Raw genomic sequence first — 42,310 nt, 5'->3', positions numbered from 1 at the left:
CGGCCCCGACTAGGCGTCCCCAACCGATGATAGTGTGGCATTTGCCATGTGAAAGTAGGTCATCACCAGGCTTCAATTTAAAGAAACCCGCTCTATGAGCGGGTTTTTTGCGTTTGGGGTTTAGCGAATCCACATCAGACAGTTTATACCAAGCTATAACTCTCGAATCGCTGAGCCTTTTATATAAGCGGTGGCACGGTTCAGAGTGGTTTCAACAATACGTCCCTGTAGCTTGGTTACATCGGTCATCCCTGACCTCACCTCAGTAAGCTGCGAAGCGGTGCTTCGGTCTTACTTCGCCTTATTCAAAGAAACCCGTTGCAGCAATGCAGCGGGTTTTTTGCTTTGTGGCGTTTAACGAATCTACATAAAACAGTTTAAACCAAGCTATAACTCTCGAATCGCTGAGCCTTTTATATAAGCGGTGGCACGGTTCAGAGTGGTTTCAACAATACGTCCCTGTAGCTTGGTTACATCGGTCATCCCTGACCTCACCTCAGTAAGCTGCGAAGCGGTGCTTCGGTCTTACTTCATCTTTATTATTAAGCGTAATTTCACACTTCAAGAACTAGCTTTATAAGATACGCTTACGTGTTCTAACAAAACCTTACAAACAATCATTTGCTAATTTGTTATAAAAAAAGGTAAATATACTAGTTGGTTAGGAAATACTATGAGTCTAGTAGTGCAGCTAAACAGAACAATCTATATCTATGCGCCATACATGCTAGTGGTTCTGCTGGTATGTGTATGCACGCCTTGGGCTCAGGCTAATGCTCCTCAGTATGTCTCGCCAAGTGTTGCGCATGATTGTACGGGGGTCGAAATAGCAGAAATTGATCCGGAATCGTTAACCAAAGAAGAGCGGATTCTACTTATGGAGAATGCGCTCCTAGACTCAGTGAACCGCTACAGTACGTGTTTGCAAAAAGTGCAAACAGAGATGGCGCAATCACAATCCCAAAGCGCGGGGCAAGATGTGAGTGAGGCTCAAGATGCTTCGAATACGCCCGCAGAGAATAACAGTCTCACTGCGCAGCGCCCTGCCAACGAGACTCACTCCACCATGGATAATGCGTCCTCTAGTGAAAAAGAAAAGCGTGAAATTGGTGCCGGCCGTGAGCAGCAGGTTGTAGCCCCCAAAGACAATGATTCAATAATTTGCACTATGCTCTATGAAGAAATTCAAAGAGAAACAAATGACGCAACGCGCGATGCGCTCATTAAGCAGTATAAAGACTACAACTGTACAAAGTAGTGAAGGTATAACGTTATGAAGCTAAGTGAATTAAATAAACTTTTAGTCTTGGTGGGCGTATTGATATTTGGTCTGAGCGCATGTCAGTCAACATCTACGTCACGTTCAGATATGTTAAGTGTTGGCCCTACTCCCGTCGGTCCACAGGCACCTTCAAGTTATGAGCCGAGCAAAAAACAGTACTCTGGGACGTTTTTAGATGTTGCGGTGCCCGTGTTTAATCCTGGTTTTCCTGTTGATAAGCGCACTGGTGATGTTGATTACGATGAGTTAGATGAGATGGATATTTGGCCTCAACTACGTCGTGCAGAAGCCAAGCGTTTTGCGGTGGAAACTAAACGTGCGATTGCCAATACTCAGGCGTTTGGTTCAGTGTCTGCGGTGCCAGATGCTAATACCAGTGCCGATCTTTACGTGCTCGGCACTATCTTGCACTCTGATTCTGAGGTCGTGCAATTAGAGGTCACGATTGTTGATAGCTCCGGCGAGCCGATAGATTCGAGAGAATTTGAGCATCAGGTTTCTAAGAGTTTTTTTCGTGACGCGCTAAATCAGGACAAAGATCCCTATGAACCCGTGTTTAATCAAGTAGCTGATTACGTGTACGAGTTGATGCGCAAGATACCTGAGTCGCAAAAGCAGGTAATTAAAAACACGACCCTTATCCGTTATGCAAATTACTATTCCCCTGAAGCATTTGGTGACTACCTTAAAGTGTCAATCGACAAAAAGAACGGGACTCGCTTTTACAAATACGAATTAAACGCCTTGCCAGCTGAGAATGACACCATGATGCAGCGTGTAGAAGTATTGCGTAACCAAGAAATGTTATTCGTTGATAGGCTACAAGATCAGTTTGATGCATTCCAAAAGCAAACCGACAATCCGTACCGAGATTGGCAAGAGGAGACGCTCCCTGAAGTGATCCGTGCTCGTGAAGCACTCTCAGAGCGAAATGCGAAGGCTGTACTAGGTACCATAGGTTTTATCGCCGCCTTAGCTTTGGGCAATAACAGCTCATCCAATTCAACGTCGGTTGCAAAAACGGTGGGCGCATTGGGCAGTGCGTGGTTGCTAAAAGATGCATATAAAGCGAATCAAAATTTACGTGTTGCCTCTGCGGTGATTGACGAAATGGGACAAGGGCTTGACCTGACGCTAAGCCCACAAGTGATGGAGTTTAACGAGCAAGAAGTAGAGTTATCAGGTACTGCAGCTGAGCAATACTTACAGTGGAAAGCACACCTAAAGAAAATGTATCAGTTAGAAACTTCAGCAAATTAGTAGTACAGGTTTAATTGATAACTGGATTGGGTCATACGAGTGTCAGAAAAACAGCAACAATCAACGCTAGATCAACAGCTTGAGCAACAACAAATTGCGCAAGAGACGCGAGTAAACCATCTAGTGACTATCATAGCCGTACTGGCTTTGGTTTTTTTGGGAGCCGCTGCTTTTGTGGTCTTAAACTCTGAGGATGCAACTGCGCCTGTAAACGTTGAATCGATTGACACAGACAGCGCGCCTGAGGATATCTCGGGTATCCGCAATCAAGTACAACAAGCGATATTAGAGTTTGAGCAGCAATACCAATCTTTGTTGAGCAATGAACAGGTTGTGGCATTTGCCCCGGAGCTTACACAACAGACTCAATATACGTTTGAATCTGCTCTACACGCATTCGCTCGCAGTGACTTTATAAGCGCGCAACAGCAATTACAAACGAGTACGCATTTAGCGCAACAGCTAAGTCAACAATGGATGCTGGCAGTTGATAGTTGGTTTGAACAAGCCGAAAGTGCGCTGAGCCAACAAAGACCACAAGAAGCCCAGCTTTACCTCGATAGGATGCGCAGCCTCAATGATCAAGATGAGCGCATCAGTACGTTACAGCTGCAAATTAACCAGTTTGATAGTGAGCAAGCACTGCAAAGGGCGTATGACACTGCTGTAGTAGAGCGCAATTTGCAAAAACAGGTGGAGCTGTTAGAACAGCTTGTTGCTTTGCAGGGGCAAGACAGTACTGCTGCGCAAAAGTTGGAGGTTGCCCAACAGACTCTAAGGCTACAACGGATCAGTGCCGTTACTGAGCAGGCGCACGTGGCGCTTCAGCAATATGACTTTGGCGGCGCACAAAATGCGATAAACCAGCTTAAGCAGTTACAAGCAAACACACAGACGATTACCGTGCTAGAGCAGCAGTTGCGCAAACAGCAGCGTCAACTAACTACTGAGCGTACTCGCGAGTTGGTGCTTGATGCCAGCGAGAAGCAACAATGGCAAACCGTACTCACGTTAGCTCAGAAATTTCTTCAAGAGGCTCCCGGCGACAGTACTATCACTGATCTCAAGGTGCGTGCTGAACAAGTGCTCAGCGCACACCGCACCCTCAATACATTTGCGCTACGCCCTGAGCGCCTGAGCGATTCAGGAATACGTGCGCGCGCCGAGCAGGCAATAACGCAAGCACAACCACTCAAGCAATTTTCGAGTGCATTAAGTACAGTCATAGATTCTCTCAAAAGTGAAATCGACTATTACACACGGCCCGTTGCAGTCACATTGGTATCAGATGAAAGCACGCAAGTGCATATTATAGGGGTGGAACAGTATGGCGCATTTGCTACCAAGCAAGTGTCATTGTTGCCAGGTAGCTACACGATTGAAGGGCGTCGTGCTGGTTATGTTACGGTGAAAAAGAATGTACAAGTCACGGGTGATACACCGATTACGTTTAGCATCGCCTGTACAACAAGGATTTAAGACATATGTCAGAGTTGGATTCACAATTAAAACAGCGGCAAAAGAGCTCCAGACTCCCTCTTTTATTGGGCGCTATGGCAAGTTTGGTTGTGGTGGTTGTTATTGTTGTTTATCTATTTGTGGTTAAAGGTCATGCAATTACGGTAATACCTCAAGATGTGCAAGAGTCGGTATCTGTGCGTATTGAGTCTGGCGTGGGCTTTGTATCAGACAATGTAGTTTATCGCTTCGGTGCGGATGTCACCGTTATTGTCTCAGCTCCAACTTATTTCGATGCTAAACAAAGAATTACAGATACTAGTGCGAGCGTAATTGAAGTGACGCTAACGCCAAAGCCGGGCATCCTAGTCGGCACAGTGTCACAGGAGTTGGGCGAGCATACTGTGTGGGTAGTAAATGGGCGTTTAGTGGCAAAAGGCGCACAAATTAGTGAGCCGTTGGAGGCAGGTGAATACCGCTTAAGTATCGAGAACCCTTATTTTCAATACGACGAGCAAGAGATAACGCTTGAGCGCGCAAAGGAAACTGTCATCAGCGCACAATTGCTGCCCATAGAGGGGGAGTTTAATATTACGTCAATCCCCCAAGGCGCAGAGGTTTATATTGATGGCGTATCGAAAGGTCGAACGCCTGTAGTGCTCGCCAGTGCGGGGGGGCGTTATAGCATTGAACTCCACAAAGCTGGCTTTGAGCCAACCATCGAGCAGGTGGACGTGACCGTGTCTGCCAAAAAGGTCGTGCGTGAATATCGACTGCAGCCGCAGCAGGCATTTTTAGATGTATCGGTGAGTCCTGAAGGGGGTCGCTTATTCATTGATGGCAATCTCGTGCAGCCGGGCACCTTATCTGTTGATGCCAATGCCATGCACACAGTGCGTTACGTTAAGCCGGGCTACTACAGCTTTAACTCCAAAGTTATCTTGGAGCCTAAAGAGAAAAAGGCCTACCCCATCCAGCTAAAGCCTGAGCAAGGCAAGGTGACTGTTACAAGTAACATTGATGCGGATGTATATATCAATGGCAAGGTGGTAGGTAAAACGCCAATCACGCAAACATTAGCCGCTTTGGAGCACGAGATAAAATTGGTGAAAGATGGCTATCGTACAGTTACTAAAAAAATCATCCCAAGTGCCAAGCACGCTTCACGTATTGATGTGACCTTATTGCGTGAGTTTGACGCCCGTCGCCAAGAAGGTCGGCCTTTGTTTATCTCTTCGCTCGGTATCGACATGCAGTTATTTAACATGAGCGCGTATACCATGGGCTCCCCAGCAAATGAAATCGGACGCCAACGTAATGAGTTTGCGGTGCGCGTTGATTTTTCTCGCCCGGTATGGGTTGGTAGGCATGAAGTAACGGAGGCTCAATATCATGCCTTTGACAATAGCGTGTCAAAGTCACAGTTACCTGTTACTAATATCAGCTGGATACAGGCGGCAAAATATTGTAACTGGTTGAGTGAAAATGAATCCTTGATGCCTTATTACCGCATCAGTAATAACCAGCTTGTTGGTATTAATCCTCAGGCGCGTGGTTACCGTTTACTGACAGAAGCTGAATGGGAGTGGTTAGCGAAAAAAGCCAACCGAGCAAGTGCCACGAAATATGTCTGGGGTAATAGCGAACGTTTACCCAAACAAGTCGGTAATTTTGCGGATGAGACACTCAAATCGAAACAGCCATTCTATTTTGATGACTACACAGATGGCTATACCGGCAAGGCTCCTGTAGGAAGTTTTCGAGCCGATAAAGCAGGTCTGTTCGATTTGGCAGGAAACGTGAGCGAGTGGGTGTTTGATGCAAGCTCTTATGTGACCCCAGATCTTAATAAGGTGCACTTTGATTATCTTGGCCCAGCAGCAGGGGGTAACCGTCTCGCTAAAGGCAGTCATTATCAATCTGGCAGAATGCAAAGTCTTCGCAACGCACTGAAAATTGTTCCTGATGGACCCAGTGAGACCATCGGCTTTCGCATTGCACGATATGAGAGGTAACAATGAAACGTAAATATCTCGTGATTGCTATATTGTTAATTCTTGGATGTGGCCTTGGCACCGCGGCGATTGCTGCAAAAATTAGTCTCGACTCGCCCGCTACTTTCCCCGTTGATATATAAGGATGTCATAGATGGCTACTGATAATACTCGCATGAACCTGCCGCCGTTAGTTTCTATGGCTGTATTTATTGCTACCGTAGTAGTGGTTCACCTTATTTATCAAGGGCTCATTCGCCCCGCGGCAGAGGCGGCTATTGCTGCATATGGTGCTGGTGCAACGGCTAATGTATGGGTCATTTTAAAAGATGCAGAGCAGCAGGCATGTGTCACGCTGGGCTTGTTTTGTTTAATACTGATGAGCTACAAATATTACCGTATTGTATCTAAAGAAGAGCCAGTATTTACGTTTGATTACCTCAAAACTTTCCCAAAAGATGAACCGCTTGATGTCGATGGCGCACTGGCATATTTAGAAGAAGGTGAAAGTGCGAAAAATAGTTCGGTAGCGACTTGGATTAACTGTTTACGTCGTTACAAAAACACCAACAATGTGCAGCATGCCGCCGATGCAATTCGTGACAGTGTGGAATCGTTAGGAGCGCAACTTGAAGCCGGTAATGCCATGATCCGCTATTTTATCTGGGCCATCCCCAGCATCGGCTTTGTGGGGACGGTCCGCGGCATTGGCTCTGCACTGGCTAAGGCTGAAGAAGCTGTAGCCGGAGATATTGCAGGCATGGTTGATAAGCTCGGGGTTGCTTTTAACTCTACCTTGGTGTCATTACTGCTTTCTATCTTATTGATGTACGTGTTGTTTCATTTGAATAATCGCCAAGATGAAATGGTGCTCAAGACAAAAAACAACTGTGAGACCCATCTACTGACTCATTTGCATAAGTAACCGCGTATGCAAAAGCGTCGCACGGAAGAAGGGTTCAACTTATCATTTTTAGACGTCATGGCCTGTGGCTTAGGTGCGGTATTGATGATCCTTATTGTGGTCAAGTTTCAAGCCAGCACTGATGCACCAAGCACGGAAATTGAACGCTTAAAACACGAGCTGGCCGCCACACAACAGCAAGCACAGAGCTTGCAAAAAAAGGTCTCTATTGCACAACAGTCATTTGCGCAAACAGATGCCCAAAACAGTGATACACAACAGCAAATTGCAGCCCTTGAGCTTGTGCAACAAGCAACTAAGCAAGCGTTAAGTGAACAGCGAGCAGTGGTGGCTGATTTGGAATCAGCCGTTGCGGCAGCAGCACCATTGCAGGTCGATGATCCTATTCAGTTACAAGGCACGGGTGAAGAAAATTACTTACTAGGTTTGAAAGTTGAAGGGCGGCGTATTGGCATTATGATTGATGCCAGCGCATCGATGACCGATGAGCAGCTGATTCAGATTATCCGCCGTAAAATTGGCCCAACAGCCCAAAAACAGCAAGGGCCCAAATGGCAGCGCACCAAGCGTGTAGCTAAATGGATGCTTGCACGGGTGCCAAAAAATGCGCAAGTGAGCGTGATTAGCTTCAATTCCTCAGCACAGGTGTTGGGTAATCGTCCAGTAAGCTCTGCCAAGGTGCAAAGTAGCTTACAGGCAATTGTTAATGACATCGATGCCTTGGTACCACACAATGGCACCAACTTGTATGGCGCATTACAAACCATGCGCAGTACGTTTGCCGATCTTGATGCGTTGTACATCATCACCGATGGTTTACCTACCATGCTTAGTGCGGTGCAAGGCTTTAGAGAGACTAAAACCTGTAAACCGCTGACGGGAAATATGAAAACCATAGATGGTGATTGTCGTGCCCGCATTCACCAGTTCAGCATTGCTCAAGTTGCGCCAAAAGTACCTACGCATATTGTGCTATTGCCTCTGGAAGGTGACCCCTTAGCACCTGCCTTGTATTGGAACTGGGCGAATAACACCGGTGGTACCATGATCAGCCCTGCGCGGAGTTGGCCATGAAACGCAAAGAGCCTATCGAAATATTTAGCCTATCTTTTTTGGACATCATTTCGTGCGCATTTGGGGCGGTGGTGATGCTGATTCTCTTAGCAAAAAATGGTGAACAAGACGAGTATCGACAAGACTCCCCAGAGGTGAGCCAAGTAGCCACCCTGATCAAAGAGGTCAATACTTCACAGCAAAATGTGGTGCAATTAGAACAAGCATTAAGTGCAGCACAACAGCAGCTTGCAGCGGCGCAAGCTGTGTCTGCAAGTAATGCTGAGCAAAAACAAGCGCTCGAGACGCAAGTGGCGCGAGCTAAAGATAATGTGCAACAGCTTACTGATGCTGCAACAGGGTTAGAACAAACCTTGCTCGAGCGTGAGCGTGCGGCTATTAACGCGGGCAATGCGCAATCTCGTGATGATGAAGTAGGCGGTATTCCTGTTGATAGTGACTACGTGGTATTCATTATTGATACTTCAGGGTCAATGAAAACCATGTGGCCTCGGGTGCTAAATACGCTAGATGAAGTCCTTAACAATCACCCCAAAGTTGAGGGGTTTCAGGTGCTTTCTGATAATGGTGAAGTGTTGGGAGGCAGTGCTCTAGGTTCGTGGCGTAAGGACTCAAAAGCGCAGCGCTTAGGCGTATTAAGGGGCTTGCAAGGATGGAATGGTAGCTCCAATAGCTCTCCAGTAGAAGGTATTGAGGCGGCACTGAGAGCGTATAGCCGCTATCAAGGGAAGATGGCTTTGTATGTGTTTGGCGATGACTTCACGGGAATCAGTTATGACAGCACATTGGCACAAATCAACAGGTTAAATCGTAGCGCTTCGGGGGCATTGATTGCGCGTATTCATGCGATTGCGTTTAAGCGTAATATGGGCGCGACGCCTGATATGGTGAAGTTTTCTACCTTGATGCGTGAGGTTTCGCGGCACAATAACGGCACCTTTATGGGGTTGTAGTTTGATCCACTCGCATGTTGCCAAGGTATAACCTTTTTTGTCATTACCGAAAGCATGTTTTAATGTGCTTCGTACTTTCAAGACATTCAGCAGTTTATGGAAAAATATCAGTCTATTTATCAGCGCGCGTTAGAGCGAAATGGCTCAAAGGCGCAGCTTGAAGCCTTGCTCAATAAACCTCGAACTACCGCTGAACTCAAACAGCTAACCGATGATGATTGGCTGGAGGAGTTTACGAGAAAGATTTTTCAAAGTGGTTTTTACTGGTCTGTGATTAATGCCAAGTGGCCAGGATTTCGCGAAGTATTCTGGGATTTCAATGTAGAGAAATTGCTGATGATGCCGCCTGAGATGCTTGAACAAAAGGCCAGCGATGAGCGCATTGTCCGTAATTTTAAAAAAGTGCAGACCATTCCTGAAAACTGTTTAATGATTTTTGAAACTGCTCAAGAACATGGCAGTTTTGCAGATTTTGTTGCTAATTGGCCAGTCGAAGACATCACGGGCTTATGGCTATACTTGAAAAAGCATGGATCTCGCCTTGGCGGTAATACCGGATCGTTCGCTTTGCGTGCTCTGGGCAAAGATACCTTTGTGTTGTCTCGTGATGTCGAGGCGTACTGCCGAGCGAATGAAATCATTGATGGTGGGCTACACTCAAAACGGTCACTAGATGCAGTTCAGGCATTTTTTAATGACCTTCAGCAGCAAAGTGGTCGCACATTACAAGAGCTGAGCAAGCTTGTTGCCTACAGTGTGGGTGATAACTATGTCGGCTTTGAGTCCAGCTAAGGACAACAAGGATAGCTATGAAGCTAGATAACCCCTACCAGAGAGTCTCTGGGCTTTGTCACGAAGCCAAGGTGCAAGATTTTACAGGCACACATATTGTGTTGTGGAACACACCATTAGCGCAGCAGTTAGGGTTGCCAGAAGATGAGCTTACTAAGGCGCAACTTGCAACAGGGCAAGCGCACCCACATGCATTCGCATTAGCCTACGCAGGGCATCAGTTTGGTAACTACGTGCCTTTATTGGGTGATGGCCGCGCACACCTGCTTGGAGCAGTAGCAGGCAGTCAAGGACAAAGCTGGGATATTCAATTAAAAGGCTCAGGGGCAACCCAATTTTCACGCGGTGGCGATGGCTTATGTGGCATTGGCCCTGCGGTGCGTGAATTTATAATGAGCGAGGCTTTGGCTGGCCTCAAGGTACCCACTACTCGCTGTTTAAGTGTTGCTCTGAGCGGTGATACCGTAGTGCGTCAAAAGCCTAGTGCGGGGGCGATAGTTAGTCGCGTTGCAAGTAGCCATATCCGTGTAGGTAGCTTTCAGTTTCTAGCAGCGCAACAAGATATTCAAGCGCTAAGGGAGCTGGTTGATTTAACCATCTCTCGTCACTACCCTCAATTAGCTCAGTTGCACGCAGATGAACAGCTTTTAGCGCTATTTTCAGCCGTCATGGATAGGCAAATTGAGCTGATAGTCAGTTGGATGCGTATTGGTTTTATTCACGGTGTGATGAATACCGATAACACCTTAGTCAGTGGCGAAACAATTGATTATGGCCCATGTGCGATGATGAGCCAGTTTGACTTTAATCGAACGTTTAGCTCAATCGATCGTCACGGTCGTTATGCCTATGGTAATCAACCCCAAATAGCGAGTTGGAATTTGGCGCGTTTTGCTGAGACGCTCATTGATTTATTTACTGCACCTCAAGAGCAGGTGGTCGAGCAGTTAACACAACGCTTAAGCCAATTTGGTGAGCTGTTTAATACTAAGCTCAAAACTATGTGGATGCACAAACTTGGGTTAATGAGTGACGATGAGCACGTAGATGAGCTCATCAATGAATTACTCGTTGCTATGCAGGAGCAACATTTAGACTTTACCAATACGTTTGTGGAGCTAACTGCGTACTGTAAACAGCAAAAAGATGCTTTAGTGGAAATACAAGCGCCGCTGGTGGAATGGTTGCGTAAATGGCAGGGCGTGGTTGATCAGCATCTTGAACAGAGTGCCGCCTTGATGAGTGTGAGTAACCCGCAGGTTATTCCGCGCAATCATCAGGTAGAAGCCATCATCGAGGACTTCGAGCAACAAGGTTACAGTGATAAACTCGCGCCATTATTAACTGCGTTAAAAGTGCCTTATTCTTTGCAAGAAGAGCATCGTTATTTACAACAGCCGCCGGCTTCGAATGATGAAGACTACCAAACGTTTTGTGGTACCTGATGTTATTAGCAAAAAGCCCGAGATAAACTCGGGCTTTTTGGTGTTTACAATAGCTGTTTTAGTTCGCTTGAGCGTAGGCTTCTGCCTCACGCCATACACGCAACATATTCTCACCAAGGATTTTCTTAATATCAGCGTCGCTGTAACCACGATCGAGTAAACCTTGAACTAGGTTCGGGTAGGTCGATACATCTTTTAAACCTACAGGCAATGAATCACCAACACCATCATAGTCTGAACCAATACCAACATGTTCAATGCCAATAAGCTTAACAACATGGTCAATGTGATCTAGCACTTGCTCAAGTGTTGCAAATGGGAATGGGTTTTTCTTTCGAAATGCAGCGGTAAAGTCAGTGGTATCTTTGCCTGACTCTTTGGCTGCATCACGTGCTTCATCGCGACGGTCATACCAACTATTTGCACTGCTAGTTACGAAGCTAGAGCCAAAGTTAATTTGAATGACACCGCCATTTTTTTTCAGTGCAAGTAGCATCTCATCATCCATATTACGCTCAAAGCCTGGCGTATACTTACGAAGCGATGAATGTGATGCAATGACAGGTACTTTTGACAGTTCCATCACTTGGTAAAAGGCAGCATCGGAAATGTGCGATACGTCGATGAGCATGCCCACTTTGTTCATCTCAACAACTAACTCTTTACCAAATGGGCTCAAACCTTTCCATTTGCGACGAATATCGTAGCTAGAGTCTGAAATATGGTTGCTTTGCGAGTGCGCAAGAGTGATATAGCGAACGCCACGATCATAGAAGTGGTATAGGTTTTTAATATCACCTTCAATCGGTGAGCCATTCTCCATTCCCATCGCCAGCGACATAATGCCATCTTTGAACTGTTTTTCGACGTCAGCGACTGAATCAGCAATCGCGAATTTATCTGGCGCGCGATAGGCCAAGGCTTCCATCATATCAATCAACTGGTTTGCTAATTGGTAGCTTTTGCCTTTGCCCTCAAATTCCAAATTAGCTGGAATATAAATAGACATAAATGGCGTATTCAAACCGCCTTCAATGGCGCGAGGGTAGTCAAAATCACCACGTTCGGTTGCTTTGCTTACATCGTCCCACTGGTCATGAATGCGATAAGGCACATCGATATGGGTGTCGATTAGGATATTTTCTTTTGCCAGTTTGATTGCTTTTTCTGATGCGTGGTAGTCATCCTGCGCTGCAACACTTGTGCTGCCAAGTGCAATTGCCAGCGCCACACCAAGGGTGGTGAATTTCATAGTAGCCGCTCATTGTTATTATCGAATTAGGACCCCATTGTGGCGACATTTTATGGGTATGACAAGGATATGAGATTAAAGGAAATGAATATGAATGTCCGCAATGGGAAAGCATTTGTTATCCGCAACGTATTGATTTATCTTGGAATGAAAGGGCACTGTTTTTTGCGCTTTTGATATCAGCATTTAGCTTGGATTAAAAACGGAGTTTACATGAAAAATATTTTAGTCGGGATTACTGCACTTTTGTTGTCCACGTCAGCATTGGCACAAGAATCACAAATCGATTTAAAAGCCTTTGCACAATTGTATTTTGAGAAAATGGCGGCGACGCAGGCACCGGATGCGACAGTTAATGAGCTGGAGGAATACCTTTCGTTGCTTAAAGACGACGTGGGTCATGCGCATTTACCTTGGGTCACCGATGATTCGCGTACATCATCAGGCAAAGCTGAAATGCGCAAAGGCATGACGTTTTATTTAGGCGCACACACTGATTTCAGCGCAGAGTTGTTAGATGTATTCACTTTCAACCACTCTGCAATTGCCATTCGCTACAAAAATAATGCAAAAGGAGTTCACCCACAAAGCAACCAGCCTATCGAATACTCGCAGGTGATGATGGAAGTACTCGAGATGGAAGGTGACAAAGTGGCGGTGATTCGTAAGTATCACGAATAGAGGCGTACAAGGTTTGGTTTTTAATCGCGCTAATCGTTAGGTGCTGTTGATGCGTAAAACTCTGTATTGATTCAACACATTGATGTCACCGCGTTTTTATATGAACAAAATAAACCCTGCGAAACTACGCAACAGCAAATGGACGGCAGTCCAACCTCGCAACAAAGAAAAGCACTTTTTAGTGTCCGAGGTCGAATATGATGAAGATGGGAGTGTGATGAGCTGTAGCTTAGAGGCTGTGTATTCAAAAAATGAATATGCCATTGATTGGAAAGAGTTAAAAAATGCCGAGCAATGGTTGCAAGGCTGGAAGTGAAAGCAGCTCACATCCCATAATCCCGCTCGACTTTAGCGATCCGCAATTTAAACGCTGCGTACCACTTGTCGCGTCCAAGCTTTTGCGCTGTAAGGTGCTCCATATTCGCTTTCCAATTCTTTATTGCTTCTAAATCAGCCCAATAAGAAACCGTGATCCCCACTTCTTCACGAGCGGATTCAATGCCCAAAAAACCCGGTTGCTCCTTGGCCAGCTCAACCATTCGTGTGGCGGTATCACCATAGCCTTCATCTACATCAGTGCGCAACGACGTGAAAATAACGGTGTAATAGGGCGGTTTAGGTGTGCGTGCGATGAGTGACATGTTCTTCCCTTAAGCGTTTGTTTGCAGCCAAATAGTGAGTGCTAAGCAGTGCGCTTTGAGCATAACAGCTAAGAGTTGTGTGCGTATAGAGCTTATACTTACTTGTGGTTTAAAGTTTTGTACCCAAATGATACCATGTTCCTGTCATATACTATGGATGGGTAAATTATGAAGAATATGGATCTTTTCTTACACGCACATTCTTCTTTGATGGTGGTTGCCATCCTTTTTGCTTTTACAGTGATCCCGGTGAAAATAGGTGCAATGATTTTTGACGCTTTTCATCAGCAGTGGAGGCAATGCGCCATTGCTGCATTTTTAGCTATGATTGCGTCACTGATTGTATTATTTGCGCTCGGTGGTTCTAAAGTGGGCATTTTGACACTGTTCGGCGCCTATTTGGTGGTGTCTTACGTTTATTCTAAAGTGCTTGGCTTGGATTTTTCTTGGTCACTTATTTTTACTGTGTTTGTGCATGCGCTGCAAATAGGTGTCTTTCAGGGGCTCGCAGCGTTGGGGCTCTTGGGATAGCCAAATAGGGTGTTGTACAGGGAGTATTTCAGCTCCCTGTATTTATGAATTAGAATTCGTCTCTATCGATGTGATAGTCGCCTTCTTCGGTTTGCATTTGCTTGAATTGCTGCGCGCTCATGATGTTCACTTCTTCGTGTAGTTCAGAGTAAACAATCACGGCCTCCCCGCGTTTAATTTGCCCAAGGACTTGCTCTATTTTGGTATCGTTGTTTACTTCATTTTCGCCGTAATCGGTCCCTTCACGCAGAATAAATTGCTCAATCAAATTGATGAGGGCTTCTTTACTAAGCTCTTGGTAAGGAATAATCATACTTTTGCAAATTGCTCCGAAAAGTAGTGAGGGATGGTCTGTTCTAACCAAAACTCTGGCTTAAACCAACCACTGCAACTAATGAAGCCAACATGGCCACCTTTATTTGATACTCGTAAATCCACAGCATCCGACACATCTTCAGGGCGAGGCACAGCTTGTATGGCAAGCATGGGATCGTCTTGTGCGTGGATTAATAAAGTGGGCGTTACGATATGTTTTAAATAGGGCTTGGCACTGCTTTTTGCATAGTAATCTTCAGCGCCGTCAAATCCGTGCAAGGGTGCGGTGATAAGGTTGTCGAACTCCCATAAGTCATCAATCGCGTTTAGCTGCTGTGCGGTCATATCCAAGACGCCTGCTAGCTGGGGTAATTTTCGTGTCATGGACTTTTTCATGCGTCCAAGTAGGTAGTGCTGATAAACCTTTCCTAGGCTTTTACGAATGATTTGGCATGAACTTGATAAGTCATGAGGGGCACTCACCACGCTTGCTGCAACTAAACCACTTTGTTCACCTTGCTCGCCAAGGTACTTGGCCAGTACATTACCACCGAGCGAAAAACCCACTGCAGCAAGGGGTCTATTAGGGAATTTGTTCTGAAGGTAACGAATAAAGAAACCCAGATCTTGCGTTTCACCACTGTGATAAGCGCGTGCTTGACGGTTTGGTTTCCCAGAGCAATTACGAAAGTGCATAAGCACGGCATCAAGCCCTGCGTTTTGCAGTGCTTTCATCATGCCTTTGGCATAAAAGCTATCAATATTACCCTCTAAACCATGCAAAATAATAACAAGTGGCCTATCGGGCTGTGCTGGTTGTGCCCATGCTAAATCGAGAAAGTCATCATCCTCAGTATGGATGATTTCGCGCGCAACATCGACTTTGAATCCAGGACGGAAAAAGCGCGGCAAAATGGTTTGTAAGTGGCGGTTTGACATCCACCAAGCAGGGGTAAAGTGGTTAATCACTGAATATTTACCAACAAAGTCCGAATACATCGCGCACTATAGTAACAAAGTTTGTTGGTTTGCTCATTCCATGAATAAAAATAAAGCCTTCGCTAATACAAAGATTAGAGAAGGCTTTGTGCGTCGTGCTTAATTTGGTTAGCGATTAATTGGTGTGCATCAAGCTGGAATTAGCTTTGTTTTGGAACTTCAGCATCCATGACTTTTTTGATGAAGAAGCCCACGTAAAACAAGCAAAGTAGTACAACAACACTTAAAATGCCGAATGATAAAAATAGTACTGGGTCTGAGAAAAAGTCTCTGAAAAATACTTGCATGGTGGCGTCTCCTATTCCTTTGATGTGGTAAGTCTAAGATAGGAAATGCGGCGGTTATATGACCTAGATCAAGATTAGCTGCAGGTTAGTAACTCACCGAGTGCAGTGCTTGATCCAGATCATTTTTTAGCGGTAGTAATGCCTTTGGAAGGTAGTGCGTTAGGTTGTTTGGATGGGCGTGCGTCGTCATTGATAATGCATTACATGCCGCGATCAATTCTGCTTGCTGGTGTTTTTCAAACTCCAACTCAAGAGCGAGCATTTGCTTGCGCATATCAGCGTAGTGAGTGATATGTTGTTGCTCGCTTTTTAAGAATGCACGCACACTACGTAAAGGTTGCAGCGCGTGTTGATCAAACTCGTTTATTACGTCGGTGAGCGTCTCTAGTTGTACCGGTGAAATTGCTAGCTGGTGGCAGTCTAGATAAGCCAATAATAAGCACAGGTTGACGTTTAACCTATGCTCATTTTGCCAATGCAACAAGGTGTGTTGCACCTGTTCATTGGCATAGGTGTGCAAGCTAAATTGCCAAAATTGGCTAGCGCTAATTTTGCTCATAAAATTGTTGCTCTTGCTCTTCTAATTCACTCATCAGCTCAAGCAGTTGCTCCTCTACTTCATCCTGTTGCTTAGAAAGCTCACTTTGCCTCGCAAGCAGATCTTTGAGTTTGTCTTTGTTGCTCTCGTCATAGAGACTGTTGTCTGCCAGTTGCTCTTCCACTTGCGTAAGTTCGGGAGAGAGTTTATCCAGTCGCTTTTCAAGTTTATCGATGTCTTTTTTGAGCGGCTGTACTGACTTTCTAAATTCAGCTTCTTTGCGCTTTTGCTCTTTACGGTTAGCGCTAGAATGGGCCTTGTCTTCTAAATTAGTTGCTGGCTTCTCGCTTTGATTAGCCTTCAATAGCCATTGATAATAGGCGTCTAGGTCATAACCAAATTGGCTTACTTCCCCTTTATCTACCAAATAAAACTCATCGGCTGTGTTTTTCAACAGATGACGGTCGTGTGATACCGTCACCATGGCGCCTTCAAACCCTTGTAAGGCCATAACCAATGCATGACGCATCTCTAAGTCTAAGTGGTTGGTTGGCTCATCAAGCAGCAGTAGGTTTGGCTTTTGATATACCAACATGGCCAACACCAGTCGTGCCTTTTCTCCACCAGAGAAAGGTGCAACCGGTTCTAGCGCTTTATCTGCGACAAAATCAAAGCCACCTAAAAAATCTCGCAGTGATTGCTCTGTAGCGTGTGGATTTAAACGCTGCAAATGAGTGAGGGCACTGGCCTGTAAGTCGAGTGCCTCAAGTTGGTGCTGAGCAAAGTAACCCACACGTAAGCCTTGGTGGTAAAACACCTCGCCCGCTTGAGGCGCTAACTCTTGTGCGAGTAACTTAATGAGTGTCGATTTACCTGCACCATTGCGACCTAGCAGAGCAATTCGGCTACCCGGGACCAAGTTGAGTTTTATGCTGTGTAAAATAGTGGTGTCACCGTAGCCCGCTTGGGCGCCGTCAAGCGCAATCAGTGGATTAGGCAGCGCCTCTGGCTCGGCAAAGCTAAAATCAAAAGGTGAGTCGACATGTGCAGGGGCGAGTTTTTCCATGCGCTCTAGTGCTTTTACGCGGCTTTGTGCTTGCTTTGCTTTACTGGCTTTGGCTTTAAAGCGCGTAATAAACTTTTCCAGATGCGCGATTTGCTCTTGTTGCTTCTCAAACTGTGCTTGATGTTGTGCTAAACGTTCAGCCTTTTGACGTTCAAACTGCGAATAATTACCTTTGTAAACATTGATAAGTTGTTGGTCTATATGCCAAATTTCGCCCACCACAGCATCTAGAAACTCGCGGTCATGGGAAATTAGGACTAACGTACCGCTGTAGGCGCGTAAGAAACGCTCCAACCAATACACAGCATCCAAATCGAGGTGGTTGGTGGGCTCATCCAATAGCAATAAATCAGCACCGCGGATCAAGGCTTGCGCTAGGTTTAAGCGCATGCGCCAACCACCAGAGAAGTCACTCACGCTAAAATCAATTTGTGCGTTAGAAAAACCTAAACCATGCAGTAACTCACCGGCTTTTGCTTCTATGCTGTAGCCTTTCATTAGCTCGAGTTGCTGATGCACTTTGGCCTGGGTTTCACCATCCCCATGGTGTTCAGCACGTTTTAGTTCAGTGCGCAGCGCATAGTACTCAGGATGACCTTGTAGTACGTACTCCAAGGCACTGATATCAAGCGCTGGTGTTTCTTGTTTTACTGAAGCAATCGACCACTCTTTGGGGATATGTGCTGAACCAGCATCGAGTTGTAATTCACCTTTTAATAAGGCGAATAAGCTCGACTTACCACAACCATTACTGCCAACAAGGCCCACTTTGTGCTGTGGAAATAAAGTCGCACTTGCGTTTTTAAGTAAGCATTTTGCACCACGTAAAAGCTCAATGTCACTGATTTGAATCATAGTTACTGCACAGGGTTGAAATTAGCGCCATGATAACATGGAGTAGGCGTTCAAGAGGGAATTTTTATGATAAACTGACGTCCATATTAAGCCATGATGTAAAGGCTCAAGGGGTGGATTAAATGAAACAGAAAAAGCGCTTTATAGCAGGGGCGAGTTGCCCTAAGTGCGAGCAGATGGATACCATGATGCTGTATAAAGAGCATGATGTAGAAAAGGTGCAGTGTGTTGAGTGTGGTCACATAATGACCCAGCCAGAAAACGCCGTTCAAGCATCAACGCGTCAGTTTGAGCAAGTGATCGGCGTTTTTAAGCCAGAGTAAGCCTTTGCGCACATTAATAATGCGGTGGGGGCGGCTCTTGCTCCTGCGGCATTAATGATGAGCCACTTTGTACTTCTTTTAACTTCTCGCCCAGTAATTCCATTTGACGGCGCATTTTCGCCATTTGCTGTTGATGCGCTTTCAGTTCGTCGTTGAGAATATCAATTGTCTCATCTTGGAATGAAACTTTGGCCTCAAGGCTTTCAATGCGTGCTTCTAGGTTGTTCATTGCTTTCTCTTAATCTCAAAATACTCAGACAAACCACTTGAGCTTTCAGTGATCAGTTGATTATTTTCGGCAAATGCAACGGCAAACACCACTGCAGATTTAGGTTGGCTATTTGCTCGCGCAGCCACCTGATAATCGAGTACGCGTTCACCCGTATCAATATTCCACATTGCCAGCTCTCTGCTCGGTGAGCCTGTGGCTAACCACTTTGCGTCATCTGAAAAGCGCACGGCACTGAAGATTTTCTGGCGGGCAATATACTGCAAATTACTGTGCTGTGCACCTGTTGTGAGATCCCAAATACTTGCCTGTTTTTTGCTACCGGCGGTAAAAGCGAATCGGGCTTGGGGATCTAACGCGACTTGAGTGACGCGGCTCGCATGGTTGAAGCGGTAAACGACTTGTCCTGTTCGGGTATCCCATAAATACGCACTGTAGTCATTGCCACCCGTGAGCGCATAAAAACCATTTGGTGATAAGGCAACGGCGTTAATTTTCTCCTGATGGCCTAAAAACTCAATACGTCGACCCGTCGTTAAGTCAATGTGAACCGCAACACCATCAGCGCGGCCGTACATCACATATCGGCCTTTGTTACTAATGGCAATATCGCGGATATGGGATTGATTTATTTTGTAAAAACCCAAGTTTTCACCGGACTCTAAATCCCACACGGCAAACTCTTCTCGTGTGGCGGTCACTGCCGCATAACTATCGGCAGAAATATCCAGAGCCACAACCATATTCTGTTCATCTTCGCTCAAGTACCATTGAAATTTGAGCCCATTGACTTGATTGTCCCAGACAGCGACACCATGTTCTACTGAGGAGACAATACTGTAACGGCCATCACTGGAAATGGCGGCATCATACGCACCTGTTGCGGCATGAGGGACTTGTTTGGTGGCGTCAGAATGATGCGGCTGACACGCAATAGTCAGGCTTATCAAGGATGTAAGCAACAGTGTGCGAATAATTAACATAAATTTACAGGTGTCCCTTAACTCTGTGGTCTCAAGCAGTTAGACTAGTGGTCGAGATTTACTTGAATCTAGGATATTTTCCTAATTATTTCACTAAAGTAATTAGAAAAACAGCCTCAAGCTGGAGTTCGAATATAGGCCGAGTGATTTTTGAGGCTGTTATTCAAAATGTATTTTTATAACCCAAAGTTGGCAACGAACATGTTGCTGGAGATAGATATGAGAAAAACAATTAAGCTATCGCTGGTAGCGGCATCTGTATTGGCCCTGACAGCGTGTAATCAAGAAGCAGCTAAGCAAGAAACAGCAGAAGTAAAACTAGAAACTGAAGCTCAGCAGCAGGCTTATGGCATCGGTGCATCGGTAGGTACTTACCTTAACCGTGACCTTGCAGAGAAAAATGAGCTAGGCATTACACTTGACCAAGAGCTTATGATCCGTGGCTTTAAAGATGCGCTAGCTGGCGACAGCAAACTAGACGAAGAAAAAATTCGCGAAGTACTTACAGCGCTAGACACCTCTGTACGCACTAAGCAACAAGAAGCTGCGCAAGCTGCTGCTGCTAAGAGCAAAGAAGAAGGTGAAAAGTTCCTAGCTGAAAACGCGCAAAAAGAAGGTGTAATGGTGACTGAATCAGGTCTTCAATACGAAGTTCTAAGTGCGGGTGAAGGCGAGAAGCCAGCTGAGACAGACACAGTTAAGGTACACTACAAAGGCACATTGCTAGACGGTACTGAGTTCGATAGCTCATACTCTCGCAACGAGCCTACTAGCTTCCCACTTAACCGTGTGATCCCTGGTTGGACTGAAGGTCTACAGTTAATGCCTGTTGGCTCTAAGTACAAATTTACTATTCCTTCAGAGCTTGCATACGGTGAGCGTGATCTAGGTAAGATCCCAGCTAACTCAACACTTGTATTCGAAGTTGAGCTGCTTGAAATCGTTAAGCCTGAAACAGAGTCAGCTGATTCTGAATAATCAGAAGTGATAAAAAAAGCCCTGCATTGTGCGGGGCTTTTTGTTGTGTATTGAAAGATAAATAATTAGATATGATTGGTGTAGAGGTTATGAATTAGTTCGTCCTCTAGCTCAAAACGCGTAGTCAGCGCTTCTCCCAGTTTTGACAAGTCGTTGTCAAAGTTTTTCAATAAGTCGTCATTTTTCGCTTCAGCGTAATTGTCATTGAAATCTAGAGCAATGTCAGTTGTGGCTGAAATTTGCGGATATAATGACTGAGCAAGCTTAAGGCTGTCTTCACCTCGTAATTCACATTGCTTCACTATGTCATCATAAATTTCGAAATGACCCGCTGATAGGTAGTCCATTAACAGTTGGCAAAAACTTTGAATACAGGCTTGTTCTGGTAATGCTAGGCCATGCTTTGCATGAGGTGTACCTGCCAATGCGCAATATTGTACTAACAGCTCTTGGCGTTCCGCTAACCACTTATCTATGACGGTGTTACTGCCGCCCCATTTTTGCTGTGCTTGTTCCAACTGCGATAACATCTTTTTCTCCTACCCCCCGGTTGGCTATACCCCTATAAAAAGAAAATATTGCTCAAAGGTCAACCTATTTTTATTAATAAATTGTTTCAGGCTATAACACGTAACCCATGCGGGTACAGGGGTTGCGAGGAATTCAGGAAAAGAAAAAGCCACCGCAAAGGGTGGCCGAATTTCTTTAGCAGTCTCGTCAAGCGAGCTTCTTTTTATTATGTATGTTCTAACTTTTTATTATTGTTTTCTAGAACGGCATTAGTTATACCAAGGTCGTATAAGGCTTGCAAGTTTTTTAACAAATTTTTTTACATTTTTTTATAATTCTTTTCTTTTTCGATGCTGAAATTTTGAGCGAACCTGTGTTTTTATTGGGCTGAAGGAGATGTTTAGTGTTTTTGAACAAAAATGTAACTTGTTAACAAATATGCGAAAATCTTTATGTTTATGAAGTTTTTCATCTAAGGGGGTATTGACCTTCGAAGTACGCGTTTTGTCCAAATCAAAGGTCAACACGCCCAAAATTAAAGTGCTTGGGTATCACTTTTCTCTGCGCAATAATTTTTTCAAGCAAGAGAGCGAAGAATGTGTGTGCAAAGGCATATTTCAATGATCTATTTCATCATCGTCCAGACAGGTTGTGATAGAATTACCCGCAATTGAATTTGAATCGAGAAGTTACGCCATGAGCGAATTGAAAAATGATCGTTATTTACGTGCTTTAGCAAAGCAGCCTGTTGATAGAACGCCGGTGTGGATGATGCGTCAGGCAGGTCGATATTTACCAGAGTACCGAGCTACCCGCAGCCAAGCGGGCGACTTTATGAGCCTGTGTAAAAATGCCGAGCTCGCTTGTGAAGTAACCTTACAGCCGCTTCGTCGATATCCTTTGGATGCCGCTATTCTATTCAGCGATATTTTGACTATTCCAGATGCGATGGGTCTGGGTCTTTACTTTGAGACAGGTGAAGGTCCTAAATTTGAACGCCCTGTATCCAGTTATGAAGATGTCGCTAAAATCGGCATTCCAGACCCTGAAGATGAACTCGGCTATGTGATGAATGCAGTGCGTACAATTCGTCGTGAGCTAAAAGGTGAAGTACCTCTTATTGGTTTCTCTGGTTCACCATGGACGCTTGCAACCTACATGGTTGAGGGTGGCAGCAGCAAAACATTTGGCAAAATAAAGAAAATGGCTTTTGCTGACCCTAAAACATTACACTTACTGCTTGATAAACTTGCGGACTCCGTAACGAGTTACCTTAATGCGCAAGTTAAGGCTGGCGCGCAGTCGTTGATGGTATTTGACTCATGGGGTGGGGTACTCAGTCCTCGCGACTATGAGGAGTTCTCATTGCGTTATATGCATAAGATCGTCGACGACCTGATCCGCGAAAATGATGGTCGCAAAGTGCCTGTAACCTTGTTCACTAAAAGTGGTGGCCAATGGATTGAGAAGATTGCAGCAACAGGTTGTGATGCTATTGGTCTTGATTGGACTATTGATATTGCAGACGCAAAACGTCGCGTGGGCGACAAAGTAGCCTTGCAAGGTAATATGGACCCATCCATGCTGCATGCTTCACCAGAGCGAATTCGTGAAGAAGTAGCGAGCATTCTTGCTGGCTTTGGTGAGGGCAGTGGCCACGTGTTTAACTTAGGTCACGGCATTACACCTGATGTTGACCCTGAGCATGCTGGTGCGTTTATTAATGCGGTGCATGAGCTCAGTGCGAAATATCATAAGTAATGTGTGCTGACTACAGCGTAAAAATCCACGAAAAAGCCCGCTAATGCGGGCTTTTTTAATGAACGTCTGCAATTTTAATAGATTAGGCTGGTGCCATTGGCCATCATAGATGCTCGACCTTCCATTAACTCAAGGTAGTTTTGGGTTGGCCAGTTTCGGCGTTTTGCCTCATCGTAGGCTTGGCGCAAGTACTTTTCACCTTGCTCCATATGTCCTAGCTCGCTGTATGCTACGCCCAATACAGACAATAATGCCGGATGATCTGGAGCTTCGGCACGTGCCAGCTCAGCATACTTCAAGGCTTCTTCATAATTTCGGATTGATTCTTTGTCAGCAAAGGCCAATAACTTAGCGTATGAAATCATTGCTGGAAGATATTGATTATGCGTTGCTTTTTTAAGAATTTCTGCCGCTTTATCCAAATCGTAATGTACCGTCTCATAGTCCATTAACTTGGTGGCTAATTGATATTGAGCGCGCTCGTTACCACTTTCGCTTGCTGTTTTAAGCCAGTTAAATGCTTTCTTTTTATCTGATTTACACGCGGTACCATATTCAAAACAACGGACTAACCATAATTGCGCATCATAATTGCCATTCACTGCGGCTTTGTAATACCAGTCTAGGTGTTTATCTTTGCTGCCTTCAATCAGGCCAGCCTCAAGCATCATGGCATAGCGAGCCTGAGCATAATTGTTACCTTTGTCGGCTAACACCTTGAGTTTTTGTGAATACTCTTCTTTTTGCCCTTCATACTCTCGGCGATACGAATTGTTGGCAGACTTGTACTCAAATGTGTGAGTCAGTCCAAAAACCGCTTGAGGTTCGCCACTGTAATCGTTAGGCACTTTAAATTGCCACTGTAAAATGGCAGCAAGTGCGGCTTCGTCAATGACATCTTTAGGGAATGACGCAATCACTCTTGGGTTTACAACATTGCCTTGCTGGTTCACATCAAAGCTAACGGTTGACCAAGCGCCTTGGGTTAACTCGTAACCACTGAGGTCTAGTCCTTCTTTGTGTTTTACAGAGTAATAGCGGTAGTTGTGGCCTGATTTATCTTCAACAGGAACGAGAGCGCCTCTGTGGGCTTCATAGCCATATGCACTCGCCAGCGCTTTATATCTTTGTTTACCCTCTTTGCGCGATGGCACCTGAGAGCGAATATCGCGATAGCGATCTTTTGCTTCTTCATTACCAAAATCAATGGCGAGCATGTACCAAGAGAAGGCAGGGTAAATGTCAGCGTCTGTGCCAAGCCCTTGTTCATACATAGTAGCCAGTTTATACATGGCGTCAGCATGACCTCTTTGTGCAAGCTCTTTGTATTCATTAAACGCTTGCTCGTAATCTTGGTTCTCAAAATCTTTGTTAGCGCTGGAGTAGTCGGCAAATGCAGCTGCGCTAAATAGGCTTATTGCTGCACTTAGGCCCAGAGCAGAAGTTTTCATTCCCTTACACCTACTTTTTCTTATTTTAGAAACGAGTTTACAATATTTTTACAGTTGAACAAAGGATGAACTATAAAAAATGAGCCATAGGCTCATTTTTTAACGTGATAATAAATAGTGATTTGTTCTATATCACACGAGGCGATTCAGGCCATTTAGAGCTGCAACTCGGTAGGCTTCCGCCATTGTGGGGTAGTTAAAGGTAGTGTTCACAAAGTACTCAACGTTATTACCACCATTTTTTTGTTCCATAATCGCTTGGCCGATGTGGACTATCTCGGACGCACGTTCACCAAAGCAATGTACGCCCAGCACCTCTTTGGTTTCACTGTGAAACAGAATTTTTAAGCTCCCGACATCGGTGCCTGCAATTTGGGCTCTGGCAAGGTGTTTAAATTGAGCGCGTCCAACTTCATATGGGATTTTGGCTGCGGTGAGCTGTTGCTCTGTTTTACCTACTGAACTCATCTCTGGGATAGTGTAGATCCCAGCCGGAATATCAATAATGAGTTTGGCTTCGCACTCTCCACGCACTATTGCATCGGCACAGATGCGACCTTGGTCAAATGCCGCGCTGGCCAGGCTAGGATAGCCGATAACATCACCCACAGCATAAATGTTGCTTACATCGGTTTGGTAACTTTCATTAACCTTCAATTGTCCGCGACCATCTGCTTTCAAGCCGACCGCCTCAAGATTAAGGGAGTCAGTGTTACCAGTGCGGCCATTGGCAAATAGCAAGCAATCGGCTTTGACTCGCTTGCCCGATTTCATGTGCATGATAATGCCATCGTCACGCGTTTCAACGCGTTCAAACTCTTCGTTATGACGAATAAAAATCCCGCTGTTCCAGAAGTGATAACTGAGCGCGTCTGATATTTCATCATCCATAAAGGCCAATAAGCGATCTCGTGTATTAACTAGATCGACTTTAGTACCTAGCCCTTTGAAAATAGAGGCATATTCACAACCGATCACCCCCGCGCCATAAATAAGGATACGCTGAGGATCGTGTTGTAAGTTCAAAATAGTATCGCTGTCGTACACTCGAGGGTGTGAAAAGTCGATTTCTGGCGGACGATATGGACGCGAACCAGTCGCTATTACAATTGTGGGCGCACTTAACTGCTCAAATGAACCGTCTTGATGGCGCACATTGATCGTGTTCTTGTCTACGAAACTGGCATCACCTTGGAACAAGTCGATGCGGTTGCGCTCATAAAAGCTACTGCGCAAGCTCGATTGCTTCGAGATGACGGCTGAGCTGTGCTTCAGAATGTCGGGAAAGGTCAGTCGCCCTGGGCGTTCGGTAATGTGGAACAAAGGGTTAGACTTATACTCGATATAACGGCTCACGGAATGACGCAGTGCTTTCGAAGGGATCGTCCCCCAATGCACACAGCCGCCACCTACGTCACGCTGACGCTCAATCACTGCGACTTTTTTATTGCTTTTGGCCAAGTTCATGGCGGTACCTTCACCGCCAGGACCTGTGCCAATGATGATAGCGTCATATTGATATGACGCATCAGGTTGTGTCGTTTTGCTTGCTTTTTGCTTTGCCACGGTGACTCCTTTTGGCATTAACAATGGGCCTTACGCAAGCGAGAGTTCAGTTCTAACCAAGCTTGCTTTTGTACTTGCCAGGCATTTTCTAATTCATGGTATTGCTTCATTAAAGCGGATTTTTCGCATTGTTGCAGCATTGAATTCTTTTTCGCTTCAATGACCTGCTTTTGAACTTGGCAAAAATGCTGGAGCTTTTTGAGCAACATATCATATTCGCTTTGTAAAAGAGCGAGTTTCTCCTGTGCACTGTCCTTCTTTGCCAGCGTGACTTTGGTTTTCGCCATCAGGGTTTGTGCCTTAGCTAGCTCAATCCTGTCAATCGGTGTGCGTTTTAATTTTTTCGCTAAACCAAGGTATGCAAAAGTGCGGATCATCCATTTGGTTGGATCGTAATGCCACCAACGGATGCCATTGCGATAATCACTGGCAAATATATGGTGGAAGTTGTGGTACCCCTCACCGTAAGTCAAAAACGCCAAGAACCCGTTATCACGCGCCGTGTTTTTTTCAGTGTAAGGGCGCGATCCCCAAATGTGGGCGAGTGAATTAATAAAGAATGTGAAATGCTGCGATAGCACTAGGCGCAATAAGCCAGCGAGTAGCATCATGCCTAGGATGTCACCCAAGATGATGCCCAAAAGAAGTGGTAAACCGATGTTGGTTAATGCTGCAAGCTTTAGGTAATGGCGGTGTTGCCACATAACCACTTTATTTCTTTGTAAGTCGCGAGCATTACTGTAATTACCATACTCATCGCCTTGATAATTGCGCAACATCCAACCGATGTGGCTATACCAGAAGCCTCTTGTGGCTGCGTAAGGGTCTTTTTCTGGGTCATCAACTTTGCCATGATGCACACGATGGTCGCTACTCCAATGTAGGGCGCTGTTTTGTAATGCAAATGCACCGCCCAGAGCAAAAATAACTTCGATAACAGGATGAGCCTCATAGGTTTTGTGTGCCCAAAGTCTGTGATAGCCAGCGGTAATTGATAATCCAGCAAAAAACATACAAGCAATAAAAGCAATCCAGTGCGAGCTTGTGAAGCCAACTGTCAATCCATACCAAGGAACGAGCGTCACAGCGGCTAAAAATGACAGGGAAAAGAAGATCACATTGACCCATAAAATAGGTGGTTTATTCATGATAATTTAAATTCAGCGTACAGTTGTACGCTAAAATAGTGGTTCAATCTCTTGTCGTCAAGTATTAGACTTGAGTTTTTATTAGCTTAGGTGGCAATCATGGCCGGTGTTCGTGCCCAGCAAAAACTGAAAACTCGTCAAGCTTTGATAGAGGCAGCATTCAACCAGTTGAGTGCAGAGCATAGCTTTTCTAACTTGAGCTTGCGCGAAGTTGCTCGCGAAGCAGGGATTGCCCCCACTTCTTTCTATCGTCATTTCAAAGATATGAACGAGTTAGGTTTAACCATGGTTGATGAAGCGGGTCTTACGTTACGTCAACTTATGCGCCAAGCTCGTCAGCGTATAGCTAGTGGCGGCAGCATTATCTCGACCTCAGTGCTTACCTTTATGGAGTTTATTGATAATCAACCGAACCAGTTTAGGTTGTTATTGCGTGAGCGTTCAGGCACCTCTAAAGCGTTTCGTGCTGCTGTAGCACGTGAAATCAAACACTTTATTTTGGAATTGGCACATTACCTCGAGAGTGAGAATCGTTGTCCAAGTCAACATGCATACATGCAAGCTGAGGCCATGGTGACTATCGTATTCACCTCTGGTGCGGAGGCTCTCGACTTAGAGGGGCAATCGCGCGAAGAGTTAATTGAGCGACTCATTTGGCAATTGAGGTATATTTCTTTCGGTGGCCATCATTATGCGCAAAAAGTAGGCAGTTGAGATAAATACTAAAATAAAATTGTATTCGCTTAGATTAACCTCCTCAGAACTTGTCTCTGTGCAATCAAAGCCTATGTTGAATTAAAAAGGCTTGAAGTGCCCATAAATAGGTTTTATTTTTCTTTTAAGTCTATGTTTTACGCCATTTGGCGAAATTTTTATGCTTGCTTGCGTGTGTCGATTAGTGGTAAAAATGAGCCAGTTTAAAAATTAAAGAACACACAAGATGCAATTTATTCAGCCAATTACATTACTGCTAAACCTGCTGCTCATTGAGCAATACTGCGGGGCGTAGCGTTACGGCTGTGTAGATACACACAATAATGACCCCGCACTTCGCGGGGTTTTTTATTTGTGGCACTTAGCACTGAAAATGAGGAAATATGATGCAAGACAAGGTATGGATATTTGACACCACATTGCGAGACGGTGAACAAGCGTTAAAAGCAAGTTTGACAGAGGATGACAAACTGCAGCTAGCGCATGCGATCAGCCGTTTGAATGTGGATGTTATGGAAGTAGGATTTCCCGTTTCTAGTCCAGCAGATTTTCGTGCAGTTCAACGTATTGCTACGGAAGTCAGAAAGCCTGTTATTTGTGGCTTAGCGCGTGCTGTCGCTAAAGATATCGAGGCCTGTGGTGAAGCGCTTCGACCAGCTGAGCGAGGACGTATTCATACTTTCATTGCTACTAGCCCATTGCATCTTGAGCATAAATTACGAATGTCACTAGACAATGCCACTGAAATGGCCGTGAAGGCGATAAAGTTGGCGCGTAACTTCACCGATGATGTTGAATTTTCCTGTGAAGATGCAGGGAGAACGCCGCATGATGACTTATGCCGTATTGTTGAGCGCGCTATTGCCGCAGGTGCTAGCACGATAAACCTGCCAGATACCGTAGGTTACGTCACGCCAGATGAGTATGCGGCTATGATCCACCATTTGATGAATCATGTGCCTAATATCGACAAGGCGCGTTTGAGTGTGCATTGCCATAACGACTTAGGTTTAGCTGTGGCTAACTCTATTGCAGCTGTACAAGCCGGTGCGCGCCAAATTGAATGTACTGTAAATGGTATTGGTGAGCGTGCTGGTAACTGTTCACTTGAAGAAGTGGCGATGATTATGAAGATGCGCCAAGACCACTTAAAAGTGCACACAGATATCCGCAGCGAAGAAATTTATCGAGCCTCCCGTCAAGTCGCCAAAATCTGCAATATGCCGGTGCAGCCGAACAAGGCAATTGTCGGCGAAAATGCGTTTGCGCACAGCTCAGGTATTCACCAAGACGGCGTGCTAAAAGCACAAAACACATATGAAATTATGTCGCCTGAGAGCGTCGGCGTACCCAATAATCAATTGAATATGACTTCTCGTTCTGGCCGTCACGTTATTGAACATCGCTTGAGTGAATTAGGTTACCAAAGTGATGACTACGATATGGATAGCCTATATGAAAGCTTCTTAGAGTTGGCCGATCAAAAAGGCACAGTGTACGACTATGACCTAGAAGCAATGATCTATTTTAATCAAATTCGCGACAAAGATGACCATTATCGCCTCCAATTCGTGAATTCTGCGTCAAATTCACAGTCTGTTGCTAGCGCGACTATCGGTATTTGTGTAGCAGATGAAGAAAAACAAGAGGCGGCAACAGGCAATGGCCCTGTGGAGGCCTCATTTGCTGCACTTGCACGCTTAACGGGCATGGAAGTTGATGTCATTGAATATAACTTAGATGCAACAGGGCAAGGTGCAAGTTCACTCGGTCAGGTAGACATCATCGCAAAATACCAAGGACGTACCTACCACGGTGCAGGCTTAGCGGCGGATATCGTTGAAGCGTCTGTGCATGCCATGGTGCGTGTTTATAACATTATTCATCGGGCACAACAGGTGTCTAGCTTAAAGCAACAAAGGAAAGCAGGATGAGTCAAAAGAATTATAGCATCGCCGTATTAGCTGGCGATGGCATCGGTCCAGAAGTAATGGCTGCGGCTGAACAAGTGTTAGCAGCAACAAGTAAAGAGTTTGGCTTTTCTTTGAGCCTACACCATCACGCAGTGGGTGGATGTGCGATAGATGAATTTGGCGAAGCGCTGCCCGCCAGTACGCTTTTGGCATGTGAGCAAGCGGACGCTATTTTGTTTGGTGCGGTAGGTGGTCCGAAATGGGAAGGTTTACCGCCCGAACAACAACCAGAGCGCGCGTCGTTGTTACCCCTTCGCAAACACTTCGGCTTATTCTGTAATTTACGCCCAGCGCAGTTATTGCCTGCACTGAGTAGTTCATCGCCATTACGTCAGGATATCAGTGCTAACGGTTTTGACATTTTATGTGTACGCGAGCTCACAGGTGGGATTTACTTCGGTGAGAAAGGGCGCAGCGGTGAGGGTGAACAAGAATCTGCGTTCGATACACAAACCTATTCGCGCCAAGAGATTGAACGCATCGCACGCTTTGCCTTTGATGCCGCGCGCCTGCGCAGTAATCACGTAACGTCAGTGGACAAAGCTAACGTATTGGCCACAAGCGTGTTATGGCGTGAGGTCGTCAGTGAAGTGAGTAAAGACTACCCTGATGTGACACTGGACCATATCTATATCGACAACGCGGCTATGCAATTAGTGAAGCAGCCAAGCCAGTTTGACGTACTGTTATGCGATAACTTATTTGGCGACATTCTTTCAGATGAGTGCGCTATGATCACAGGTTCTATGGGGTTACTGCCTTCGGCAAGCTTGAACCAATCGGGTTTTGGCTTATACGAACCCGCAGGTGGTTCAGCACCAGACATCGCAGGCAAGGGAATTGCTAACCCTATTGCGCAAATTTTAAGTGCCGCATTGATGTTACGTTATTCACTCGGGCAGGATGAAGCGGCACGACGCATTGAAAAAGCCGTTGCAGAGGCGGTAGCGGCAGGTGTCGGCACGCCAGACATTTTCCCGCAAGGTGGTTTCACCACGCGTGATGTTGCAAATGCCATTGTTGAGCGTATTTAAGGAGTAACCTGTGGCACACACCCTTTATGACAAAATTTGGCAAGCACACACGGTGGCCAAAATTAATGAGCAAACAGACTTACTGTATATTGATCGTCACCTAGTACACGAAGTGACTTCGCCGCAAGCATTTGCTGGATTGCGTGAAAAGAACCGTCCAGTGCGTTGTCCGCAAAAGACCTTTGCAACGATGGATCATAACGTATCCACCAAGAGCCGATCATTGAATGCAGCCAGTGAAGTATCACGAAACCAATTACAGGCACTGGCGAAAAACTGTGAAGATTTTGGCATTGTGCTTTACGACTTAAACTCCATTAATCAGGGTATTGTGCACGTCATGGGCCCAGAGCAGGGGATAACTTTGCCTGGCACAACCATAGTATGCGGCGACAGCCATACCTCGACTCACGGGGCCTTTGGTGCGCTAGCGCATGGCATTGGCACCTCTGAAGTGGAGCATGTACTGGCAACACAAACTCTGCAGCAAAAAAAAGCTAAATCACTGAAGATTCAGGTTAACGGCGTACTTAGACCGACGGTGACAGCGAAGGATCTGATTATGGCGGTGATCGGTAAACTCGGTACTGCTGGTGGTACGGGTTATGTTGCTGAATTTTGTGGTACTGGCATTGAAGCCTTATCCATGGAAGCGCGAATGACGCTGTGTAACATGAGTATCGAAATGGGTGCTAAAGCAGGTCTAATTGCGCCAGATGAAAAAACCTATGCTTACCTTGAAGGACGCCCATTTGCCCCGAAAGGGGATGAGTTTCAGGCGGCGGTAGCCTATTGGCAAACGTTGAAAAGTGATGACGGTGCGCAGTTCGATAAAGTGGTTGAGCTAGACGCCAGTGATATTCAGCCGCAAATTACGTGGGGTACCAGTCCTGAGCAGGTCATTGGCGTGAATGAGGTGATCCCAGACCCAGACCAAGAAGTTGATTTGATTAAAGCGGATGCCATTCGCAGTGCACTTAAATACATGGACTTACAGCCTGGACAAAAGCTTAGCGATGTCAGCGTTGATACCGTGTTTATAGGTTCATGTACAAACAGCCGCATCGAAGATTTGCGTGCTGCAGCGCAAATCGTGCAGGGTAAGCAGGTCGCCAGCGGTATAGAAGCACTGATCGTACCCGGTTCTGGTTTGGTTAAGAAGCAAGCTGAAGATGAAGGGTTGGCGGACATTTTCACAGCGGCCGGTTTTGAGTGGCGCGAACCAGGGTGCTCTATGTGTTTGGCGATGAATGACGATCGTCTAGCGCCGGGTAAGCGCTGCGCCTCTACCTCTAACCGTAATTTTGAAGGGCGCCAAGGTCGAGGCGGTCGTACTCATTTAGTGAGTCCAGCCATGGCTGCAGCGGCAGCAATTGCTGGCCGTTTTGTTGATATTCAAGGAGAAGCCTAATGAGCAGTTACCACAGTGGCTTGGTTGCCCCATTAGATAAAAATAACGTGGATACCGACCAAATCATTCCCAAGCAGTTTTTGACGTCAACGAGTCGAGATGGGTTTGATAAAGCGCTATTTTTTGATTGGCGCTACCTTGAAGACGGTACAGCAAACCCTGATTTCGTGCTGAATTATCCACGCTACCAAGGTGCAACAATTTTACTAAGCCGGGATAACTTCGGCTGCGGTTCATCGCGTGAACATGCGCCTTGGGCATTGAAGCAGTATGGCTTTGATATCATTATCGCTGAGAGCTTTGCAGATATCTTCTTTAACAACTGTGCCAACAATCAGATGTTGGCAATTGCGTTGCCAAGTGAGCAGTTAGACGCTTTGTTTATTCTGGCGCAGGGCGAGCAACCTTTGCATATCGACATCGATTTACAGAATCAGCAATTACACAGTGATGCATTTGCGCCAATTGCTTTTGAGGTGCGAGCAGATATTAAGGAGCGCTTACTTAGTGGCTTGGATTTCATCGGTGTGACCGAGCAATACAATCCACACATTGATGCTTTTGAACAGCAACTTAATGCTGAACGACCATGGCAGTAGCTTTGGCAGTGCCCTTGGGATATTTTCACAGTGTTATCGCCTGACTGACATAGAATCACTATGCGATGCAGGCTTGGCCTTGCCAAAATACCCCAATGACTGCAACAACAAACAGCAAAGGCCAACACGCCTTGGGTAATTGTCCTAAAAACTCGCAATACCCTTAAAGAAAGCGCTACTATGGCGCTTTCTTTATTTGTAATGGACCAACATCATGAAAGTAGCCCTTAGCGTCAGCACAATACTGTTAAGTGCGAGTGCGTGTGTTTTAGCGCGACCCGCACCGTTAGTGTCTATCCCAACGCATGACGCATTCTTCAACAATATTAAAGCGCATTGTGGCAAAGCGTTTGCAGGCAAGGTAACCGTTGATAATGCCGGACCGAGCAGTTTCAGCGAGGCGAAATTAGTGATGCATGTGCGCCGTTGTAGTGAGCGCGAATTACAAATCCCCTTTCATGTAGGCGCTGATGCATCGCGTACATGGATCATCACAAAAACGGGTAGCGGTTTGAGTTTGAAGCATGATCATCGCCATGAAGATGGCAGTGATGATGTATCAACCATGTATGGCGGTCATACACTGGATGCGGGTTTCGCCAACGCGCAATCCTTTCCGGCAGATCAATACTCAAAGGAGTTGTTTGCCAAGCAGGGGATCCCGCAATCAATGGGCAATACATGGCAGATGTATATATACCCAGAGCAGTTTACTTACCGACTGGTACGAGAAGGGCGAGAGTTCCGCGTTGATTTTGACTTAACCAAGCCAATTAGTGCACCAGCGGCGCCTTGGGGTTATCAAGATTAACAGCCACTTCACTCACAACTGATTTCTGTGAGTAGATTCGGTTCGTATGCACGAGGTGTGGTTGGGAAGCGATCATATTCCTGCACACCTTTAAGCACACGAATAGAAAACACACTGCCTCCACATAGTCGTTGCGCATGGCGCAGTAGAAACATGCTTTGCTTAGCAAAGTGCTGATAACCATCCTCGACGATTTCTAATCGGTAACGTTTGGCACTGAGTTGTGTTTGGTAATAATGGACTTGCTGATCAAAGTCATAGAGCTTTTCAGTTTGCCCTAAAGGCGCTGCCGTGTAGCTGCAAGCAGTCAAAAACAGTAAAGAAATCAGTGTCCAGATGAAGCGATGCATATTAACTGACCTTGTTGTATGCCATTAGCGTATCCATTACAGTGAGTTTAACACTTAACGAGGGTCGCGCCATGCTAGATAAGATTTCACGCTTTTTTAATTCACTTAATGAACAGTCCACCGTTGATGAGCGCCCTGACTTTAAAACTGCGGTTGCAGCCTTACTCATTGAGGTGATGCGTGCTGACAATACCCTGGATAAAGCTGAGCAGGATATGATCTTTGCAGTGCTACAGCGTCAGTTTGAGCTCAGTGCTGAGCAGGCGAGTGTATTGATAAACCAAGCCAGTAGCGACCTTGATGATGCAATTGATTATTTTCGCTTTTCTAAGCAGATTAATGAGCACACCAGTGCCGAGGAGCGCATTGAAATACTCACTTTGCTGTGGCGACTTGCTTATGCTGATGGTCACCTAGATAAGCATGAAGAGCATGTGATTCGTAAAGTCGCGGATTTACTATACGTAACTCATAATGACTTTATTCGCGCTAAACTAGCCGCGCAGGAACAAGAGCGATAAAGTGACTTGCTGTAAGTAACAAGCAAGTCACCCTAGGGCATGTTGACCTTGCCCTTAGCTGTTCAGCTTAGTTGTTACCTCTACAAGTTGACTGGTCAACCCCGCGATTTTGTCACTTGTAGCCGCATCAGCGATTTTGCCACTGTCATCCAACAAGGTGTGCACAGCAGGCACCGCAAGTTGATTACCCAATACGATAGCACCAATACCACTTAAGATATCGCGCACATGATTCAAGCCACGCAAGCCACCAAGACCGCCTGGTGATGCTGCAAACAACGCAACAATTTTATTTTGAAATGCAGGCGTTGCTCCAGCTTCAGTGCGTGAAGCCCAGTCAATTGCGTTCTTCAATGCTGCGGTAATTGAGCCATTGTATTCAGGACTAGCAAGGAGTAATGCGTCTGCACTGCGCAGCTTGTCTTTCAATACTTGTACGTTAGCAGGTGTACCCTGAGCTTCGATATCTTCACTAAACATCGGTAAATCAAGCTCACTCAAAGAGAGAACCTCAACTTCTGCGCCTTGTTGCTTTGCCAGTTCAGCTGCGTGTTCAATCACAGCGTGGTTAAAACTATTTTTACGTAAGCTGCCTGCTAGGGCGATAATTTTTGCATTAGCCATGATAGTGGTCCTTATTCAGTTGCAAGAGTATCTGTTTGCTTGAGTGTTACTTTAGTGGAAAAGTGACTTGCAAAAAACCACAAAAAACGCAAAGCTTATGTGCATAAATACACACAAGGTGGATGTATGGCGATAGAGTTTAGTGATTGGCAGGATATCAAAGTTGCCTTTGAAGTAGCGCGTCGCGGCACCCTTACATCAGCAGCAGAAGCGCTAGGAGTGCACCACAGTACTGTGCTTAGGCGTATTAATCATCTTGAGCAAAGTTTAAATGCGCGTTTGTTTCATCGTCATGCTAGAGGCTACACAGTAACAGAAACTGGCGCAAAGTTGTTTGCGACAGCAGAGCAGATCAATGAGCAGTTAGAATCGTTACATAACAGTATTATGGCCGCTGATACTACCTTGTCAGGCTCATTACTGCTGACAACGGTGAGTGGTTTTATTGATTTGTTAGCGCCTGTGTGTGAAGAGTTTCAAAAACAACATCCGAACGTGCAGCTAGAAATCCTCCTTGATCAAAAGCGGTTGCGTTTAGATCATGGCCAAGCACACATCGCTGTGCGCGCTGGGCCGCGCCCTGATGAAGGCGATTATATTGCTCAGCACTTGTATAGCTCAGAGTCTGGCTTGTACGCGCATGAGCGCTACTTGCAGCGCATGGGCACTCCTAAATCACTGACTGATTTACGTGAGCATCATTTTATTTCTGGAGTACAGGGTTTCAACAGTCGAGTGCCATACTTTGCATGGGTAGATGAGCATTTGCCTGCATCGCAAATTTCGTTGCGCGTTTCTGAAACATCTGATGCCAATCGTGCAATCGCCAGTGGTTTGGGAATTGGTGGGATGCAAAATGATATCGCTCGGTTGTATCCACAGTTGCAGCCGGTACTTCATAGTGAATTAAGCTGGCGCAGCGATATTTGGTTGGTGACTCATCATCAAATGCATCGCAGTGCCAAAGTGCAAGCCTTCGCGCAATTGCTTAAGCAGCATTTTCGTCCTCAAGATGTTTAGGCTGTTATGCGTGGCCCGCACTTGTTATTCATGGTCAATATGACACAATGACACGGATTATCACTTGCGCCTTTGAAGGCTAATTTGGAGTAACACGATACATGGCAGATATTCAATTTCTTAATGTTGATCTTGAGTTAGAGTCAAAGCATGACATCAGCGCGCTGGTGGCCGACCTTGATAAAAGTGCTGTTGTATTGCATTACGACAAAGACGAAACGCGCCAATTAGCCCGCATAGAAACAAAAGGTGAGTCAGGCAGCCCTGATAAAGCAATTAACGAATTATGTGAGTTGATCGAATCATGTTCTAAAGCCGGACTTAAGCAATGGCTTAGTTGTTCTCGGCGTACTTTTGACTTAGGTTTTAACTCTGGTCAATCCCCAAAATGTTTTAATGAAGCCATTCATGCTGACACCTTGCTACGTATATCGGCAATCGGTGCGGGCATTGAAGTGACCATCTATCCCACTGTGTAACCTTGATTTGATACTGCTGGGTTAACCATTGCTTATCAAAAGGCGTTTTGGTTAAGCCCAACAGTCACTGCCTCTAGAAGCACTCGCTTTTCTTCACACTATAAACTGTTTTCGTTGGATAAATTAAAAATTAATAACCAAATGGAATAACAAAGCAGATTCTATTCTTTTTTCATACGCGCTGACCTAGGTATGCTTCATGCTCACAATAGCCTAGATAAGCTGTATTTACTGACCTAGGCAAATATTTTCAAACGTGTCGATTTTATCTGTCACGGCATTGGGTTAGAGGAAAGAAGATGTTGTTAAACCAGCTGAACGCGGCAGCAAGCCCGCTCACGTCTGAACAAGTGCAGAAGTTGCAAGGTTTGGTGGCCGAATTAAATCCAATTCAACAAGCTTGGGTAAGCGGTTACCTTGCAGCCAATGCGAACAGCGCTGCGTTGGCTGGCGGTTTGCCAGCTGCTCCTACTGCGCAGGCTGGAGAAGCTGCATCCCTAACAATTCTATATGGCTCTCAAACGGGTAACGCCAAAAGCGTTGCCACCAAACTTAAAGAGCAAGCACAAGCCCGTGGTCTAGCTGTTAAGTTGGTGAGCATGGCTGATTACAAGCCGACAGCACTTAAAAAAGAGCAGTTCATTAGTATTGTTGTCTCTACCTATGGCGAAGGAGAGCCACCCGAAGATGCAGAGACACTGCATGAGTTCTTGAACACCAAAAAAGCGCCAAAGCTGGACGGTGTTAAGATTGCCGTTTTGGGTTTAGGGGATTCTAGTTATGAATTCTTTTGTCAAACAGCAAAAGATTTCGAAGAGCGCCTAGCCAAACTCGGTGCGCAAGTGATTCATCCTCGAGCAGACTTGGACGTTGATTACGAGGATCATAGCAGTGTATGGATTGACGGTGCGCTCGACGCGTTTGAACCTGAACTCAAGGCTCAGCAAAGTGACGCCAATGTGGTGACTATGCCACTGGCTGGTGGCAGTGTTGCTGCAAGCCAATACACCAAGCAAAATCCATTTGTTGGTGAGCTAACGACGGTGCAAAAGATCACTGGCCGTGATTCAACCAAAGATGTACGTCACATTGAAATCTCACTAGAGGGGTCAGGTATTCAATACCAGCCAGGAGATTCTTTGGGCGTATATTTCCTTAACGACCAAAGCAAAGTCGACAGTATTCTTGAAGCGCTGCAACTTGATGGCAATGTTGATGTGACCTTAGGCGACGAAACGCTCTCATTGCGAGACGCATTAATTGAGCGTTTAGAGCTTACGCAATCATATCCTGGGTTCGTCGAGAAATACGCGCAGCTCACAAACAATCCTCAGTTACTGGAGCTATTGGCCGATAAAGGAGTATTACGCGAGTACATAGAGGCACGACAAACATATGACGTGATATTGCAAAACCCTGCCACTGTGAGCGCACAGGGGCTTGTTGATTGCTTGCGTAAAGTGCAGCCTCGCCTTTATTCAATCGCTTCAAGCCAAGCAGAGGTTGAAGACGAAGTGCACCTCACCGTTGGTGTCGTCGAGTTTGATAGTTTTGGGCAATCACATCTTGGTGGATGTTCAGGTTACCTAGGACGATTCGCCGATGAGGGAGCGCAAGTTAAAGTGTTCACTGAGCACAATGATAACTTTCGTCTGCCAGTAGATGATAGCACCCCAGTTATTATGATTGGTCCGGGAACGGGTATTGCGCCATTTAGAGCATTTTTGCAAGAGCGCGAGGCACGCGAGGCGCAAGGTAAGAACTGGCTGTTCTTTGGTAACCCGCATTTTACTCAAGATTTCTTATATCAAACAGAAATCCAAGGTTACTTAAAGTCAGGCTTATTAACCCAAGTAGATGTGGCATGGAGCCGTGATCAAGCGCAAAAAGTGTATGTGCAAGACCGTATCCTAGAGCAAGGAGAGCAGGTATATGCGTGGTTAGAACAAGGTGCGCATGTCTATATCTGCGGCGATGCTAACCGTATGGCTAAAGATGTGCATCAAGCTCTAATTGATGTCATCAAAGAATTTGGCGCCAAAGATGATGAAGCGGCACAGCAATATCTTAAAGATTTACGCAGTGCGAACCGTTACCAAAAAGATGTGTATTAAGCGCCCGTCAGCGCAGTGAATGTAGGAATATATATGAGCGATTACAAGCCTAATAGTAAGCATGATCCACAAGCGAAGCTTGCTGACAATGAGCGTTTAAAAACACAAAGTAACTTTCTTCGTGGCACCATAGAAACAGATCTAGACGATCAGATCACCGGTGGATTTACCGCTGATAATTTCCAGCTGATCCGTTTCCACGGTATGTATCAGCAAGATGATCGTGATATTCGTCCCGAGCGAGCAAAGCAAAAACTAGAACCATTGCATAACGTCATGCTGCGAGCGCGTATGCCTGGTGGCATTATTAAACCAGCGCAATGGTTAGCAATTGATAAGTTTGCACAAGAAAAAACCATGTATGGGTCTATTCGTTTAACGACGCGTCAGACTTTCCAATTTCATGGTGTGTTAAAGCCTAACATCAAAGATATGCACCAGATGCTCAACAGTGTTGGTATTGACTCAATTGCCACAGCAGGCGATGTAAACCGCAACGTGCTATGCACCACAAACCCTGTGGAGTCCCAGCTGCATCAAGAGGCTTATGAATGGGCAGCGAAAATATCAGAGCACCTTCTACCAAAGACTCGTGCATATGCAGAAATTTGGCTCAATGGCGAGAAGTCAGAAACTACGGATGAAGAACCAATTCTGGGTTCGACTTATTTGCCTCGTAAGTTCAAAACAACAGTGACCATTCCACCAAATAATGAAGTAGATGTGCACGCCAATGATCTTAACTTTGTCGCCATCGCTGAGAATGGCAAATTAGTTGGTTTTAATGTGCTCGTCGGTGGTGGTTTAGCAATGACCCATGGTGACGTCACAACATATCCACGCAAAGCTGATGATTTTGGTTTTGTGCCTCTTGAGCACACTTTAGCAATCGCTGAGCATGTTGTGTCTGTGCAGCGTGACTGGGGTAACCGAGTTAATCGTAAAAATGCAAAAACAAAGTACACCTTAGATACCTTTGGCAGTGATGCATTTAAAGCAGAAGTAGAAAAGCGAGCGGGTGTAACCTTTGCGCCTAGTCGTCCTTATGAATTCACCCATCGTGGCGACCGCTTTGGTTGGGTTGAAGGCATTGACGGTAAGCATCACCTGACTGTGTTTATCCAAAATGGTCGAATCCTTGATTTCCCTGACAAGGCATTGAAAACGGGATGTCGAAAAATTGCAGAAATTCACCAAGGTGATTTCCGCATGACTGCTAACCAAAACTTGATCATTGCTGGCGTACCTGCTGACCAAAAAGACGAGATTGAGCAGCTCGCACGTGAGCACGGACTCATTGATGATACGCATACAGAGCAACGCAAAGCGTCTATGGCTTGTGTGTCACTTCCAACGTGCCCACTCGCAATGGCAGAAGCCGAGCGCTATTTACCACAACTCATAGAGAAAACGGAACAGCTACTGATTAAACATGGTGTTGCTGACGAGCATATCATCTTGCGTGTGGTGGGCTGTCCTAATGGCTGTGGCCGCGCGATGTTGGCAGAGGCCGGCTTGGTCGGTAAGGGGCCTGGCAAATATAACCTCTATTTAGGTGGCAATCGTGAAGGTACGCGCATTCCAAAATTGTACTTAGAGAATGTAGGTGAAGAGGTATACCTCAGTGCACTGGATGAACTAATTGGTCGTTGGGCAAACGAGCGTAACCAAGATGAAGGGTTTGGCGACTTTGTGATTCGCCAAGGGATCGTAGCAGAAGTAAAAGTCTCAAAAACGGACTTTCACGCTTAACCAAGGTAATGAGGACAGGTTAATGAGTGAATTTAGCCAGATATTAACGTTAGATAAAGAACAGCAGAAAATTGCTGTTGCGCACATCAACGACATACTTGCCGACAAAACACCTGAGCAAAGGGTGGCATGGGCTATGGATAATTTACCGGGTAATCATATTTTGTCCTCGAGCTTCGGCATACAAGCTGCGGTAATGTTGCGATTAGTTACAGGTGTCAAAAAAGATATACCGGTGGTGTTAACTGACACCGGCTATCTATTCCCCGAAACATATCAGTTTATTGAACAAATGACTGATCGTTTGCAACTTAATCTAAAGGTATACAAGTCGACCATTAGTCCCGCATGGCAAGAAGCGAAATACGGCAAACTATGGGAGCAAGGTGAAGAGGGAATAAAGCTCTACAACACATTAAACAAAGTTGAGCCTATGACCAAAGCGCTACGCGAGTTGCAAGTCGGAACCTGGTTTAGTGGGCTACGCAGAGAGCAGTCTAGCACGCGTAAAGACAAGAATATTGTTGAAATTAGTCGAGGCACAATTAAGGTATACCCCATTATTGAATGGAGTAACCGCGATGTGTATCAGTACCTCACTGAGCACGACTTGCCATACCATCCTTTATGGGAGAAAGGTTATGTGTCCATGGGAGATGTACACACTACGCGTAAACTAGAGCCGGGAATGACCGAAGAGGAAACACGATTCTTTGGTTTAAATCGCGAATGTGGATTGCACATAGATGGTGATGGAATATAACGGTGAATCTAGTAAATAAAAAAGAGGGCTCAGCCCTCTTTTTTATTCTTCGTTACCGTCTTGCTTTTGCTTCGCTTCACGCACTTTCAATGTGCGTTCTTGGTATTCATTGTCGTTGAGTTTATTAATCATTTTCGCAGCGTCTTTATTCGCTACTTCAACAAACCCGAAACCACGACGTTTCCCTGTGTGTTTATCTTTAAGCAAACGAACACTAAAAACAGTGCCATGTTCTTCAAAAAGCTCTTTTACCATGTGCTCATTAGCACGATAAGGCAGGTTGCCTACATACAGAGTTTTCGAGTCCGCAGATTCTTCGCCAGCAACAGTGCCACTATTAGCACCGGCAGCAAGCTGCAAAGCGATCCCTGCGATCAATGCGCCTAAAGCAAAAGAAATAGATGAAGATAAAGTTGAAGCAGATAAAGCAAATTCTAGAAGGATATAGCCTAATACCGCGATACAAACCGTTATTATAATTGTTTTAAGAGTGGGTGATGTCATTGTGATCTACCAAATAAACATGAAATAAACATTAATTTAACAAAATGCAAAGTCCTATCTTAACTAGATTCCTTCACATAGCAACATATAAAGGCGTTAACTGCGTTGATATACGCCGAGATAGGCGTTTTTTTGAACTAAGTAATAGTAAAAAGCATAAATTTGATTGTATTTTAACCGAACGGAAAAGATCTTAAAAAAAAGTGTTGATCTCATTTTGGATCTCCCTATAATGCGCATCCACCGACACGGCGGACTGCTTACAAACAAGCGATACGACGAGTTGGTTGAGTCAAGTAAAACTGAGTTTTAAGAAACTTTAAACTTTCTCAAAATTAAGTGTT

The 42,310-nt window shown here is 45.4% G+C and carries 43 protein-coding genes; 27 read left to right on the top strand and 16 right to left on the bottom strand.

Annotation, left to right across the window (positions count from 1 at the left end; translation table 11 throughout):
* The first annotated feature begins 673 nt into the window (after positions 1–673).
* From AAEU32_RS15410 to AAEU32_RS15370, 9 genes are all read left to right on the top strand, one after another.
* The gene (locus AAEU32_RS15410; protein WP_421971424.1) at positions 674–1,258 is read left to right on the top strand and encodes a hypothetical protein; all 585 of its coding nucleotides are present in this window, start codon (positions 674–676) and stop codon (positions 1,256–1,258) included.
* 15 nt (positions 1,259–1,273) lie between these two features.
* A complete protein-coding gene (locus AAEU32_RS15405; RefSeq protein ID WP_421971423.1) occupies positions 1,274–2,542 on the top strand; it encodes a hypothetical protein in 1,269 nt (422 codons plus the stop codon).
* Between the two features lie 39 nt (positions 2,543–2,581).
* Positions 2,582–4,021 carry a coiled-coil domain-containing protein gene (locus AAEU32_RS15400; RefSeq protein ID WP_421971422.1) on the top strand — a complete coding sequence of 480 codons (1,440 nt, stop codon included), beginning with the start codon at positions 2,582–2,584 and terminating at the stop codon, positions 4,019–4,021.
* 5 nt (positions 4,022–4,026) lie between these two features.
* Entirely contained in the window at positions 4,027–6,015 is a 1,989-nt protein-coding gene (locus tag AAEU32_RS15395) for a PEGA domain-containing protein (protein ID WP_421971421.1), read from the top strand.
* Positions 6,016–6,148: 133 nt separating this feature from the next.
* Positions 6,149–6,919: a MotA/TolQ/ExbB proton channel family protein gene (locus AAEU32_RS15390; protein ID WP_421971420.1), complete on the top strand. Its 771-nt coding sequence runs from the start codon at positions 6,149–6,151 to the stop codon at positions 6,917–6,919.
* Between the two features lie 6 nt (positions 6,920–6,925).
* Positions 6,926–7,993: a VWA domain-containing protein gene (locus AAEU32_RS15385; RefSeq protein ID WP_421971419.1), complete on the top strand. Its 1,068-nt coding sequence runs from the start codon at positions 6,926–6,928 to the stop codon at positions 7,991–7,993.
* Positions 7,990–8,946, top strand: a complete 957-nt coding sequence (locus AAEU32_RS15380; protein WP_421971418.1) for a vWA domain-containing protein — start codon at positions 7,990–7,992, stop codon at positions 8,944–8,946. Before AAEU32_RS15385 ends, AAEU32_RS15380 begins: the two co-directional genes overlap by 4 nt.
* Positions 8,947–9,042: 96 nt before the next feature.
* Positions 9,043–9,738 carry a DNA-3-methyladenine glycosylase I gene (locus tag AAEU32_RS15375; protein WP_421971417.1) on the top strand — a complete coding sequence of 232 codons (696 nt, stop codon included), beginning with the start codon at positions 9,043–9,045 and terminating at the stop codon, positions 9,736–9,738.
* Between the two features lie 17 nt (positions 9,739–9,755).
* Positions 9,756–11,183: a protein adenylyltransferase SelO gene (locus AAEU32_RS15370; RefSeq protein WP_421971416.1), complete on the top strand. Its 1,428-nt coding sequence runs from the start codon at positions 9,756–9,758 to the stop codon at positions 11,181–11,183.
* 58 nt (positions 11,184–11,241) lie between these two features.
* Here the strand turns inward: AAEU32_RS15370 and AAEU32_RS15365 are convergent, their stop codons facing one another.
* A complete protein-coding gene (locus tag AAEU32_RS15365; protein ID WP_421971415.1) occupies positions 11,242–12,435 on the bottom strand; it encodes a dipeptidase in 1,194 nt (397 codons plus the stop codon).
* A 213-nt stretch (positions 12,436–12,648) separates the two neighbouring features.
* Between AAEU32_RS15365 and AAEU32_RS15360 the strand changes: the two genes are divergently transcribed.
* Positions 12,649–13,116: a nuclear transport factor 2 family protein gene (locus AAEU32_RS15360; protein WP_421971414.1), complete on the top strand. Its 468-nt coding sequence runs from the start codon at positions 12,649–12,651 to the stop codon at positions 13,114–13,116.
* Between the two features lie 100 nt (positions 13,117–13,216).
* Positions 13,217–13,432 (top strand): TIGR02450 family Trp-rich protein, encoded by a 216-nt coding sequence (locus tag AAEU32_RS15355; RefSeq protein WP_421971413.1) that lies wholly within the window; start codon positions 13,217–13,219, stop codon positions 13,430–13,432.
* Positions 13,433–13,439: 7 nt separating this feature from the next.
* Here AAEU32_RS15355 and AAEU32_RS15350 read toward each other — a convergent pair whose 3' ends face one another.
* On the bottom strand, positions 13,440–13,757 hold the full coding sequence (locus AAEU32_RS15350; protein ID WP_421971412.1) for an antibiotic biosynthesis monooxygenase family protein: 318 nt from the start codon (positions 13,755–13,757) through the stop codon (positions 13,440–13,442).
* A 168-nt stretch (positions 13,758–13,925) separates the two neighbouring features.
* Here AAEU32_RS15350 and AAEU32_RS15345 point away from each other — a divergent pair, with 168 nt between their 5' ends.
* Positions 13,926–14,288 carry a hypothetical protein gene (locus tag AAEU32_RS15345; RefSeq protein WP_421971411.1) on the top strand — a complete coding sequence of 121 codons (363 nt, stop codon included), beginning with the start codon at positions 13,926–13,928 and terminating at the stop codon, positions 14,286–14,288.
* Positions 14,289–14,337: 49 nt separating this feature from the next.
* On the opposite strand, the gene AAEU32_RS15340 is transcribed toward AAEU32_RS15345, so the two are convergent.
* From AAEU32_RS15340 to AAEU32_RS15320, 5 genes are all read right to left on the bottom strand, one after another.
* A complete protein-coding gene (locus AAEU32_RS15340; protein ID WP_421971410.1) occupies positions 14,338–14,601 on the bottom strand; it encodes a YheU family protein in 264 nt (87 codons plus the stop codon).
* Positions 14,598–15,572 (bottom strand): hydrolase, encoded by a 975-nt coding sequence (locus AAEU32_RS15335; protein ID WP_421971426.1) that lies wholly within the window; start codon positions 15,570–15,572, stop codon positions 14,598–14,600. The genes AAEU32_RS15340 and AAEU32_RS15335 overlap by 4 nt, the downstream gene beginning before the upstream one ends.
* Before the next feature lie 170 nt (positions 15,573–15,742).
* Positions 15,743–15,889 carry a hypothetical protein gene (locus AAEU32_RS15330; protein ID WP_421971409.1) on the bottom strand — a complete coding sequence of 49 codons (147 nt, stop codon included), beginning with the start codon at positions 15,887–15,889 and terminating at the stop codon, positions 15,743–15,745.
* Between the two features lie 85 nt (positions 15,890–15,974).
* The gene (locus tag AAEU32_RS15325; protein ID WP_421971408.1) at positions 15,975–16,448 is read right to left on the bottom strand and encodes a TIGR02444 family protein; all 474 of its coding nucleotides are present in this window, start codon (positions 16,446–16,448) and stop codon (positions 15,975–15,977) included.
* A complete protein-coding gene (locus tag AAEU32_RS15320; RefSeq protein ID WP_421971407.1) occupies positions 16,435–18,348 on the bottom strand; it encodes an ATP-binding cassette domain-containing protein in 1,914 nt (637 codons plus the stop codon). Before AAEU32_RS15320 ends, AAEU32_RS15325 begins: the two co-directional genes overlap by 14 nt.
* Positions 18,349–18,470: 122 nt before the next feature.
* Here AAEU32_RS15320 and AAEU32_RS15315 point away from each other — a divergent pair, with 122 nt between their 5' ends.
* On the top strand, positions 18,471–18,671 hold the full coding sequence (locus tag AAEU32_RS15315) for a YheV family putative zinc ribbon protein (RefSeq protein ID WP_421971406.1): 201 nt from the start codon (positions 18,471–18,473) through the stop codon (positions 18,669–18,671).
* A gap of 13 nt (positions 18,672–18,684) precedes the next feature.
* Here the strand turns inward: AAEU32_RS15315 and AAEU32_RS15310 are convergent, their stop codons facing one another.
* Both AAEU32_RS15310 and AAEU32_RS15305 read right to left on the bottom strand, forming a co-directional pair.
* Complete coding sequence (locus AAEU32_RS15310; protein WP_421971405.1) at positions 18,685–18,900, bottom strand: SlyX family protein; 216 nt, start codon at positions 18,898–18,900, stop codon at positions 18,685–18,687.
* Positions 18,897–19,883 carry a WD40 repeat domain-containing protein gene (locus tag AAEU32_RS15305; protein WP_421971404.1) on the bottom strand — a complete coding sequence of 329 codons (987 nt, stop codon included), beginning with the start codon at positions 19,881–19,883 and terminating at the stop codon, positions 18,897–18,899. The genes AAEU32_RS15310 and AAEU32_RS15305 overlap by 4 nt, the downstream gene beginning before the upstream one ends.
* 219 nt (positions 19,884–20,102) lie before the next feature.
* Here AAEU32_RS15305 and fkpA point away from each other — a divergent pair, with 219 nt between their 5' ends.
* The gene (fkpA, locus tag AAEU32_RS15300) at positions 20,103–20,861 is read left to right on the top strand and encodes an FKBP-type peptidyl-prolyl cis-trans isomerase (protein WP_421971403.1); all 759 of its coding nucleotides are present in this window, start codon (positions 20,103–20,105) and stop codon (positions 20,859–20,861) included.
* Between the two features lie 65 nt (positions 20,862–20,926).
* On the opposite strand, the gene rsd is transcribed toward fkpA, so the two are convergent.
* Positions 20,927–21,391: a sigma D regulator gene (rsd, locus tag AAEU32_RS15295; RefSeq protein ID WP_421971402.1), complete on the bottom strand. Its 465-nt coding sequence runs from the start codon at positions 21,389–21,391 to the stop codon at positions 20,927–20,929.
* A gap of 676 nt (positions 21,392–22,067) precedes the next feature.
* Here rsd and hemE point away from each other — a divergent pair.
* Positions 22,068–23,132: a uroporphyrinogen decarboxylase gene (gene hemE / locus AAEU32_RS15290; RefSeq protein ID WP_421971401.1), complete on the top strand. Its 1,065-nt coding sequence runs from the start codon at positions 22,068–22,070 to the stop codon at positions 23,130–23,132.
* 74 nt (positions 23,133–23,206) lie between these two features.
* Here hemE and AAEU32_RS15285 read toward each other — a convergent pair whose 3' ends face one another.
* The 3 genes from AAEU32_RS15285 to AAEU32_RS15275 form a co-directional block, all read right to left on the bottom strand.
* A complete protein-coding gene (locus AAEU32_RS15285; RefSeq protein WP_421971400.1) occupies positions 23,207–24,583 on the bottom strand; it encodes a TonB family protein in 1,377 nt (458 codons plus the stop codon).
* A 132-nt stretch (positions 24,584–24,715) separates the two neighbouring features.
* Positions 24,716–26,149, bottom strand: coding sequence for a Si-specific NAD(P)(+) transhydrogenase (sthA, locus tag AAEU32_RS15280; RefSeq protein WP_421971399.1), 1,434 nt, complete (start codon positions 26,147–26,149; stop codon positions 24,716–24,718).
* A 17-nt stretch (positions 26,150–26,166) separates the two neighbouring features.
* Positions 26,167–27,297 (bottom strand): fatty acid desaturase, encoded by a 1,131-nt coding sequence (locus tag AAEU32_RS15275; RefSeq protein ID WP_421971398.1) that lies wholly within the window; start codon positions 27,295–27,297, stop codon positions 26,167–26,169.
* 99 nt (positions 27,298–27,396) lie between these two features.
* Between AAEU32_RS15275 and fabR the strand changes: the two genes are divergently transcribed.
* From fabR to AAEU32_RS15245, 6 genes are all read left to right on the top strand, one after another.
* Positions 27,397–28,011, top strand: coding sequence for an HTH-type transcriptional repressor FabR (fabR, locus tag AAEU32_RS15270; protein WP_421971397.1), 615 nt, complete (start codon positions 27,397–27,399; stop codon positions 28,009–28,011).
* 386 nt (positions 28,012–28,397) lie between these two features.
* A complete protein-coding gene (gene leuA / locus AAEU32_RS15265) occupies positions 28,398–29,945 on the top strand; it encodes a 2-isopropylmalate synthase (protein WP_421971425.1) in 1,548 nt (515 codons plus the stop codon).
* Positions 29,942–31,018, top strand: a complete 1,077-nt coding sequence (leuB, locus tag AAEU32_RS15260) for a 3-isopropylmalate dehydrogenase (RefSeq protein WP_421971396.1) — start codon at positions 29,942–29,944, stop codon at positions 31,016–31,018. Before leuA ends, leuB begins: the two co-directional genes overlap by 4 nt.
* Positions 31,019–31,028: 10 nt before the next feature.
* Complete coding sequence (leuC, locus tag AAEU32_RS15255) at positions 31,029–32,429, top strand: 3-isopropylmalate dehydratase large subunit (RefSeq protein ID WP_421971395.1); 1,401 nt, start codon at positions 31,029–31,031, stop codon at positions 32,427–32,429.
* Complete coding sequence (leuD, locus tag AAEU32_RS15250) at positions 32,429–33,028, top strand: 3-isopropylmalate dehydratase small subunit (RefSeq protein ID WP_421971394.1); 600 nt, start codon at positions 32,429–32,431, stop codon at positions 33,026–33,028. The genes leuC and leuD overlap by 1 nt, the downstream gene beginning before the upstream one ends.
* A 214-nt stretch (positions 33,029–33,242) precedes the next feature.
* Positions 33,243–33,839 (top strand): hypothetical protein, encoded by a 597-nt coding sequence (locus AAEU32_RS15245; protein ID WP_421971393.1) that lies wholly within the window; start codon positions 33,243–33,245, stop codon positions 33,837–33,839.
* A gap of 8 nt (positions 33,840–33,847) precedes the next feature.
* Here AAEU32_RS15245 and AAEU32_RS15240 read toward each other — a convergent pair whose 3' ends face one another.
* Complete coding sequence (locus tag AAEU32_RS15240; RefSeq protein ID WP_421971392.1) at positions 33,848–34,189, bottom strand: hypothetical protein; 342 nt, start codon at positions 34,187–34,189, stop codon at positions 33,848–33,850.
* A gap of 71 nt (positions 34,190–34,260) precedes the next feature.
* Between AAEU32_RS15240 and AAEU32_RS15235 the strand changes: the two genes are divergently transcribed.
* Positions 34,261–34,710 carry a tellurite resistance TerB family protein gene (locus AAEU32_RS15235; RefSeq protein ID WP_421971391.1) on the top strand — a complete coding sequence of 150 codons (450 nt, stop codon included), beginning with the start codon at positions 34,261–34,263 and terminating at the stop codon, positions 34,708–34,710.
* 54 nt (positions 34,711–34,764) lie between these two features.
* Here the strand turns inward: AAEU32_RS15235 and AAEU32_RS15230 are convergent, their stop codons facing one another.
* Positions 34,765–35,334 carry an NADPH-dependent FMN reductase gene (locus AAEU32_RS15230; protein ID WP_421971390.1) on the bottom strand — a complete coding sequence of 190 codons (570 nt, stop codon included), beginning with the start codon at positions 35,332–35,334 and terminating at the stop codon, positions 34,765–34,767.
* 126 nt (positions 35,335–35,460) lie between these two features.
* Between AAEU32_RS15230 and AAEU32_RS15225 the strand changes: the two genes are divergently transcribed.
* The 5 genes from AAEU32_RS15225 (at position 35,461) to AAEU32_RS15205 (ending at position 41,462) form a co-directional block, all read left to right on the top strand.
* Positions 35,461–36,354, top strand: a complete 894-nt coding sequence (locus tag AAEU32_RS15225; RefSeq protein ID WP_421971389.1) for a LysR family transcriptional regulator — start codon at positions 35,461–35,463, stop codon at positions 36,352–36,354.
* A gap of 101 nt (positions 36,355–36,455) precedes the next feature.
* On the top strand, positions 36,456–36,833 hold the full coding sequence (locus tag AAEU32_RS15220) for a hypothetical protein (protein ID WP_421971388.1): 378 nt from the start codon (positions 36,456–36,458) through the stop codon (positions 36,831–36,833).
* 299 nt (positions 36,834–37,132) lie between these two features.
* Positions 37,133–38,947 (top strand): assimilatory sulfite reductase (NADPH) flavoprotein subunit, encoded by a 1,815-nt coding sequence (locus AAEU32_RS15215; RefSeq protein ID WP_421971387.1) that lies wholly within the window; start codon positions 37,133–37,135, stop codon positions 38,945–38,947.
* 33 nt (positions 38,948–38,980) lie between these two features.
* Positions 38,981–40,699: an assimilatory sulfite reductase (NADPH) hemoprotein subunit gene (gene cysI, locus AAEU32_RS15210; RefSeq protein ID WP_421971386.1), complete on the top strand. Its 1,719-nt coding sequence runs from the start codon at positions 38,981–38,983 to the stop codon at positions 40,697–40,699.
* Positions 40,700–40,721: 22 nt separating this feature from the next.
* Complete coding sequence (locus AAEU32_RS15205; RefSeq protein WP_421971385.1) at positions 40,722–41,462, top strand: phosphoadenylyl-sulfate reductase; 741 nt, start codon at positions 40,722–40,724, stop codon at positions 41,460–41,462.
* A gap of 42 nt (positions 41,463–41,504) precedes the next feature.
* On the opposite strand, the gene AAEU32_RS15200 is transcribed toward AAEU32_RS15205, so the two are convergent.
* Positions 41,505–41,966: an RNA recognition motif domain-containing protein gene (locus AAEU32_RS15200; RefSeq protein WP_421971384.1), complete on the bottom strand. Its 462-nt coding sequence runs from the start codon at positions 41,964–41,966 to the stop codon at positions 41,505–41,507.
* Between the last annotated feature and the right edge of the window lie 344 nt (positions 41,967–42,310).

The organism is Pseudoalteromonas maris, from assembly GCF_049257235.1.
Lineage (GTDB): Bacteria > Pseudomonadota > Gammaproteobacteria > Enterobacterales > Alteromonadaceae > Pseudoalteromonas.
The sequence above is the reverse complement of the archived record's forward strand: the minus strand, read 5'-3'. Positions and strand labels throughout refer to the sequence as shown.

What these genes read in the sequence shown, in the direction of transcription:
- AAEU32_RS15410 (WP_421971424.1), top strand. Translation starts at nt 674, where the DNA reads ATGAGTCTAGTAGTGCAGCTAAACAGAACAATCTATATCTATGCGCCA.
- AAEU32_RS15405 (WP_421971423.1), top strand. Translation starts at nt 1,274, where the DNA reads ATGAAGCTAAGTGAATTAAATAAACTTTTAGTCTTGGTGGGCGTATTG.
- AAEU32_RS15395 (WP_421971421.1), top strand. Translation starts at nt 4,027, where the DNA reads ATGTCAGAGTTGGATTCACAATTAAAACAGCGGCAAAAGAGCTCCAGA.
- AAEU32_RS15390 (WP_421971420.1), top strand. Translation starts at nt 6,149, where the DNA reads ATGGCTACTGATAATACTCGCATGAACCTGCCGCCGTTAGTTTCTATG.
- AAEU32_RS15385 (WP_421971419.1), top strand. Translation starts at nt 6,926, where the DNA reads ATGCAAAAGCGTCGCACGGAAGAAGGGTTCAACTTATCATTTTTAGAC.
- AAEU32_RS15380 (WP_421971418.1), top strand. Translation starts at nt 7,990, where the DNA reads ATGAAACGCAAAGAGCCTATCGAAATATTTAGCCTATCTTTTTTGGAC.
- AAEU32_RS15375 (WP_421971417.1), top strand. Translation starts at nt 9,043, where the DNA reads ATGGAAAAATATCAGTCTATTTATCAGCGCGCGTTAGAGCGAAATGGC.
- AAEU32_RS15370 (WP_421971416.1), top strand. Translation starts at nt 9,756, where the DNA reads ATGAAGCTAGATAACCCCTACCAGAGAGTCTCTGGGCTTTGTCACGAA.
- AAEU32_RS15365 (WP_421971415.1), bottom strand. Translation starts at nt 12,435, where the DNA reads ATGAAATTCACCACCCTTGGTGTGGCGCTGGCAATTGCACTTGGCAGC.
- AAEU32_RS15360 (WP_421971414.1), top strand. Translation starts at nt 12,649, where the DNA reads ATGAAAAATATTTTAGTCGGGATTACTGCACTTTTGTTGTCCACGTCA.
- AAEU32_RS15355 (WP_421971413.1), top strand. Translation starts at nt 13,217, where the DNA reads ATGAACAAAATAAACCCTGCGAAACTACGCAACAGCAAATGGACGGCA.
- AAEU32_RS15350 (WP_421971412.1), bottom strand. Translation starts at nt 13,757, where the DNA reads ATGTCACTCATCGCACGCACACCTAAACCGCCCTATTACACCGTTATT.
- AAEU32_RS15345 (WP_421971411.1), top strand. Translation starts at nt 13,926, where the DNA reads ATGAAGAATATGGATCTTTTCTTACACGCACATTCTTCTTTGATGGTG.
- AAEU32_RS15340 (WP_421971410.1), bottom strand. Translation starts at nt 14,601, where the DNA reads ATGATTATTCCTTACCAAGAGCTTAGTAAAGAAGCCCTCATCAATTTG.
- AAEU32_RS15330 (WP_421971409.1), bottom strand. Translation starts at nt 15,889, where the DNA reads ATGCAAGTATTTTTCAGAGACTTTTTCTCAGACCCAGTACTATTTTTA.
- AAEU32_RS15325 (WP_421971408.1), bottom strand. Translation starts at nt 16,448, where the DNA reads ATGAGCAAAATTAGCGCTAGCCAATTTTGGCAATTTAGCTTGCACACC.
- AAEU32_RS15320 (WP_421971407.1), bottom strand. Translation starts at nt 18,348, where the DNA reads ATGATTCAAATCAGTGACATTGAGCTTTTACGTGGTGCAAAATGCTTA.
- AAEU32_RS15315 (WP_421971406.1), top strand. Translation starts at nt 18,471, where the DNA reads ATGAAACAGAAAAAGCGCTTTATAGCAGGGGCGAGTTGCCCTAAGTGC.
- AAEU32_RS15310 (WP_421971405.1), bottom strand. Translation starts at nt 18,900, where the DNA reads ATGAACAACCTAGAAGCACGCATTGAAAGCCTTGAGGCCAAAGTTTCA.
- AAEU32_RS15305 (WP_421971404.1), bottom strand. Translation starts at nt 19,883, where the DNA reads ATGTTAATTATTCGCACACTGTTGCTTACATCCTTGATAAGCCTGACT.
- fkpA (WP_421971403.1), top strand. Translation starts at nt 20,103, where the DNA reads ATGAGAAAAACAATTAAGCTATCGCTGGTAGCGGCATCTGTATTGGCC.
- rsd (WP_421971402.1), bottom strand. Translation starts at nt 21,391, where the DNA reads ATGTTATCGCAGTTGGAACAAGCACAGCAAAAATGGGGCGGCAGTAAC.
- hemE (WP_421971401.1), top strand. Translation starts at nt 22,068, where the DNA reads ATGAGCGAATTGAAAAATGATCGTTATTTACGTGCTTTAGCAAAGCAG.
- AAEU32_RS15285 (WP_421971400.1), bottom strand. Translation starts at nt 24,583, where the DNA reads ATGAAAACTTCTGCTCTGGGCCTAAGTGCAGCAATAAGCCTATTTAGC.
- AAEU32_RS15275 (WP_421971398.1), bottom strand. Translation starts at nt 27,297, where the DNA reads ATGAATAAACCACCTATTTTATGGGTCAATGTGATCTTCTTTTCCCTG.
- fabR (WP_421971397.1), top strand. Translation starts at nt 27,397, where the DNA reads ATGGCCGGTGTTCGTGCCCAGCAAAAACTGAAAACTCGTCAAGCTTTG.
- leuA (WP_421971425.1), top strand. Translation starts at nt 28,398, where the DNA reads ATGCAAGACAAGGTATGGATATTTGACACCACATTGCGAGACGGTGAA.
- leuB (WP_421971396.1), top strand. Translation starts at nt 29,942, where the DNA reads ATGAGTCAAAAGAATTATAGCATCGCCGTATTAGCTGGCGATGGCATC.
- leuD (WP_421971394.1), top strand. Translation starts at nt 32,429, where the DNA reads ATGAGCAGTTACCACAGTGGCTTGGTTGCCCCATTAGATAAAAATAAC.
- AAEU32_RS15245 (WP_421971393.1), top strand. Translation starts at nt 33,243, where the DNA reads ATGAAAGTAGCCCTTAGCGTCAGCACAATACTGTTAAGTGCGAGTGCG.
- AAEU32_RS15240 (WP_421971392.1), bottom strand. Translation starts at nt 34,189, where the DNA reads ATGCATCGCTTCATCTGGACACTGATTTCTTTACTGTTTTTGACTGCT.
- AAEU32_RS15235 (WP_421971391.1), top strand. Translation starts at nt 34,261, where the DNA reads ATGCTAGATAAGATTTCACGCTTTTTTAATTCACTTAATGAACAGTCC.
- AAEU32_RS15230 (WP_421971390.1), bottom strand. Translation starts at nt 35,334, where the DNA reads ATGGCTAATGCAAAAATTATCGCCCTAGCAGGCAGCTTACGTAAAAAT.
- AAEU32_RS15225 (WP_421971389.1), top strand. Translation starts at nt 35,461, where the DNA reads ATGGCGATAGAGTTTAGTGATTGGCAGGATATCAAAGTTGCCTTTGAA.
- AAEU32_RS15220 (WP_421971388.1), top strand. Translation starts at nt 36,456, where the DNA reads ATGGCAGATATTCAATTTCTTAATGTTGATCTTGAGTTAGAGTCAAAG.
- AAEU32_RS15215 (WP_421971387.1), top strand. Translation starts at nt 37,133, where the DNA reads ATGTTGTTAAACCAGCTGAACGCGGCAGCAAGCCCGCTCACGTCTGAA.
- cysI (WP_421971386.1), top strand. Translation starts at nt 38,981, where the DNA reads ATGAGCGATTACAAGCCTAATAGTAAGCATGATCCACAAGCGAAGCTT.
- AAEU32_RS15205 (WP_421971385.1), top strand. Translation starts at nt 40,722, where the DNA reads ATGAGTGAATTTAGCCAGATATTAACGTTAGATAAAGAACAGCAGAAA.
- AAEU32_RS15200 (WP_421971384.1), bottom strand. Translation starts at nt 41,966, where the DNA reads ATGACATCACCCACTCTTAAAACAATTATAATAACGGTTTGTATCGCG.